The organism is Pseudogracilibacillus auburnensis (genome assembly GCF_003201975.1).
Classification (GTDB): Bacteria; Bacillota; Bacilli; order Bacillales; family Amphibacillaceae; genus Pseudogracilibacillus; species Pseudogracilibacillus auburnensis.
This window is the reverse complement of record NZ_QJJQ01000004.1, coordinates 1-57,671: the sequence shown is the minus strand read 5'-3', so window position 1 is coordinate 57,671 and position 57,671 is coordinate 1. Positions and strand designations below refer to the sequence as shown.

Sequence of the window (57,671 nt, the reverse complement as noted above, 5' to 3'; positions counted from 1 at the left end):
ATGGGATAGACACTTTTTTGATATCATAACTGAAGAAGTTAACAACATGGGTAACTTTGAACGTGAGCTTTCACCGCTTCCCGAAGATATACGGATCACCGTTATTACACCGGACACCCATCATATGAACGCCGTTGAACTCGGATTTTCTGAGGAAGATGAACACCTATTACAACAAGGATGGCACGATCATCAGCTATCCTTTCCTGCCGATCGTCATGTAATAGCTGAAAATAGTAGCCATAGTGTTATGTTTGATCGTCCGGAGCTGATTGTTGAGGAAACCCTCCACATGATTGAAACTATAAAAAAAGAGAAAACTAGATAGGAAATCTCCTAAACTAGATTCTCTCGCGATTGGCAGACTTTCACTATAGAAAGTATTGCGTAGACCTTATATGAGCGTCCTATCAAGCACCATTTAAAAAATCGATTCCTTCATGCAAAAGGGGATCGATTTCTTTAGGGTGTAAATATGCTTAGAATACAATAACACGGATGCAGATAGAATGACCGCTTGGGATACACGTTAGTGTTCTTCTACATTTGGCTTCCCTTAAGGTCTAACAACATTAACAACTATGTATATAATGTAGTTACCTGATGAATATACATAGTTGTTAATGTTAGATAACATATACCTTGTAGATTATTCACCTGCATGTAACTTGTCTAATGTTTCTACATAAATCACTTGCAAAAATTTTTTAACATTAATTTTTACCCCACTTACTTTAGAGTCCTCATTTTTCAACTCATTCATTTTTAAACGGACATCTTGGAAATCAAATAGCAGAGAAGCATAATGCTCAAACTTCGGATTTGTGTAATCAGTTAGCCCAATCGAAGCTAAATTAGTTAACGCCAGCATCACCGAACGTCGAATTCGTTGTTCAATTGCTCTTATTTCTCGCTTCAGTTCTTCTTCATCGATGAATCTATTATAATGAATTGCAATCTTTTCATATAGTTCTTTTAAAGGTGGAAAATTATTAATCGAATAATTTTTATCAATTAGAATCTCCATGGCTGTTAAAATATCATTACTTCCCCTCTCTCCGATTAATCCGATTGACATTAAAATATGTTGTACAATTCGATCGGAGGAGTCAGTGAGGGGATCCGTCTCCTTTAAGACAGAAGCTGGCGTAATTTCTAATTGTGATAATGATTTTTTGATCGTATATAGAGACTGATTTAACTTTAATTTTGCTTTCACGTTTTCGATTACAGCCGTCACTTCAGCACGGTTAATCGGTTTATGGATAAAAAACTCAATGCCATTTTTATAGGCTTCTGCAACCATTTCTTTATTATCAATTTGAGAGATCATGATAAAGTTCCCACCATAACCAGCTTTTTGTAATTCCATTATGATAGTAATTCCATCCATTCCAGGCATTAATAAATCGATTAAAACAACTTGGGGATTTGTTTCCATAATATCTTCCATTGCATCATCTCCCCCTGGACTGCTCGTGAGGATTTTTCCTAAATTATTTTCTTCAATAATACTTTCTAACATCCTGCGACATACAGGATCATCATCGATAATACCAAAACCAACCATTTTACAACTCCTCTTTTTTAACCAAATGTGTTGGCAGCATAATAGTGATTAATGTTTCTTCTTGATTGATATCTATTGTTATTTCACCGCTGAAAAAGTTGCAGATATTTTTCACATGAGAAAGTCCGATACCTGTAGCTGCCGTTCCCATATCTGAATACTTTGTAGTAAACCCAGGTTCAAATATAAGGGGAATATCTTTTTCCTTTATGCCTTTTCCATTATCTCTAACAGTGAAATAAATAAAATGATCTTCTTCTACCACTTTGATTGTGATCGTTCCCTTTTGATCAATTGCCTCTACTGCGTTTGCAGTTAAGTTATTTAAAATTGAAATGATCGGGTAATAATGACTCGTCTTAAATTTGGTCAATTGTTCCTTTTTAATAGTGATATCTTTTTTTAACCACTCACTATAGCTACTATTTCCTCGAATGACGTGACGTAAAATACTTGTTAAGTCCATTTCACGAACAGTTTTGGAATCATATAATTCATTTAATCCAGCTCGGATCCGTTGAGTATCTTTTTTTATTTCATGTACCTGCTGAGCTATCTCCAGCGCTTGTGTATCGTAATCTGAGCGATCATCTTTTAATTTACGATATAAATGGTAGCTTGAGGCAGTAATTTGTTCAATTGTATTCATCATTTTACTTAAATAAAAGTTTTCGTTATATAAATTTGATCCGAAAGTGAGCATCTGATCTAATCGGCTCTCTTGTTCTTTATGCAACTCTTTTAATCGGGATAGTCTTATATTCGCATATAAGCCGATCAAAAAATAAACTCGGATAATAGCAACAACAACTGTCAGAAAGATATCCGTAGAAAATATAGGAATATTGTTAGTCAGCAGATATCTAATGAAGATTTCTACCACATTTGCTCCTACATCGATACAAACTACAATGGCACCAAAATAAGTTAAATTTTTTTGAAACATTTTTTCACTTATTTTACTCATCCCAAATGCAAAAGCAATATAATATGCCCCCGCTGGTAAATGTATCATTAAAGTAGATATAAACTCAGATATCTCTAAGGAGGGTATCATATTAAGAAGGGTTCGAAACATCACCACCACAACACCTGTAATGATACCTGTTTTTATATAAGGCACCTGGCGGTAGAGAAGCAATAAGAACAAGAACATACTGCTCCCTAGTCCGAAACGAAATTCCCAGCCAAACGGTGCAATGCTTAATTCACCGGCTAGGGCAGTTGCAAAAGCGATGAATGCTATTTGTAAACTGATATAGCGCCACATTTTGATCAAATTCTCCTGTTCTCGTATAAATTATGTCTATATTTTATTATAAACGATTCAATTCTATTTTAGAAAACTTGGCAATCGCTAATGTAGACACACTGATTGGCAAGCCGACAACGCGTTGAAAGAGGTGATATTGCACTTATGCAAATAAGTGATTCACTTATTTGCCAAGCCTTTACGGCGAATGCCTAATTTGCACTTATACAGTAAGAAAGGATTTATCCTTCCCCTGTTAAAAAAGTGTACTAGCTTATCATTTCCTACTTACTAAGTTGTACATACGTATTTTGGTTTTTACGATTAGAGGAGTGAAGGTGTTTAACATCAAAGAAGCTTAGTTTTTAGTTGATGAAAGCCAAAAATTTTTTTAGTCTTCACTATGAAAAAACAGGTAGCTTCTCACCATGAATTGGCTTCAAAACTACCTACTTATTATCCATATCAAACGTATTCAATTTATTTGCTTATACTGCTCTTTCTATCGATCTGAAATAATTCTTCTGTTTTTTCGTATCAAATCGCCCTTCCCACTTAGACATAACAACTGTAGCTAATGCGTTACCAACGACATTTACAGCAGTACGGGCCATATCAAGCAGACGATCAATACCTGCAATAAATGCAAGTCCCTCAAGCGGGATACCAACCGTTCCTAATGTTGCAAGCAATACAACAAAAGACACCCCTGGCACTCCAGCTATTCCATTCGATGTTACCATTAATACAAGCACTAATGTAATTTGTTCATAAATACTTAAATCAATACCATACATCTGCGCAATGAAAATGGCTGCAATCGCCTGATATAAAGTCGAACCATCTAAATTAAAAGAATAGCCAGTCGGAATAACAAAGGAAACTACATCCTTTGGACAGCCAAACTTCTCCATCTTCTCCATTATTCTCGGCAGAACTGTTTCTGAACTGGAGGTTGAATAGGCTAAAAGCAGTTCATCCTTTAACACTTTAATAATTTGAAATATATTTATTCCAACTATCTTTGCGATAATACCTAGTATGACAACTACAAAGAAAACCATTGCTGCATATACTAAAATCATTAATTTTCCAAGTGGAATTAACGACTCTAAGCCAAATTTGGAAACCGTTACACCAATCAAACCAAAAACACCAAATGGTGCGAACCTCATAATAAGATTAGTAACCCAAAACATGACATTTGCCACACCTTGAAAAAAGGCTAGTACAGGTTTTCCTCTTTCCCCTACAGCAGCTACACCTAAACCGAATAAAACAGAAAAGAAAATGATCGGCAACATATTCCCTTCGGCCATCGATTCAATAATATTACTTGGAACAATTCCTACAATAATATCGATAACACCATCATCCTGAACTTCTTTTGACGTCTCGACATATTGGTTGATGTCACTTTTTGTAAGCGAAGAAAGATCTAATCCCTCTCCAGGTTTAAAAATATTTGCTGCACCAAGTCCAACGATAATCGCAATCATCGATACAAGTTGAAAGTAAATCATCGACTTTCCGCCAAGCTTCCCAAGTTGTTTTATATCGCCTGTTCCAGCAACCCCAACAATTAAGGTTGATACGATAATCGGAACAACAATCATCTTGATCATATTTAAAAATATTGTTCCTAACGGCTGTAAGTATGTTTCTACTGCTGGATTACCATAAAAAACAGCCCCAACAATGACCCCTAAGATCAATCCGGCTAAAATTTGATAAGCCAATGGAAATGTAAACTTCTTTTTCATCTATATATGTCACCCTTTACTTTTTTGAAAACGCCTTCTTTTTTTAATTGTATAGATGACTTATCGATTCCGACATAATCCGACAATATTTATTAAGTACAATACAGTTTTTAAGAAAGGGATTAAACATACTCTGAAAGTGGTAAATGATGAAATCGTCAGTTTCACGATTATTTTTAGCGGTCCGTTTTAATGTGCAGAGAATCTAGCATATGTTAGTGGAGTGATCCGAGCAATTAGTGGAATGGTGCACGACTTTCGTCTAATCGTGCACCTTTTCGGAAGTAAATTCCAGTCTTTTTATTGATTTAGCTTGCAGATTTTTTAGTAAAAACTTTATTTGCTAACGCTGTAATAGTAAAAGCACTCAACAAAGATACAACCATTGCTAGGATCAGACCAACGGAATTACTGGAAGCAAAAGGGGCTACAAAAGTAGGTAAATATGCTGTTCCCCTCACATCGAATAGACCGACAATTGCTCCCCCAATGCCTGCAGATATGATAGCTCCTCCGAATACTATTTTGCTCGAAAACATAAACGGATAAGCCGATTCAACAAATGTTCCAAAGCCCATATTAATTAAAAAACCAGGCACTGCGATAGGAGCTGATCCTTTATCTTTTGGAAAAATAATATTAGCCAAATTGATTCCAGCAGCAACGACTACAAGACCTACCATATCTACTGCTCCTAAAAAGCTAAAGCCGGATCTTTCCATTTCAAATAAAACAATTGGTAAAATGGCAGCATGATAAACTCCCCCTAAAATAGCTGGCCAAATAAGCAAACCGGCAAGCATGCCTGCAAGGACAGCATTGAAACTAATGGTCTGCTCGATGGCATATTTAATAAATTCCCCTGCGCTAAGTGCAAGCGGTCCTAATATATAGAATACAATTAATCCTGAAATGATCCCTGCCAAACCAGCAGTAAAAATATTAACTGTTGTCATCGGAAAACGCAGTTGGACAAATTTAACGAAAAGAAATTGTACAAGTAAACCAGCGATAATCCCAGCAATAATTCCACCAATAATACCTCCTTCAACAGATAAACACCCAGCAATGACACCAGCTACAATAGAAACTTCATCTAAATCTGAAATTTGCTTCGCAGCTACAACTGCAAGAACAACGGGTAATGCTTTAATCAAGATATCAAACACATCTCCAAGCCCTGCGAACATCGGTATTTTACTAAGAGCTAATATTAAGGCAAGCGAAATAAATGCAGGTAAAGAAGCTGTCATAATCCCCTTGATGTTAATTCTTTTCAATGGATTTATGCCAGACTCATGGACAGCCTTTTCCGTTGTTGAAGTAAAACTTGGCCGAAATTTTATTTCCCAATGTTTTGCCAAAGAAGAAACGAACGAGATAGCTCTTGTTCTGTTTGTAGTACCTGTCGTTCCTGAAGTAGAGAGGACATTTGCACCTTTCGAGGCGACTGCAGCCATCGCTGTTCCACCTGTACCGACAATTGGAATGTTTTTTTCTATAGCGGCTTGAATAGCATGTTTATTAGCATATTCCGGATCAATACTCATTAAAATTAATCCATCTATCTCGCCAGATCTAATATTCTCCGCAATTTTCATATCTTCTTGCAATGCTTCTTCATTTATTTTCTTGAGTGTATTTTGAAAAACATTTTGTATCTCTTGATCTCTCAGTACATAAAGGGATGTCTTTGTCGATTCTTTTGCCACATCCATCGAAACTTCCGCCCCAATAAATTGAACAGCGCTCACAATGATTCCAGCCGTTTCACATTGAGTGAAAATTTCTTTTAATAGCTTCATAGGGTCTTTGCCCCCTAAATTGAATAGATTACCCCCACTACTTCCTAATATTGCAACGTTTTTCACGCTCTTTCCCCCTGTTGTCATAGTTCTTGTTAAAATTTATCGCTTTAGTGTTTTAATGCGCAAAATTGTTATTACCGTATGAATTATACTAGAATTCTGATATCTTTTATACTTTTTATACTTGAAAAATTGCTGGAGTTTTTTAAGTATAGGTGACAAAATTGGTGTAATGCGTTCGGGGTGGTTGGAGCAGCAGATGTTGAATTATTAAGAGATTACAAATTAGAATGTGAAGTCTCCTCGGATTTAGCGATAAAATAAACGAGTCATACTTATGTTACACATATGACCAAGAGATATTTATCGAGGGAGCTATAGCAGTGAATCCAAACGTAGATAAATCAATATGAAAAAACTAACTGCTAAGCATCAATTTTTAGAAATGATATTTCCAAATGATTCCTGTAGCAATTGTGATCAATTCCTTGAATTTATAGTAGAAGAGAACCCAATTAATCTTTAAGAGGGAGAAAGTTATTATATTAGTCTCTTTGGACAATATAATAGTTTATTAACAATGATATTGGGTGATGAAAAAATAACAGTCTTATTTTATTTATGGTGAAACTATACCTGAACCCTAGAAAACTTTAAACATAATCACTACATGGCTCCTAGTTAGAAAGTAATATTAATAAAGTTGTGATCTAAATCACACTAAGATGTTGAGTTTTCTTTTATAATGAAAGATAAATGATCGTAAGGAGAGAACTAATATTACAAGACTACATTTACGAAGTATATATGAAGAAATTGGTCCGGAAACAATCGATAAATTAGTCGATGCATTCTATCCAAAGGTATATGCCGATCTGAATTTAATTCCCATTTTCGATGGAGATATAAATGAAATTATGCGGAAACAACGGATGTTCTTAACCCAATTCACGGGTGGTCCACCTCTTTATAGCGAAGAATTTGGACCTCCAGCAATGCGTAACCGTCATCTTCCACACGAAATCACTCCATTAAGAGCAGAAAGCTGGTTACGATGTATGAAAGAGGCCTTTGAGGAAATCGGGTTAGATCAACAACCGGCAGGAAAGGAATTTTATGAACGTCTGACACGTGTGGCTAGCATTATGGTAAATACAGATGACACAACACCGTAAGAATATACCTGTGGTATGTTTGCTTTGGAAATTTATCACTCTAGAACCTTTCTAGCTAAATTATATTTACCTTGCCATTCAAAAACGAGGTCTGCCACTATGGCACACCTCGTTTGTTTTATTTCTATTATGTTGGGCTTACATCATTCCTGGCATAGAACGAGTGTATGTAATATCATTAACCTTGTGTGTATAAAGTGCGGTAAAGCAAGGCTTTTACGAATCAGAGGTGTAAGGTCTTTAACAATAATTAATCATTTTCACTTGATTGCGTTAACAAAATGTTAGCATTTTGTTAGCGTGATTTTTAATACTTCCTAACGTAAGATGGTAAAGCCATGTTTATTTTATAAACATCGCTTTTTATAATTGAACACATTTATGACTGGTAGACAAATTTAGATTTAGAGTTAAGTAGTTAGTCCACCTTTTGAATGCACTTTAATCAATTAGTCCAGTTTCTCTAAAATCTTCCCTAATTTTTTTGCTCTTTCAGAATTAAGGTGTTTTTTCATACTACCTTTAACATGATATTTACCTAAACTGGTAAATGATAAGTATTCTTCTGCTACTTTTATTCTCGATAATGCTGAGTCTTTATTAACCACTTCTGATGGTTTTATGTATTTGTCATTATCTAGGTCAGCATATAAACTACCGTTTTCCAATCTATTAAGAATTTTGGACTGTTCTCTTAACTTCTTTATTGTCTAGGTGGGGGAATTGCGACATTACGATATTAAGACTATTTTTATCTATATGGCTCCTCAGTCTCTTGTAAAATTGCTTCCAGGCATGACTTTCCTTGAAATGTGATCTAGTAGCTTCTTGAAAGATAATAGGTAATTTTGCAATTTGTGCTAAATAGTAAGCTCGTGCGTATCTTTTATTGTCATATAATATCCTCACTTCTTCTAAAAGCTCTTTAGCATTTTCATATGTTTTAATATAAGCTTGTTCTAGCTTGGCAAAAGTTAATGGCTTCATTTTGTTTCCCCCGTGAAACATCACTTTCCGATAAGCTCTCAAATTCTTAATCATCATATATGCTACCCTAGTAAAAAGGGATTATTTCATCATCAACAAAAAATTAAGTTCTATAATTTCTTTGTTAAACAAATCTAAATCAACCTAATACCCCACTTGAATTGTGAATCCTTCTTCTACTTGCATAACCCATTTATTCCAATCATGATCAATAATTTCAATATTTTCATTTAAATCAATATAGTTACTTACTTTTAGGAATCTATTGTACTTGTAATGTAAAATCCTTTGTAAGTACATGTATAAATCCTTTTTATCGCCCGCAATTGTATCAATATCTATTATATCAATTCCGCACTCGAACATTTCTGAATTGTTTGTGTACCTGATACTGTTTAAGTATTGTTTTATAAGTTTTTTTATTTGCCTTGTATAAAAAAGTGATTAATAATTACAATCTCAAGGCAAATGCCAATTTTTAATTAGTACCTATATATACATTAATTAATTCATTTAATTTATTCCCAATTTTACTACGACAAAACGAATTAGCATCCGACGAGAAAAACATTCCACCTGTATTGATAACTTTTAAATTATTTAATTTTATTAATGAAGATTTGAACTCGGCTAGCTGTTCATCTTTATATATCAATTCTTCTATCTTTTCGCTTTCCTTTTCAAATTCATCCATGGTTAAACCTAAATACAAAGCAGTCGAATTAAGTCCTTTTTTCGCCTTTTCTTCAGGTATACCATTTAAAATGTTATATGCCCTATTAAAATATTTAATATCCCAATCATTCATATTCTTTGTGCATGAATTATTACTGAACTTTGATAATCAAGTTTTTGAGACTTGAGCAATATTTCTCCTGCATAATACCCTAATATTTCCGGACACATTTCAGAAACGGAATTCAGAGCGGAATCTAATATACCAAATATACCAAAAAATCTTTCTTTCGAATGATCATTACTTAAAAAGGATTTTAATTTTTTTTATTTTCATGATTATATCTACCCCGCTCATTTAAGTTCCTTGCAATTCTCTTTAAGAATTTTTTCATTTTCCTTTCCCTTTGATAATTCCAAATATGTTTAGCAACACCAAGCATACCAAAAGGGATATTGTTTGAAACCCCATCAACAATTTCAATTGTATCTACTGTAACATCTTTAATATTTTGCATCACATTTACACAAAATACCTCCGTTGAAGAAAACTTTCTAGCCACACTCCAAGAAATGCAAAAGTCAGAATACAATGGTTATTAACATGAATTTCTCAAGTTTTAAATCCGCATAAGGCACACAACAATTCTGAATATTTCGCGTTCGTTGTATCCAAATTTAAGTAAGCCTAGATTAATTTGCAATCATAAATTAGTTCAATAGTGTAAGTGTAGCAAGATATATTTATTATAACAACCTCTTTTTAGGAAGTTCGTTCCCTTATAAGAACATAATTTTAGAATTTGGTAGTATTTTTCTGTTCTACTTCTTGTAACAATACATCGATTTCATATAAAGTGATTTTTTTCTGCTTATAGCTAGCTTCTATCTTTTCAATTACTTTATTTTTATCGTCTCTGGTTTCAAATAAGTGTTTTAACCGATCAAATTCTTCCTGGTTTTGCTTTTTGCTAGTAATTTTTGTTTTAACAAAGGGACGATTTTCAATAACAAGTTTTTCATCGCAATTTAATATTTCAATTATTTTTTCAACAAATTGAAAAATAGTATTTAAATCTATAACAGTTGCAGTAAGCCCAGCTAATTTATGCCTATCGCTCAATTCTACTAAATCTTCTAGAATTTCATTAAATCTTTCCAACATAAAATCTTGGTCATAAACAAAATCATTAATTTCATAAAAGTATTTATAAGAATGTATATAACCTAAACGTGTTAATGCATGAATATACTTATTGAGAAATATAGTAAAACTTTCTTTCCCATTTAAATTACCTACAATCTGTAAAGAATTTAAATAATTTAATATTAACACGTATTCATCCGTTGATTTTAATAAAGATAAGTTCATACACTTTACCACATCTAAATTGAAATCTTTGATATTATTACATTCAAAATAAAATTCAATCAACTTTATTTGCATAATACTATCCATATTGGCTATTTTAAAAGATTCAAATAAACTTAATAAATTGGAATGTCCTATTTTAAAAATTGTAGTATTGTCTGTAACTAAACCGTCCGAATTAAAAAGATAACCCCAGAAATCATGAAAAGCTTCTTTTTGCTTTGATAATGGTTTTGTTAAGACCATCTCTTTAAACTTATTAACCGCATTTTCATTATCTGTAAATACAGATTTTCCTTCATACAAAAGATTCCAAACAACTCTATCAATTTTCTCATTATAATGCTTTGCTCTAGTTTCTAACTCATTTAACCTAAACTGATTGTCGAATTTGTCACTGTTTATTATTTCATAATTAAAGAGTTTTAAAAGCTCGTAGTTTTCAATGTTTTGTTCGTTTGAAAACACATCTTTAATTTTCTCTTTAGTAATCCTGCTTTCTTTATATGATTCAATTAACTGAAGGATAGTATAATAATTGTCATCAATTTTAAATTTAAGTGTTTCTAGCAAACTCTCTTGGATATCCAGCTTTTCATACCCATCTGGATATAAATGTTTCAAAACGAAGAAACTTATTACAGTTTCTTTATGATCGGTGTATATATCTTTATTCATTCGAAGTATCAATAATATTTCTTTAACCATTTGTTTTACTTTTCTTATCGGTATATAGTTAATTACTAAGGTATACTCAGTTTTATGTTCAAAAAACTCATGCAGTTTATTGAATCTATGCTCTTGAAATATAATAAATTTGAAGTCTTCTAGAGTCAATATTGATTCATCAATATCTTTTAATTCAAACTGTAATATTTCCCAAAAGTTTAGTTCAGTAATATTTATTTTAAAAGGAATATATTTCTCTAAATAATCGGGGCTAAATTTAAGTTGGACCATTATACTTTCATCATATTGATAAATTATCTTTATATTTTCATTTGAAATTCTTTCAGATATTGAAAATATTTCCCTTATTATATCCTTATTGGATATTCTATCTAAATCCTCATATATGACTAATATTTTTTTATCTAATTTCCCTAATTCTTTTTGAAATTCTTGTAATACTTCAGAATTGGAATCACTGCTTGTAAAGATTAGATTAGTTAGGTCTTGTATTTTTGAAATAATCGATGAAGTAGCAATATTGTTTTTCATTTTATTCGAATACTTGGGTAGAATTCTGTTTTTGAGCATCACTTCTTCAAATGCTCTAATCAGGGTAGGCTGCATTTCGTTTAAATTACATGTCATTAAATCAATATCTATAAATTCATATTGATTTTTAACTCTATTTTTTAATTCATTTATTATAAAAGTTTTTCCTGTACCCCATCGCCCGTTTAAACCTATAATATTGAAATTATCCAAGTAGCTCATTAATCGCGTTAAATCTTTTTCCCTTTTTTTGATTAAGAGTGGATTTGCATTCTTTTTCTTTTGATTATTAAATAGGCTCATGACTAGCATATATCCTATTGCCAAATTCAACGACATAACTATTAGAAAGCACAGTTCGTCAAAAACGGATTGAGTAATGTTTCCTTTTGTAATATAAACATTTATGCAATAATTAAAAAGTACTGTTACACTAATTGTTAATAGTGAAATATATAAACTTTGATTGTTATGTAAGCTAAAATTTATATAGACTAAAAGCCATACAGTTATAAAAATGATTAGGAAGACTAACCAACTGGTTTCAATTGAATTAAAAAATAAGAATGCGAATATACTGGAAATTATTGCTTTGTTAAATATAGGTCTCATAGAACCACCTCGATACTCCACACATACATGGTGCCAGGTACACGATTTATTAATATGTTCCCCTTAGACTTACTTTCATCATTTGTTCTTTCCAAATTCTATCATGTCGCAATGATGTGAATTTAGTGATTTATATCTTCGGAAATAATACTACCAATTAATTTGCTTTTCCTCAATCGCAAAAGAAGGCATATGTTTACTGACCCCTTTTTCTTTTATTTATAAGTAACTCGATAACCAAGCATTTGATTTAGCTTTCTCTTTCTATTATTTACTTGTTGCATCATTTGATTATTAGTATAAGGAGAGACTTCATCAAAAACTTTCTGTGAGTTAGAGGCATACGTTAGAAAGTTCCCATGAGGTCGTCTAGCTATACCTAAATCGGAATATAATTTGTAAATCTGTCTACGATAAGGTAATTTCTTTAATCCTTTTTGCCTCTGTACTTTTTTTGCCTTTTCAATAATTTTTTTAGCATGTCGGTAAAATTTATAAGGACTTTTACCACGCATTTCAACGGTCGTCCCATCATAAACAAAACCTAAATAATCCATCCTAGTAGGCTTAGAATTGTAATAATCTATTATGCATTTTTTCTGATAACAATATATCTGTGTTTTAGCTGGTTGAATATTCATTCCGTTTTTGCGGATTAATGAATGGATAGTATCCCTAATCCTTTCAAATTCTTCTTTACCTTCCACATGATTTGTTGGCAAAACTACAATAAAATCATCAGAATACCTTCTATATAATCCACCATAATATTGTACTAAAGCTGCCGTTTGCTTATCAAAATCAATGGCATAGACATTTGAAAGAACGGCACTGATTGCCGTTCCTTGTGGGATACCCCAATCGTTCGTTTTTTTTGTTGAAGGGTAAATGGATTTAAACTTACGAAAGGCCCGTGGAGACGAAAAGTATTTAAATTGTTTTGCTTGTCTCAGTTGTCTCTCCGTTCCACAGTATTTATGGATTCGCTTTTGATTATAAAAGCTGTATTTCGTAATCGATTGAAAGACTTTAAACCAATCTTTTGGTAACTTGTTTTTCTCAAATCCTAGGACTCTGCATAGTCTATCTTTTAATTTTTGGTGATCTAAATAATCAAAATATTTCTCGAAGTCACCGATTATTATATAACAAGACTCCAATTGATGAATCTGATTAATTACATCTGCAGCGTAATCTATATTACTTTTTCCTTTCTCATCTTTTTTTGAACGATAAGCGATGGTATTTATATCGATAGCATGATCCTTTACCCATGTATTATAACGTCCGTTCAGTTGTTCACCATAGTATTTATAAATAAAGTTGTCTATATGACTTGCGTACATGATTTGACGTTTTTTAGTTTTAATTGGACGACTATCTAAATGTTCTTTATCTTTATCATATCTTTCTGTTTTGCTAAAATACCGGATTAACGGATAAAAGCTATGTATCCTAATCTTTTTAGGATTGGTCACATAGCTTTTCGTTTTGTTATTATAGATTCTCTTCCCATCAAAATGAAGATAGTTTTTAGGCTTATAGTAATCTTTTGTATTTTTCTCTGACACTTTATACAAATCTCCTTTACAGAGCTAAGTAAATATCAATGCAGTCCTTGAATTACAACTTACTCAGCACACCCAATATCATTATAAAAATGACATTATACAGCCATAGTCGATCATAGCTTATGGCCATTTATAGCTATCGACACTGCTGATGAAACTGTTAGTAATACTTGTTATACTATTAGAAGACTGGAGTTGCTCAAAGATGTTTGGTTACTTTATTGCTTGGATCTTTGCAATCAAGAAATTGAAATTATTGGCAATTATTTCAATCTTCTGTCGGTTGAGTTGTTTCTTCTATGTAAGAATACTTCAACTTGCACCAAGGTTGAAACAAGTGACCTTATGAACTACTTCATAAGCAATTCTATTATACCATATTACCTAGGCAAATAGTAAATTAATAGAGAAATAAATACCTGCAAATACAAAATGTGTAACCTAAACGGGATATTATTCCCGTCAGCTCCTTACATCCTTTATACCACTTATTACTTATTATCCTTTTAATGTTATGAGTTTGACCTAAAACCAGGAACAATCCGGGTAAGACAGCATGTGATTATTGCATCAGAATGCACCACCTTTGCAATTCTTTTTACCTCTGTTTGCGGGCGAATTTACCACACATTGCGGAGCAATGTACCAAAATATCTAATACCTCCTATATACTTAATGTGCACTCTAACACCTGACGGCGTGAAATAAGTGTATAGGAGGTTTTTGTGTGTATCAATATCGAAAGATTTTGGAACTGCATCCGGATGATGTTCCACTGCGTAGTATTGCAATGATTACACAACATTCGCGTCAAAAGGTGATAGAAATTATTGAATTAGCAAAAAAGAAGGGGGGAAAATACCGTTAGAAGAAGAAATGACTGATCCTTGGTTAGAAGATTTTCTCTATCCAGAAAAGAAGCAAAAAGCTAGGGCAAACACTTAATGGATTTTGAATATATCCATAAAGAGTTAGCGAAACCAAACATAACGTTAACACTACTTCATGATGAATATGTGAGTGAGGCTCATGATGCTGGAAAAATACCGTATGCTTATCGGACATTTACGGAACATTATCGTGACTATGCAATGAAATACAAAGCAACGATGGGAATTCGGAGAAAACCAGGTGAATTATTAGAAGTTGATTGGGCTGGTGCAACATTATTTGTTGTCGATTCAGATATAGGGAAGAAAGTACCGGTATGTGTTTTCATAGCAACACTACCATATTCGCAACTTTTTTATGTAGAAGGTTCTTATCGTATGGATCTTCCATCTTGGATTAAATTGCACCAACATGCTTTCGATTATTTTGGTGGCGTACCAAATATTCTAGTTCCTGATAATTTAAAAACAGGTGTTACAAAGCACACATCAAAGGAACTCATATTAAATAAAACATACGCAGAAATGGTGACATACTATAATGCTATAGTTATGCCGGCTCATGTACTTACAGCACGTGATAAAGCCAGTGTAGAAGGCTCTGTGAACATCGTAACTAATTGGATTATTCAAGCACTCAGAAACGTTACATGCTTTACATTGGAAGAGGAGAAATTTGCCCTTTCCCCTCTTCCAAACACACCATACAAATTATCTGAATGGCGAAAAGCAAAAGTCCGACCTGATTACCATATTACCATTAATAGCATGTTTTATTCCGTACCACATGAATTAATCGGTAAAGAGGTAGAGATTAAAATATCACCTAAATTGGTTGAGGTTTATTTTAATCATACTTCGATGGTCGTGTTACCGAGTGCCTTAATTCCATTATGGTCAAAAAAACGAGTCGTTAAACAAGATAATTTACTACTTTTTTAAAGAGACTCTTCAAATATGATTCTACGGGGATACAATGTATTTTGTACATCCATTTAAATAAGTAAAGCCCACAAAAAGCTAAGAATGCAGAGGATATCTAGCAACGTACAAAGTCAGCTATGTATTTCTTACGAGTTCAGTTTAAGGTGAGTAAAATGTTAAATAACTCACCAATTAGCAGACCTGTAAACAACACTTTAGCAATATGGTACGCAATCAAAAATATCAGATTAAATTTGAAATTTTTAGATTTTTAATTTATTTTTTTCAACAATCGCGCCCGATTCTAGAGTAAACTATACGTTATTTTGAATTAAATAGTTTGAGACATTTTAATTATTGATTTAACACTTTTACTGCTCGTCGTGCTAAGTCTTTGTTATTAATGATAATAAGAGTAAGTTTTTCTTTGGCTCTCGTTGCCAACTGATAAAACATTCGTACAACATCGTAATATGAACTGCATGTTGCATACAATTTTCCCAAAGCATCATACTCAACATAATCTCCTAATGTTAAAACAACATGATTAAATTCTTGTCCAATAACTTCATGAGCGTTTAATACTGATTGGACATTATTATAACGTTGATATTTTCTAGGCGTTTTTAGATCCTCCGTAAAATTTAGAACTGTAGCCTCTCCTTTTGAGGAATCTATCAATTCCTCTATATAGTGATTTGATGTTTTCATATCATCAAAATATAGGACTTCAATGAAATCTCTAAAGTGGAGACTAGAAGTATGATTGTGCTGACTATCAAATATCTTTTTTATAAAAAGATTAATCTCTTTATTATTCCTTACTTTTCCTGTTAGGACTCTGTTTATAACTTCTGAATTTAATCCTAGAATCTTATTTGCTATATCACTTGTTTTTTCACTAAGATGTAAATATTGTGCTGGATCATAAGAAAAGTATACCTTTATTTTATTTTCTCTAGCATATTTTATGATGTATTGGAGTTGATATTCTGTAAGTCTTTGGGCCTCATCGATAAAAGTAGCGTTAATCTCTGTTGATAAAGAATCTCGAAAGTTTTTTATAGGGGTAATATTCCAGCCATAATCTATTAATTTATAATGACCGATGTTTAATTTAGCACAATGAATAATTAAGGTAGATACTCCTCTATTTTTATAGTCTTTAGCTATATCGTATAATAATAACGTTTTTCCTGTTCCCGCTTCTCCTTTAATAGCGTTGAATAATTTATCACTTTCTTCAAATTCTTTTTTAAACCTTTGCTGTAAATCATTTAAAAAGTACTTGTTTCTTATAAACTTTTCAGTATCATTAAATACCGAAACTAGGTACTGTTTCGGTTTAAAAATTTCGTTTATATTTTCCTCTTCCAAATAAGTTATCTTCTTTTCTTCTAACCACTCGATAAAACTTTCAAAATCCGCTATTAAGTCTAATCGATCTTCTTCGGCTATGTATTCATAAATAGAATTACTGGATTTTACATATGTAAAAGTCCAAATTTTTCTTCCAGTACTACTTAGATAATAACTATTCTCTTTAAGTTGCTTTTTAATTTTTTCTTCTGTACTAGTTTCCTTTAATTCAATATTAATAATATAATTACTAGCAACTTTTAAAATATCAAATTGTTTGGATATTTGAGGTATACTATAATCATAGACATAACCATCAAAGATGTTAATCTTGCTATACTTCTTTCGTATTTCCTCAACAAAACTACTTAATGTTTCTAACTCTCTATAATTAATCCTTTCATCATTCAAATAATCCTCGACCAAATTCTCCCTAAACATCAAATTCAATGTTAGTAAATTTACTCTTTTAACCATCACAGTGATCTCCTCTGCTAATCTACTAAAACACATATATAATGCCATTTTTGTTCGACTCGGACATAGGTCAAATTGCTGACAACTACTTTTAATTCCTGGTCTTGATTAAACTCTCGGTTCAACACATTTCCGACCTCCGATTCGTTACAAGTTGTTTTCGTCGGTTTGTATTGAGCCACGGTATATTTTGAGATAAGACCTTGCTCTTTCATGATTCGACCAATTCGACGGCGAGATACCGTCCAGCAAGCTTTTCAAGTTCTTTTTTAATTTTTCTTTGACCATAAATATTGCAGCTTTTTTTAAAGATATCCAACAAGTATTGTTAATTCTTCATCTTGGTTATCCTGTTCTTTTGCTTCATAATAATACGTACTTCTAGGAATTTGTAGGACGTCGCACATTGCTGATACCGAGTATTTGTGAGTGTTATTACGAATCACATTTACTTTAGTCCTATGATCAGCGCGGCTTGCTTTAAAATATCATTTTCCATTGCTAATCGTTGGTTTTCTTTGCGGAGTTTGATTAGCTCCTCCTGTTTAGGTGTTCTGTTGTCTTTTTCTTCAAATGATCCTGATGCCTTATATTGCCGAAGCCATTTATCAAAGGCAGATGGCGTCAGCTCGTATTCTTTGATAATTTCACTTCTAGGCTTTCCGGAAGCATGAAGCAGGATAATTTGTTCTTTAAATTATTAACCTTGATGAAAATAGCATCAGAATTATCAAAACGTATTACAATGAAAAAAATAATACTGTTAAATACCAATTAGTACTACCGAAAACAAAAGGTTCCATTCGAACGATTGTCGTGGAAAACGAGATTATAAAAGAACTCAAAAAACATAAAGCAGCGCAGAAGAAAGTGATCAATTGACTAGGTGATGCTTATTATAATGAAGGTTTTATATTCGCTAATACAGAAAGATAACCGGGATACCCAATGCTTATTAAAACAATTGCAAATCGTATGAAACGCCTATTAAAAATCGCAGGATTAAATCAGGAATTAACACCCCATTCTCTAAGACATACACACCTCCCTACTTGCCGAAGCAAGGGTTGGATTAGAAGTAATTATGGATAGACTAGGTCATACAGAAGATGAAACAACTAGGCTTATCTATCTCCATGTAACCAAAGAATTAAAAAGAGAGGCTTCTCAAAAGTTTGGACAACTTAAGAGAAGCCTGCAATAATCTTTCCAATGTTAGCATTTTGCTAATCGCCTACAAAAAGCCCTATTGTATCATGGGTTAGAGCTACCTATCACATCATTCCTGGCATTCCGCCCATGCCGCCCATGTCAGGCATTCCGCCACCAGCATTTTCTTCTGGTAAGTCTGCAACTACAGCTTCCGTTGTTAAGAACATTGCTGCAACAGATGCTGCGTGTTGTAAAGCGGAACGAGTAACTTTTGTTGGGTCAACGATTCCAGCTTCAACCATGTTTACCCACTCACCTTTAGCAGCGTCAAATCCAGTACCAACGTCTTCGCCTTTTAGACGCTCAACAACGATGGAACCTTCTAGGCCAGCGTTTTCTGCGATTTGACGAACTGGCTCTTCAAGCGCACGTAGAACGATGCTTACTCCAGTTGCTTCGTCGTCTTCAAGTGATAATTCTGCTACGTTTTTATATACGTTAATTAATGCAGTACCTCCACCTGAAACAATTCCTTCTTCTACTGCTGCACGAGTTGAGTTAAGTGCGTCTTCCATGCGAAGTTTACGCTCTTTTAATTCCGTTTCAGTAGCTGCTCCAACTTTCACTACAGCAACTCCACCTGAAAGTTTCGCTAAACGCTCTTGTAATTTTTCTTTATCAAAGTCAGAAGTAGATTCTTCTGCTTCAGCACGAATTTGGTTTACACGAGCTGCAATTGCGTCAGGACTTCCAACCCCTTCAACGATTGTCGTATTTTCTTTCGAAACGACTACTTTAGCAGCACGACCTAATTGGCTAACCTCTGTTGCCTTTAAATCTAATCCTAAGTCTTCAGTGATGACCTGACCACCAGTTAAAATGGCGATATCTTCTAACATTGCTTTACGACGATCACCAAATCCAGGAGCTTTTACTGCAACCGCATTAAATGATCCACGTAATTTGTTTAATACTAATGTTGCAAGTGCTTCACCTTCAACATCTTCTGCGATAATTAAAATTGATTTTCCTTCTTGAACAACCGCTTCAAGAACTGGTAGAACTTCTTGGATGTTAGAAATCTTTTTATCTGTAATTAAGATATAAGGATTTTCTAAAACTGCTTCCATTTTATCTTGGTCTGTCACCATATATGGAGAAGCATATCCACGGTCGAATTCCATTCCTTCTACTACTTCTAGTTCAGTTGAGAATCCTTTTGACTCTTCAATTGTAATTACTCCGTCGTTCCCAACGCGTTCCATCGCTTCAGCAATTAGTTTACCAACCTCTTCATCGCCTGATGAAATTGCTGCAACTTGTGCGATCGATTCTTTATCTTCAATCGTTTTGGAAATGTCTTTTAAACCTGTAACAGCTGCTTCAACCGCTTTTTCAATTCCACGACGAATTCCTACTGGATTAGCACCAGCTGTAACGTTTTTTAATCCTTCACGAATCATTGCTTGTGCAAGTACTGTTGCTGTTGTCGTACCGTCTCCAGCTACATCATTTGTTTTAGAAGCAACTTCTGAAACGAGTTGTGCACCCATGTTTTCAAAAGCATCTTCTAATTCAATTTCCTTCGCAATGGTTACTCCATCATTCGTGATGAGAGGAGAACCAAATTTTTTGTCTAATACAACATTACGTCCTTTAGGTCCTAATGTTACTTTTACTGCATTTGCTAATGTATCTACACCGTTAAGTAAAGATTTACGTGCATCTTCACTAAATTTAATTTCTTTCGCCATAACTAAATAGTACCTCCTTAAAATAGTTCATTCTATGTTTAATAAAACTCATTTTGCCAACCGTACTAATGTATTATTCTACGATTGCCAATATGTCATTTTCACGCAAAATTAAGTATTCTTTTCCTTCGTATTTCACTTCTGTACCTGCAAACTTTGAGAAAATGATACGATCATCTTCTTTTACCTCTAGTGCAACTTTTTTACCGTCAACGATTGCACCTGACCCTACTGCAACTACTTTACCTTCTTGTGGTTTTTCTTTTGCAGAATCTGGTAAAACGATACCACTTGCAGTTGTTTCCTCCTGCTCAACAAGTTCGATCACTACACGATCTCCTAAAGGTTTAATCATGTAAAGATACCTCCTTAGTCCGTTAACTATTATTTTTTCTTTATTAGCACTCAAGACACCCGAGTGCTAATTCCAATTATTATATTAAATAATTCCCATTTAAAATGCAAGTGTTTTATACTTTATTTATCATAACTTAATACTCTTCTGTTATTTTAACTTTATTGCTTTCTCAAAAAGAAGCCCATGTTACTATTTCATTCCTAACATGAGCCTCTCCTTATTTTCAGTTGGTAAATAATGGTTCAAAAATAGTGCTTATATGGGACCAATATACTTAGATTAGTTCGTTTTACGCCATTCCATATAATATCTATCTTCTCCCTTGCCATATTCAGCTTCTCTTGTTTCTTTTATTTCAAACCCTAATTTCTCATACACTTTTACAGCTGGAGTATTTGATACATCCACCGTTAAACAAATTTGATCAAAGCCATCTTCATCAATGATGTTCATCACTTCTGCAAAAAACTTCTGACCGATTCCTTTACCTTGTTGATCAGAGCGAACATAATATCCAAATACATACGCTCGCTGTGGCGCATTATATTCTCTCATTAATTCACAAACAGCGATCGGTCTTGGATCCCCTGTTTCACGATAAACTATTAATTTACCGAATCTAGCAATTGGCACCAACGTTTGCTCATCAACTGCACCAATACCTGGAAAAGCATCTTTTTCGAGTTCCATCATGATGTCCTGCATTTCCGGACTTAAAGACGTTAATACCTCTACATAATATTTTTCACTCATTTTTTCATTCCCCTTCCAAATATATTGCATTATCAAGTGGCCAAATTGGACGAATAATATTTTTATATTCTAATGTTGTTAAATTATTGGTAGACACTCCAGGAGCATCTACATAAATTACCTCTTCAATTAATGGATCAAATGCAGCTCTAAAATGATTTTTTACTTTTAGTGCTAAAATTTTCTTTTTTGTTGGATCAATTCCTAAATGTCGAAACATTTCTGGATCATTGGCGGACATTGGGCGACCAATTAACACGATATCCAACTTATCAACGACAATATGAGCAGTAGCTTTTAAATCAACTTTAAGATGTTGATTAAACGGACCAGAATTATAAAAGACACCATCCGATAATGTAATTACTTTCGCTTCAACACGAATTGGCAAACCAAATTCCGGGGTTACTTTCCCCCCGAGTTCAAGTTCAACAGTCTTCCCTTCACCAGCTTCTTGACATCTTTTTATCGATTCGGGATCATATAGTCCACCAAATAAAGCTTGATCTACCTTATTTCTGAGCATCATCCGTAATAATTCTGTCGTATCACCACTACCACAGCTTAAAGGGTTATCAGATATATCGGCTAAAACAACGGGCTTTTTATTACGACGTGATAGGGCTATTTTCAATCCTTCTTTCGCACTTGGTAAGTGAACGAGAAATTCTTTTTTTAGCCCCCAATATTCCCGCGCTAATTTTTCCGCGACTTCTCCCATTGTCTTTTTATCTGTACCAACTACTATTAAACTTGCACTACTTGATGCTGTATCAGCATAGGGAAATCCGCCAAAGATGGAAACATTATCAACACCTTTGATATTTTCTGCTTCTTTCGCCAAATCAATCATTTTTTTCATGGGACCAGTTTCTGTCCGCATATTCAAAGATGGTAAAAGCATCGGTAATCGAATAAATGCTGCTTGATACTGCTTGTTTTCAAATAAACAATTGCAAATAGCATTTGCAGCTGCAAGACCTTGTTCATACATATCAATATGTGGATACGTTTTAAAGCCAAAATGCATTGGTGTGTACGTTACCATTTTTTCACTAATATTTGCATGTAAGTCTAACGTAGTGGCGATTGGGATATTATTTCCAATTGTTTCACGAATATTTTCCAACATTTTTTCCTCAGGATCTGGTAAACCATCGACAACCATCGCCCCGTGTAACGCTAGTAACAGACCATCAAGTGGCAAATTATCTTGGATACTTCCAATCATATCTTTTTCAATTTTCTCGAATGTTTCTTTCGTTACAACACCAGAGGGGACTGCGGAAGCACATAATAATGGGACAATTTCTATTTCTTCTTTGCTTCCTGTTAAATAGTCAATAAACCCGCCTACTTCTGTTTTTGTCCCTCGATAATGATCGATAATATCTTTTCCTAAAAGATATGCCTCATTTTCAAACTGTTCTAATTCGGTAATCATTGGTGTAAAACTATGTGATTCATGATAAAAAAAAGCAATCCCTATTCTCTTCATCTAATGAGTCCTCCCGCTAATACCAGAAGTTTATATTCTATGCTCCCATAATTTTTGCAACTTATTTCTTGCAGATCCGATTTCTGAGTGGAAAGTAATATCTGCTGTTTCTCTAACTATTTCAACTTGTTTCGCATTTCTCTCCAAATTACCTTCATTTACATTACCTATACTTAAATATTTATTAATAGAGCTACCTGCCAAAACCCCTTGAGCTGAAGCTACTTTTGCACCTTCAATACCAGTAATGTTTCCTGCAACGAATAATCCCTCCACTGTCGTTTGCATATATTGGTCATGAAGAGGAACAACCCCACTTAAACCATTTAATCGAACAAATTCACATCCTGCAACAGCGGCTAATTCATTTTGTGGGGATAGACCCCCAGAAATACATACGGCATCTACCTTTTCTAAAAAACTTTCCCCTATCGCATTACCAGTTGGATCTATTTTCGTTAACGTAACAGACTCAACTTCTTGTTCACCATTTATTGCTAAAATGGACTGGCGAAAATGGATGGGTATATCCCAAACTTTCATTCCATTCTTTGGATAAAACAAGGCAGCTAATGAACAACCAATCGCTGACTTTAACACATTTCCACCTAGACGCATGAAAAGATTTGGAGCAAACTTTGTCATTGAACTGAATGAACTTAATAACTCTTTCGGATTTGATATTCCCGATGTGAATTCATTTTTAGGAGCAATATATATTCCTACAACATCTGCTCCTGCCATCTTCATTGCTCGTGCAATTGATAAAGATAAAATATCAACACCGACAACGATGACACGATTACCTGGCTTAACTTGATATTGATTTGTTAATACTTGTGCCCCACCGATTGTTAGTACGCCAGGCAAAGTCCAACCAGGTAATGGTAGAGGCTTTTCAATAGCACCTGTCGCTAACAACAATGCTTTTGACTCAATCATATTATTATCTAATGGCCTTCCATCCACATTTGAAATGAATAATTTCCAACCTTCTTCAACGGACCATACTTGTGTCCCCGTTAAAATGGTGATCCCTAAAGATAGTGCTTCTTGCTTTAATTGTTCTGCGATGCTCACACCAATCCACCAATCCCCATTATTTGGTTCTTCGTGGAGCTGCCCATTTAGTTTCCCACCGACATGTGGATGGTCATCAATCATGACGACATTACCGCCTGCACGAGCAATCTCTATAGCTGCTTTCAATCCTGCGGGACCCGCACCAACTATTGCAACATCAAATTTCATGATGACATATCCCCTCTATCCTCTGAATAGAATTCCATCCCACTTTTTATGGGAGTAATACATGCCCGCACCATTCCACTTCCTTGTAAATAAACTCTACAATCATAACAATTTCCGATGCCACAATATATTCCCCTACTATTATTTTCTTTCTCCGTCTGGCGTAACGTTTTCATACCGTTCGCCCATAATGCAGAAGCAAGTGAATCTCCTTTTTTACCAATGATTTTTGTATCATTAAATATAAATTCAACATCTTCTTTTTCGATTATTTTCATCACGGGATGTTTTTGTATTCTCATATTCAGTCCTCCTTATTAACAATCATGCCTAGTGGAACAGGTCTAACAGGATGATGAACTGTTAATTTAGATGGTAATTTGCATGACCCTTCTTCCGTTTCCGCTACAAGTTGTTCAATAAGTGATCTGCAAATACGCCCTTGACAAACTCCCATTCCCGCCCTTGTTGCCATCTTTATTTCTTGAGATGTTGTTAGTCCATTATTTTTTACATTTTTAATTTCTTTAAGGGAAATTTCTTCACAGCGACAAATCAGATAATTTTCGTCCTTTGGCATTCAGATCACCTCTATACTTTCGTTAGTTCTGTAAAACGATCTATTTTTAACGGATCAATGACAGATTTTATATCATTACATAATTGTCGATCGGTAGCATTGTCATATAAAACGAGGCTCATTAATTTTCCCATTACTGCTGATAAACCATAACCATGGCCATTATATCCAGCAGAGACAAATCCATTATCCCAGTTTAATAACTTTCCAAAAGCAGGTACATGATCAGGAGTTATCTCTACCGTTCCTGCAAAGCTACGGATCAGCTGTTTTGTCTTATACGTTGGAAAAACTTCCGTAAAACGATTACTTAATAGCTCGATTGCATACGATGTATTGCTCACGTCATAACCATTGATTTCCCAAGGGCCACCGCCACCGAATAATAGATTACCGACATGGGTCTGGCGAGAGTAAAAACCGTTACCTGTAAAGAATGGTACAATTGCTTTCTTTTTCACTATTTCCGTCACCATTAATTGCGATCTACGGGCTTTAACGGAAATATGTTCATCCAATAACTTCCCTAATTCTAGTGACCATGGTCCAGCACTAATTAAATAATAGTCTCCTTTGATGACGCTATTTTCGGTTATTACTCCTTCAATCATACGATTATTCGTTTCAAATGAAGTTGCTTTTGTATAAGGGTAAAATTGCACACCTTTTGTTTTGAGTTGTTTGATTAATGATTGAATGGTCGTAAATGGATAACTTTGTGCATCCTCATAGCTAAATAGACCAAGTTTATTTTCTTTGCCGATATGTGGCGTATAACTTTTCATTTCTTCATTGTTCAGTAATGTAACGGGTATCCCCGCAGCTTTATAAAGTTCATATGCTTTTGTCAATCTTGCCACTTCTATATCGTTTCTCGCTACCATCAAATGACCTTTACGTTCAAAATGGGTGTTGATTCCTTTTGTTGAAAGTTGTTCCCATAAATTGATTGAATGCCTTGCAAATGGGAGCTCTATTAACTCTCTCCCCATCATCATAACAGCACCGCCATTACGACCAGAGGCAGCAGCACCAAAAGACTTTTGTTCTATGATCGAAATGCGAAATCCCATTTCCTCCAAATAAAAAGCTGTCATTAAGCTAATAATTCCACCACCAACCATTACCACATGGGGCTTTCCTTGTAAGGTTGATCTTTGTTCATGAAAATAGTTATGAATGATTGCGTCATTTATTTTAACCTTTTCTACATTTTCTTTTGTTTCTAATTCTGGTTTTAAGGCTAGCATCGTTAATAAATCAATGTCTTTATCCATTACCCACCATCCTCAATAATTAGTATAAATTGATTTCCATTCTGTCATTAAATCAAATGAATGGTTAGATACTTCGCGATGCCCATTCCCAGACATTTTCATTCCGCCAAAAGCAACGCCTATTTCGGCATTTGAAGTTCCACTATTTATATAGACTAGACCCGAAACCGCTTCACGAGAGGCTTTATTAGCAAAATGTAAACTATTCGTATAAATAGATGTAGATAACCCATATATCGTATCGTTATTAATTTTCATCGCTTCTTCATACGAATCTACCTCTAGCACTGCTAAAACAGGACCAAAAATTTCTTCGTGAGCAATTGTATCTGTGGGTTTCACATTAGAAATAATGGTTGGTTCATAAAAATATCCCTCTAAATCAGATCCTCTTTTTCCACCAATCTCTACTTTTCCACCTTCTTGAACCGCTTGATGAACATAGGATTCAATTGTTTCCAATTGAGACTCATTGACAACAGGGCCAATATCACTTTCTTCTACTAGTCCATTTCCTACGTTCATTTCCTTCGTTCTTTCAACCAATAAATCGATTAATTTAGCTTTTACCGAACGTTCAACGATGATCCGACTTGCAGCTGTACATCTTTGTCCCGTCGTAGTGAAAGCGGATTGGATAATTCCATTTGCTGCCTCTTCCAAATTAGCATCACGAAGCACGATAACAGCATTTTTCCCACCTAGTTCTAACGATACTCTTTTTAACGTATTACTCCCCATTTCGGTTATCTTTTTCCCTACATTTGTCGATCCAGTAAACGCAATGATATTCACGTTTTCATGTGTAGCTAATTTATTACCTACTGTTTGTCCAGAACCAGTCACAAGATTAAAGACACCTTTTGGAATGCCTGATTGCTCAATAACTTCTGTGAAAATTTCCGCTGATAAAGCTACTTCAGATGCTGGTTTCCAAACAACTGTATTACCTGTTATGAGTGCTGAAAATATCTTATAAGCAGCTAGGACAACCGGGAAGTTCCATGGAGTGATACACGCTACAACTCCTAGTGGTTCACGAACCATTTGAATTGTTCGATTTGGAGAAGATGAAGGAACGATTTCCCCAATTAATCTTTTAGCTTCTCCATGCATATATTCAATATGTTGTAAAATAACATCAACTTCTCCTATCGATTCTTTCAGTACTTTTCCCATCTCCATTGTCATCATTTCCGCTAGTTCTTTTCGACGCTTCTTTAATTCTGAAGAAATTTTAGATAAGTAATTAGCACGTGTAGGTGAAGGAGTTAATTTCCATTCGTTATACGCATTATTTGCTGCTTGTACAGCAAGATCAACTTGTTCTTCCGTCGCTAAGCAAGATGATCCGATCACTTCTTTTGTAGCCGGGTTTATGCTTTCAAAAAACGTTTGATTATCATTTATGATCCATTCACCATTAATAAATAAAGATGACTTTTCCATCTGCTTCCTCCACTATTCAAATTTAACTAATCGTAGAAATGACTTTAATTGGTCGCTCTTTGGATTTCTTAGCACCATTTTAGGATCACCATCTTCGACGATTTTTCCATCATTTAAATATACGACTCGATCCGCAACATCTTGGGCAAACCCCATTTCATGTGTTACAACAACCATCGTCATTCCTTCAAAAGCTAATTGCTTCATGACGTTTAATACTTCTCCTACTAATTCAGGGTCTAGTGCAGAAGTTGGTTCATCAAATAGCATTATTTTCGGTTTCATTGCGAGTGATCTTGCAATAGCAACCCGCTGTTGTTGGCCACCAGAGAGTTTAGCTGGATACATATCTCTTTTATCCGCCAACCCTACCTTTTTTAAAAGTTCCAGCGCTTCTTTCTCAACTTCTTCTTTTTTACGTTTTAAAACTTGTATCGGTCCTATCATCACATTATCGATAACCGTCATATGTGGGAAAAGATTAAATTGTTGAAAAACCATCCCTACTTCTTGTCGAATCATACTAATATTTTTAGTCGATTCATTTAAACAAATATCATCTATCGTTATTTTTCCAGTTGAAATAGTTTCTAACCTATTTAAGCATCGTAATAATGTACTTTTACCAGATCCACTTGAACCTATTAAGGCCACAACTTCACCGCGGTTAATTGTAAGGTTAATTCCTTTTAACACATGATTATTGCCATAATGCTTCTCCAAATTCTCCACTTTGATCATTTTTTCAATTGACTGCTCTTCTTTTTTTATACTTATCGTAGCCATTCTGTCGACCTCCAAGCTCTTTCTTATTGCTCACTTACAGCCATGCGTTTTTCTATCTTATTAAGGATAAATGTAAATAGAGTTGTCATGAGTAAATAAAATAGTGCTGCAACAATATAAAACTCAATAAACGCATAGTTTGTAGATGCATACCTTTGAGACACCATCATTAACTCTGAAACTGTTACGAGCGAGGCTAGGGAAGAATCTTTTAACATAATAATTGCCTGATTCCCTAATGAAGGAATACTTACTTTAAGTGCTTGCGGAAGAATTATTTTCTTCATTATTGTTGGATATTTCATTCCGAGTGCTTCAGCAGCTTCTATTTGCCCCTTCGATACTGCCAAAATTCCCCCACGATATATTTCAGCAATATAAGCTCCAGCGTTTATACCTAGTGCAATAGCAGCTGAAGTAAATGGCGAAAATTCAATTCCTATTTGGGGTAATCCGAAATAGACTAAAAACAGTTGCACTAATAATGGTGTTCCTCTTATTACCCAAAGGTATAAATCAGCTATCCAAACTAATATTTTATACTTCGATATTTTCATTAGAGCTACAAAGAGCCCTAGTATTAAACCAGCGACAATGGATATGACAGATAATAGCAATGTAATCCATGCGGCCTTTACCATAAATGGAATAAAGTTTTGAACTAAACTAAAATCAAGCATAAAACCCCACCTTATTCGATATTCTCTCCAAACCATTCGTGACTAATTTCTTCGTAAGTACCATCAACTTTCATTTCTGATAACACTTTATTAAGCTCTTCTTTTAAATCTTCTTGATTTTTATTTAAGGTAATACCAGGTTGTTCCGTATATAAAAGCGCTCCGACTGTTTTAAATGGATAATTATGCTCAAGAATGATTCTATTTCCAACAGCTTTATCCGTGATAACTGCATCAATTCGCCCATTTGATAGATCTTGGAATGTCAAAAGATCACTATCATAAAATTTTGCTTCTGCACCTAAAGATTCAGCTTCTTCAGCAAATGTTGTTCCAGTAGCTACACCAATTACTTTCCCTTTTACATCCTCAATTTCTTTAATTTCCGAATCCTCTGTTGTAAACAATTGAACCCCTGTCGTGTAATAGGAATCAGTAAAATCCACTTTTGCCTTTCTTTCTTCTGTTGGTGCTACACTTGAAATGATGACGTCATACTTTTTTGCCTGTAAACCACCAATGATAGTATCCCACGGTGTTGGAATAAACTCTGGCTTTACTCCCATTCGATCTGCTATTTCAGTCGCAATATCTACATCAAAACCGATCAACTCATTATTTTCATCAAAATAGTTGAACGGAGGGAAAGCACCTTCAATCCCGATTGTAATCATTCCTTTTTCTTGTATTGCTGCTAAAGCCCCTGCTTCATCTGTCGCTTCTTTACTACTACCACTTTTATCCTCTTTACTACCGCATCCTCCTAAAATAAACATGGAGGATACTATAACCAATAATACGAATAACAACTTTTTCATTTTTCATCCCATCCTTTTATTCTTTTTTAAATAGTTCCTCTTCTACCAGATGAATCGCCTCTGTTAAGATGGATACCATTTTATCTATTTCTTTTTTTGTAATGTTTAATGGTGGGCTAACAATCAAATGTTCACCGTATAAACCATCAATCCCACCAGATCCAGGATAAAATACAGCACCAAGATCCATCGCACTAGTATTAACTCTGTTCGCTACTTGCTCTTTAGGATCAAATAATATATTTTTTTCTTTATCTTTAACGAGCTCAATGCCTATTAGAAGACCTCTTCCACGTACATCCGAAATGATTTTCGAAGCTTCCTTAAGTTGTTCTAAACATTCGAATACATATTTAGATACATGTTGACAGTTTTCTAATACGGACTCTTCCTCGTATACCTCCAATGCCGCAAGACCGGTTGCTGCTAAAACAGGATGCCCGCTATACGTAAATCCATGTACAAATTGGCCAGCACTATTTTTAATAATGCCATCGACAATTTTGTCGTTTACAATCATTCCAGCTAGTGGGGCGTATCCTGCTGAAATACCTTTACCAAACGTCATAATATCTGGTTCTATTCCAAACTGTTCGATAGCAAAGTTCGTACCTGTTCTACCAAAGCCCGTCATAACTTCATCGATAATAAGCACGATATCGTTTTGATCACATATCTCCCTAACTCTTTTAAAATATCCTTTTGGTGGCACTACTGCCCCTTGTTGACTTCCAACAATCGGTTCCATGATAACTGCTGATACATTTTCAGCACCTAATTCGGTAATTTTACGTGCTAAGTCATTCGCACAAGCTAAATTATTTTGCCGAATACATGCTTCTTCTTCGTACTCGTAAGGACATTGATGACAATAAGGTGAATAAATATGTTCTGTTTTTATTAAATTAGCTGTATAAGGCTTTCTTCTTTTCACATCCCCGCCCACTGAAAGCGAACCAAGGGTGTTACCGTGGTATGACTGCCACCTGCCAATTACAATTTGTTTATCTTTATTTCCTTTATCCCGATGGTATTGTCTTGCCAACTTAATAGCGCTTTCATTTGCTTCAGAGCCCCCTGATGTAAAATACACCTTATTTAACGTGCTAGGAGCAAGTTGGACAATTTTCGTTGCTAATTGATGAAGTACTTCCGTTTCAAAACGCATTGTGTGAACAAATCCAACTTTACTCGCCTGATCAAACATTGCTTGAGCAATTTTTTTATTGCTATGACCTAAGTTAGCTGCAACAGCACCTGAGCTTGCATCAATATATTCTTTTCCACATTCATCATAGAGATAGATTCCTTTACCGTGCGTAATGATCGGATAGTTTTTTGTAAGATCCCTATGAAACACTGCATCTTCTAATTGTTTCATTTTCTTTCCACCACCATTGATATTCCTTGTCCACCTGCTACACACATTGTCGCTAAGCCATATTGGTTATTTCTTTTTTTCAGCTCATGAACTAATGTTGTTAATACTCTTGCACCTGTAGAACCAAGAGGATGTCCTAAAGCTATAGCACCACCATTTACATTAACGTTTCTACCATCTGAATCCCATTCTTTTAAAACGGCAATCGATTGGGCTGCAAAAGCTTCATTTAACTCTATTAAGTCAAGATCATTGAATGATAGACCAGCAGAGTACAATGCCTTTTTTGTTGCCGGAACAGGTCCAATTCCCATTGCTTTTGGGTTAACTCCGGCAGAAGCAAACGAACGAATATAGGCTAAAGGTTCTAAACCTAAATCTTTTGCCTTACTCTCATGCATCATTAACAACGTAGCAGCACCATCATTTCTACCCGTAGCATTACCCGCAGTGACAGTTCCATCTTCTTTAAAAACTGGTTTTAATTTTGCTAATTTTTCAATAGATGTTTCTCTCGGAAATTCATCCTCTGCAAAGTAGTAAAATTCTCCTCTCCCTTTATTAACTGAAATCGGTACAATCTCATCTGAAAATCTTTTTGACTGAATCGCTTCAAATGCTTTTTCCTGACTTAATAACGAGAATTCATCTTGTTCCTCACGTGATATATTGTATTTCTCAGCTAACCATTCCGCTGTCATCCCCATGGAGAAATGACCATATATATCTTTCGGTTGAGACTTGGGTTGACTTTCAATATTTGAATCATATAGTGTTAAATCTCCAGGGTTTATTCCAAAACGATTATCTACAAAGTAATATGGTGCTTGAGACATAACCTCCACTCCACCAGCAAGCACAACGTCATTTTTTCCTGTCATAATTGACATCGCACCATTCATTACCGCTTGCATTCCTGAAGCACATTGCATATGGACCGTATGAGCTGGAATATGTTCAGGAAGCTGTGCCTTTAATAAGGAAAGTCTAGCAATATTGGGATTATGAGCACTTTGTTTCGTATGCCCAATAATGACTTCATCCACAAAAGAACCATCGATACCAGCCGATGATAAGTTGTTTTTTAACATCGTTGATACAAGATTCTCTGGTGTTGTATGACATAATGAACCTCCATAACGACCAATGGCCGATCTTAATGCACTAACAATTACAACCATTATTAACTCCCCTATCTATCGAACATTAGATGTTAATTGACTAGAAAGACGAAATGGAGCAAGTGTATGTTTTTTAACATCTTCTATTGTGCAACCATCTGCCATTTCCATTAAAAGAAGTCCTTCCTTATCAACTTTGAATACAGCTAATTCAGTAATAATCATATCGACTCGTCTTTGTGAAGTAATTGGGTAAGATAGACTTTCAACTATTTTAGACTCTCCACTTCTAGTCGTATGAAGCATTGTTACAATAACTTTTTTTGCGCCTTCTAATAAATCCATCGCACCTCCTACCCCTAAAATATTTTTTCCTGGGATTGCCCAATTAGCAATTCTTCCATATTGATCCACTTGTAGAACCCCTAACACTGCAACATCAACATGCTTTCCTCGAATCATCGCAAAAGAAGATGGACTATCGAAGAAAGATGAACCTTCCACAATGGTTACTGGTAACTTCCCAGCATTGACGAGATCAGGATCAATTTCTTCTTCTGTTGGGCTTGGCCCAAGTCCTAATATTCCGTTTTCAGAGTGAAGATGAATCGTAACATCCGGTGGTAAGTAATCGACCACTTTTGTTGGAATTCCGATTCCTAAGTTTACGACATTGCCATTTTTTAATTCTTGTGCCGCTCTTGCAGCAATCAGCTGTTTTTCATCCATTTTTATTCACCTTCTATTAAATAATCAACATATAAATGTGGTGTTATTATTTCTTCTGGGTTTAATTCACCTACCTCAACAATTTCATCCACTTCTACAAATACGGTCTTTGCAGCAGTGGCCATTGCAGGGTTAAAATTTCGTGAAGATTTACTATAGATTAAATTGCCAAGCTTATCGGCTTTTTTTGCCTTAATAAAAGCAAAGTCTGCTTGTAAAGCTTCTTGCAATACATATTCTTTTTCACCAATTATTTTCGTTTCCTTTGGTTCTGCCAAAGCTGTTCCAACACTTACTGGAGTATAAAACCCTCCAATTCCTGCTCCCCCAGCCCGGATTGCTTCAGACATTGTTCCTTGAGGTAGAAGTTCTATCTCTAATTCTCCTCTTTGATATGCTTCTACGACATCAATATTTGACGTAAAATACGAGCCTATTCCTTTTGCTACTTGCTTATTTAGCACTAACTTTCCTAGCCCTTTTCCTTGTTCGCCAAGATTATTACTAATGATTGTTAAATTGTTCAACGATGAATTGCTGAGCGATTCGACAAGTTTAATTGGACAACCTACTAGACCAAAACCGCCTACCATAATAACTGATTCAGACTTCACCATATTGATTGCTTCATTCGCCGTAATGATTTCTTTCATCCTGTATACTCCTCTCATCTGAAAATAAATTTTATGTATTTAGTTATTATCGGAATATAAAAATGAGAAAAACCGAGCAGAACTATCCAAATTTAAAGAACATACAAGTTCCCTAAATGTTAGATGTTCACTCGGTTCTAAAGATTATCTAAATTGAGGTTGTCAACTTAGCTCAATATAACCAAACTAGTTATTAATCTACATTTAAATACTCCCAATAGCGCTGATTTGCTGATTGTAGCGCTACAATTATAGCTTGTTGAGATGGGGCAAAATAAAATTGCTTAATTCGAGATATTAGTCCATCTAGTCCATCTTCTAAAGAATAACCAACAACTAATTTCTTAAAAAACTTTTTCGTAAGGTCAGCCACCATTGTAAATTCCACATCAATTATTGTATGCGTTTTCAGTTCAATCTCCAAAACAATTCCTGCATGACGGTATATTTCATACATTGAAGTTCCTTGTGGTGCTTTAGCATAACCCGTCACAAGAACAGATGTTAATTTTTCCATGACTTAAATTCCTTTAATTTTTGATAGATTTTATTTTATGCCAACTCTTTCGTATTGTCAAGTCACTTTCAAAAAAAATAAAAATTTCTTACTATTTTAAATTAAATATTTCTAAGTCAAAAGTCCCGAAACGATCGGATTCCTGCATTTCTTTTGATCTTGTAAAATATTCATTAACTTTTTTCTATATTTATAGGACATTGTTCTTAGAAAGGAACAAATCGGTATTAGCATTTCGTTAAAAATAGCTGTCGAGAATATCTCGACAGCCTAAAATAGTAAGTTCACTCTCTTTTTTAAATCTACTGTGTAATCGTTAATTTCTGTTCTTGAATTGCTTCAATAAAATACTGTACTTGTGCATTGATTCGGCCGTTTATTTCTTCATCTATAATTGGATTTTCACTATCACGGTTTATTTGACTATCTAATATATATACTCCTCTTAAACTATGCCCTTTTAAAATGGCAATGAGAGGCTTTAATGTATACTCAATTGCCAATAAATGAGATGGACTTCCTCCTGTCATTATCGGAAAAACCGGCTTTGATTTAAAAATATCTTGAGGTAAAATATCTAAAAGTGATTTTAATACACCCGTATAGGCAGCTTTATATACCGGTGAAGCAATGATTACGCCTTTTGCCTGCTCCATTTGATTTGCGATTTTCTTAATCGTTGGACTGTCATATTTTCCGAAGAACAAGTCTTCTAAAGGAATGTCTTGAACTGATATATGTGTGACAGAAAAAAATTCCTTTTCTAGTTTTCCCCCTAGGTATTTTAGCACTTGATTTGATCTTGAAGATACCGAGGGACTTCCTGACAGTAAAACAATATTACTCATGATACCAACCTTTCTCCACTTTTTTGGTCACTTCTTTCATGATCGTACTTTTTTCGTAAAACAATTGACTGGTTTTGCTAATCCTAAATGTTCACGAAGCGTGCTCCCTGTGTACTCTTTTCGAAATAAACCTCTATCTTGTAAAATGGGAACGACTAACTCGACGAAATCTTCAAGGTCCCGAGGCAATAATCGGAATTGAATCATAAACCCGTCCGTTGCGCGTTCCGTGTACCACGTTTCTATCTCATCGGCAACTTGTGTTGGTGTGCCAATGAATGCATCCTTTTTGGCAGCGCCGAAAAAACGTTTATATAAATCACCGACTTTTAAATCTTCTTCCTCGATTATTTTTTTCATTTCATTAAAACTACTTTGGATACTATTCACTTCAGGAAACTCTACTTCTTTTGCTGGTGTATCTAATGAATACTTTGAAAAGTCCACATTTCCCATATAACCTGAAGCAAATTTTAGACTTTCGTATGGGTCAATTAGTTCATCTAACTCATGATATTTCTGTAAGGCAGCCTCCTCTGTTTCTCCAACAATTGGTGAAATAGCATGGAAAATAAGTAGTTCATCTTCTGATCGATTAAAATCTTTTAATTGCGCTTTTAATTTTTTATAATGCTTTTTTGATGTTTCGATATCGTCCCAATGAGTAAAAATTACTTCGCCCGTTCTCGCAGCAAGTCTTTGTCCTGGTACAGACGCACCAGCTTGAATAATGACAGGCTGGCCTTGCTTTGATCTAGCAATATTTAAAGGGCCTTTAACGGAAAAATATTCACCTTTAAAATTTACTTCATGCACTTTATTCTTATCATAAAATGTTCCAGCTTCTTTATGATAAAGAAAAGCATCATCTTCCCAAGAATCCCATAAACTTTTTACGATATCAACAAATTCCTCTGCTCGTTCATAACGGTGGTCATGTTCCCAATGTTTTTCCCGACTAAAGTTAAGTGCTGTTTCACCTGTAGCATCAGCCGTCGTGACAACATTCCATCCTGATCTCCCACCACTTATATGATCAACGGATGCAAATTGCCTTGCTAATACATAAGGTTCACTATAAGTCGTCGATGCTGTTGCTCCAACCCCTATTTTCTCGGTCGCTGCTGAAAGTGCTGTGATCAAAACAATTGGATCAAAGCGATTCAATATTTGCGGGTGGGATTCATGGTTAATGGCTAAACTATCAGCAATAAATACAAAGTCGAATTTACCACTTTCAGCGATTTGCGCTTGTTTTTGTAATGCCTTGATATCGATACTTGAAGCAGGATTTGCTAACGTATGTCGCCAAGAGGAGACATGCATTCCAGATCCTACTAAATAGGCTGCTAATTTCAGTTGTCTATTTTGAACCAATGAAATCTCTCCTTACTTACTTGAATATGTTTTTTTATACGTCGACAACTCTTCTAACGTAATAAATGTTGGAATATAGTTGCCGTCATACGTTTCTTCTATAAACTTTTTCGTTTCATCCGTTTGGTAGAGTGCAACTAATTGTTTTAACTTTTCGTTCTCTTTATGCTCACTTTTTGCAGCAATAATATTAATATACGGTTTGGCTGTTTCACTTTCATGTAGTAGAGCATCTTTAAGCGTTAATCCCGCCTCAACCGCAATCCCATTACCAATAACTGAGACGCCTGTATCTTCCATTGCTCTTGGCGTATTAAAGCTATCCATCGGGATAAGTTCCAATTTTTTCGGATTATCTTTTACTTTATCTTCTCCACCTAACCCATCAAAATCGTCCTTCACTGTAATTAGTCCTGCTTCTTGTAAAAGCAGTAATGCCCTCCCCAAATTGGAAGAATCATTTGGAATGGCAATTTGTGAGCCTTCGGGAATTTCTTCAATCGACTCATATTTACTTGAATAAATACCGAGCGGCGCAATAATTGTTGTACCAATTGGTACGATATCACTAGCTGTCTTCTCATTAAACGTATCTAAAAATGCTACGTGCTGGAATGCGTTGACATCGATTTCTCCATCTAATAATGCTTCGTTTGGGTCATACGTAGAGGAAAAATGAACGAGTTCGATGTCTAGTCCTTCCTCTTTCGCTCTTTCCTCTAAATATTCCCATGTTCTTAGCTCTGAACTTCTAATCCCTACTTTGATCGGCCCTTCTTCAATCGAAGCATTCCCTTTTGAGCATCCGATAACAACTAACAGTACAATGAAAAATACCGAGAACAGTTTTCGATACATCTTTACACTCCTTCTCCGTCGTTACGACACACGTCTTATTTTTCGTTCCAATGTATTGCCAATACTTTGAATGATTTGTACTAATAAGACTAGGATTACTACGGTTACGAAAATGGTTACTGTATCAAAACGTTGGTAACCGTACGTAATGGCGACATCACCGAGTCCCCCACCGCCGACAGCTCCTGCCATGGCAGTTGCTCCAATTAAACTAATCGTCGCAGTCGTGACGCTTAACACAAGGGAGGCAAATGCTTCTGGTAATAAAAACTTACGAATTATTTGTAATGGTGTTGCTCCCATCGCTTTTGCCGCTTCAATAATTCCTTCATCAACTTCTAGTAACGAATTTTCTACTAATCTAGAAAAGTATGGCCCAATATGAAGGACAAGAGGAACGATTGCAGCTGACGTCCCAATAGATGTCCCAACAATTAGACGTGTAAACGGGATAATGGCAACGAGTAAGATAATGAATGGAATCGAGCGCAATACGTTTACGATCGGATTTAATATAGAGAAGATAATATTACTTTCTAATACGTGCCCTTTTCTTGTTACGACGAGCGTAATCCCAAGAAATACTCCAAGTACACTACCGAAAAACAATGCAACACTAACCATGTACAACGTTTCCCAAAGTGCGTTCAAAATAATGTCTGTTCCGATTTCCATTACTCGTCACCTCCTTCACATGAACTTGTTGTTTTCTAGCAAAATCTAATCCCCATTCTACTTCCTCATGTGGACCGACCAATTCAACGATTAAATTACCGAATGGCGTTCCTTGTAATTCTGTAATATTTCCATATAAAACATTCACTTCGACATCAAATTGCTTGGAAATTTGTGAAATAATTGGTTTTCCTGAACTTGATCCTGTAAATTTAAAAGTAAAAATACGACCTATATATCCATTCTTCTCCATTAAATGATAAACAGTATCTGGCACGTGATCACGAACGATGGAACGCACGAAATTTTGCGTTGTTTCCGTTTGTGGGTCAGTAAATAGGTTAAATACGGTTTCCGTTTCAATAATCCGACCATTTTCCATCACAGCAACACGGTTACAAATTTCTTTAATCACTTCCATTTCATGCGTAATAATTAAAATAGTAATTTTATATTCTTCATTAATTTGTTTAAGTAAGTTCAGAATAGAAATCGTCGTTTGTGGGTCTAATGCCGACGTTGCTTCATCACATAGTAAAATAGATGGGTTTGTCACTAAAGCCCGGGCAATCCCGACCCGTTGTTTTTGTCCACCTGATAACTGATCAGGGTAACTTTGTAATTTGTCAGATAGTCCAACAAAATCTAACGTCTCTCTCACTCGTTTATCTACTTCTTTTTTGCTTACTCGACTTAAGCCGAGTGGGAGGGCAACATTTTCATACACTGTCTTTGAATGAAGTAAATGAAAATGTTGGAAAATCATCCCGATTTTTTTCTGTTCTTGACGTAATTGATGTTTGGATAAACTTGCCAAATGTTTCCCATCGACAAGTACTTCACCAGTAGATGGGTTTTCCAACAAATTAACCGTGCGAAGTAACGTACTTTTCCCAGCACCACTAAATCCAATCACACCAAAGATATCACCTTTATCAACCGTTACATTAATTTCTTTTAACGCTTCTGTTTTCTGGCCTTTATTTTCATATACTTTCGAAACATTTTGAAACTTAATCAAATCGACACTCCTCCCTTTAGAACGATGAACTTACTTAACCAATTACGCCTCGGCGCAATTTCGTCCAGATTTTTTCGAGCTTGCTCGAAAATTCCCTAAAGCATTCATTCCCACTTACTTGAGTCGAGAATGAATGCTGAAGCAATTAAAAGACTGGAACTACTGCTCCACCGTATTCTTTTTCAATAAACTCCCTTACCTTATCTGTCGTTAAAGTATCAGCAAGCTTTTGAATCGCTTCATCATCCTTATTATCTGGACGAGATACTAGAATATTTACATATGGTGATTCCCTATCTTCCATAATTAATGAATCATCTAATGGGCTGAATCCACCTTCTAACGCATAATTTGTATTGATAGCAGATGCTTCTACATCATCAAGAGAATGAACAAGTAATGCGGAGTCAACAGGAATAAATTCTAGCTCTTTTTCATTTTTCGTAATATCTTGTAAAATAAAATCGGTAGTTTTCGAATGATCAAGTTCAATAACGCCATTTGTTGCAAATAATTCCAATGCACGTGAAAAGTTAACTGGATCTTTTGGTATAGCAATTTTAGCGCCTTGAGATAAATCTTCAATAGAATTAATTTCTTTCGAATAGACACCGAATGGCTCAATATGAATCCCTTTTACATTCACTAAATCTAACCCACTATCTTCATTCACCTGTTCTAAATATGGTGTATGTTGAAAAAAGTTCGCATCTAACTGTCCATCGGCTGTCTGTTGATTCGTCTGGATTCCATCTGAGGTGATCGAAATATCCAACTTAATTCCTTCGTTTTCTAATTCTTCTTCAATAAATTCCAATATTTCCGCATGTGGAACAGAAGATGCACTAATCTTTAAAGTCACTTCTTCATTTTCATTTGCTACCCCTTTACCGCAAGCACTTAACACAAGCATCCCAACTAGTAATATTAAAATGAATATCGTTTTCACTTGAATTAATTTTCGCATTCTCTTTTCCCCTTTAATTGTTTATTTTTCAGTTCTTCACAGTAAATTTATAGCATTTTATAAATGTCCCACTTTTCACGTAATCTTGCGTCTCCTCACGAACAAATCCATATTTTTCGTAAAGGCTGACCGCTTTTTCCATTACATCTGTCGTGTGTAAATAAATCGCGCTTGCTTTCCTCGCTTTAGTATAAGCAATACCAGCATCTATTAATTTTCGGGCTATTCCTAACCCCCTACCGTTAGGGTGTACGGCTAGAAAACGAATAATTGGTTCATTTATTTGTATATCAGGTACATCATATGCATCATCTGACGAAAGAAAAATCTGCATCGTACCGACAATATTCCCCCGATTTGTTGCAATCAGTAATTTATCTATTTTTTCATTATCAACAGACGCTTTTAATTCAGCTAAATAGTTTTCCCAGCGATCTTTTTCAAAAAAATGTTCATATTGCCTATAGCTTTCAATGATTAATTGCCGAACTAACTCTCTTTCTTCCTCCTCTATTTCTCTTACCGCAATAGAAGTTTCAAACACTTTACTCATAAGATCCTCCTTTTCCTATTCAAATACTAGGAATTAAAATAAAATGAAAAACCTGCAGTAGGTTTTAACTTCTAACTCTTTCCCTATAAGTGTTTTGCTTGTATGGTAAGTGAAGATTTTCTCGTAAAGTTTCTGCTTCATGTGTAGTGTCATAATACCCACGTTCTTTTAAAATTGGCAAGACGTTGCAAATAAAATCATGATATAAATTACCGAGAACTGGGATCGTTAAAATAAAGCCATCAGCTGCTTCCTTTTCCAACCATTCGATCATTTTAGTAGCGACTTGTTCATACGTACCAAAAAAATGACTTTTTGGGGTTGTTACTCTTAATGCGACTTCTCTTAATGTCAATGATTCTTTTTGGGCAAGTTGTTTTATTTGATCAGTCACAGACTGGAAGCTGTTTTTTCCAATATTCCCTATATCGGGAAAGCTTTCATCTAATGCATGTTTCAAAAAATCATAATGGTCAAAATATCTTCCTAAATAATGAAGTGCTTCTTCGATGGATACGAGGTTTTGCAATTGTGCATATTTATACTCCGCTTCTACTTCTGTTTCCCCAATAATTGGAGTCAAACTAGGAAAAATTAATATTTCCTCATTTGATTTACCATATTGTTTTGCTCTTTGTTTTATATCTTGGTAATACGCTTTTGCCTCCTCCAATGTATCGTGATTGGAAAAAACGACATCCGCTTTTTCGGCTGCAAATTCTCTTCCAGCATCCGAGGCTCCAGCTTGGAAGATAACGGGTTCACCTTGATTTGATCTGTCAATATTTAACGGGCCCTTCACGTTAAAAAACTCACCATTATGATTTAGTTCATGTAATTTATTCGAGTCAAAAAATTGGTCTGTTTTTCGATCTCTCGTAAAAGCATCATCCTCCCATGAACTCCATAATCCTTGCACTACTTCCACATGTTCTAATGCTTTTTTATATCGTAAACGATGTTCTAAATGTGGGCCTTTATTGTAATTTTTCGCGCTGCCTTCCAAGGGGGATGTTACGACATTCCAGCCTGCGCGTCCATTGCTTATTTTATCAAGCGAAGCAAATTGCCTAGCGACAGTAAATGGTTCACTATAAGTAGTTGACAAAGTTCCGACAAGTCCAATTTTCGAAGTAATCATTGCGAGAGCAGAAAGCAGTGTTAATGGTTCAAATCGATTTAAAAAGTGTGGAACCGACTTTTCATTAATATACAATCCATCTGCAACAAAGACGAAAGAAATTCCAGCTTGTTCTGCGATTTTAGTTATCGTACTATAATGGTCGATATTTACACTTGCATCTAACGGTATATCTTTACTTTTCCATGCATTCATATGAGAACCAGGTCCATTGATCATTAATCCCAATTTTAATTTCTTTTTCGTCACTTGGATACCTTCTCCCTCTGTTGGCTTTGAACATTCTTGTTGTTTTCGGGACTTAATAATTCAAATGACTTTAACCGTTTTATTCGATTAAGAAGTGGCGTATGCAAAATAAATTCATCGATACGATATTGTTGATGCAAATGATCAAGTTCACTTTTTATTTGTTCGGCAGTTCCAGCAAGAATGCTAAGTTCTTTTTCGATCACTTCAAATGAATCAGCTGTTTGTTTTTTAAGTGCTTCAACTTGATCATACGATTGCACGATTAGTGTCCGTTCATCCTTAAATTTAATTTGATACAATTTTAAGTCTTTTGCTAGTTCGAGCGCTTCTTGTTCTGTTTCACCTGCTAATACGGCAACTGCGACAATCAATTTTCCGGATGGGTAGTGATGATGGAATATTTTTGCAGCGTCTTTTAAATCATTTTCACTACCATTTAAAAATCGAGCAAAAACAAATTCTACCTTAAGCTCTGCAGCCAATGTAGCACTCTGTTCACTTCCGCCAAGCAAAAATATTTCTGGTTTCACTATAGGTTGAGGCATCGCCCGTAAATTTGCAAATGGATGGTTCTCTGGAATGTCATGATCGATTAGCTGTTTAATAAATTGTAGTCGCTCATTAATATCAGATCCGTCATTCCTTGTTCCGTATTGCAATGCTTTTGTCGATAAATCAAATCCACCTGGCGCTTTACCTACTCCGAGATCGACACGTCCTGGTGCAAGCGCTGATAAGACATGGAAGTTTTCAACCACTTTATACGGACTATAATGTTGTAGCATTACTCCACCTGAGCCAATATGAATCGTTTTCGTATGTGCAAGTAAATGAGAAATAAGAATTTCCGGGGATACTCCTGCCACTTTTTCCATATGATGATGTTCTGCAACCCAAAATCTAGAGTATCCCCACTTTTCCGCATCTTTAGCAAGTTCGATTGTATTGTTCAATGCATCAGTTGAAGTCATATTAGGAAATATTGGACTTTGATCAAGAATTCCTAACTTATAACTCATCTCCATTCCTCCAATTGAAAAATATTTTAATTTTTCTTATAGTTTTACTCGGAATTAAATTTGTAAATCTTATAATATCCTATATTTTGGATACCGTCAAGGAAAATTTTAACTATTTTTAAAATTAGGCATATAACTAAAAAGAGGAAAAAGAACGTATATTATTCATCAAGTTCGTTCTTTTTCCTCTTTGATCAACTTATCAGCTGAAAACATTCGGCCATTCGGATCTTTTTTCAAGCATTCTTCGTGCATTGTCTTGGGCACCTTCTAGGCTGTGGCTCGCTGCCCAACCACATTGTACTTCATTACACGCTGGAACTTCAGTCGCTTTAAGGACATCTTCTAAAACTTTTTCTAATAACTCTAAAATTTCCTCATAATTATCATGATTAATGACCGATAAATAGTAACCAGTTTGGCACCCCATCGGACTGATATCGACAATTTTATCCGAATAATTTCGACTTATTTCAGCCATTAAATGTTCAAGTGAGTGAATAGCAGGCATCTCCATATGTTCTTTGTTTGGTTGTGTGAAACGGACATCATATTTATATATTTCATCCCCATTTATCCCTTTATTCACACCTGCCAAACGGACATAAGGTGCCTTTACTTTCGTATGATCTAAATTAAAACTTTCCACATTTAATTTTTGAGTCATTATTATTCCTCCAATATAATATAAAATAAAAATACGTAAACCTCACGTTTATTACAGCGGAGCTTAACCTATTTAGTCAGAATATTTTTGCACATTAGCGCATAATTTTTACGCACTTTCGGTATTTTTTAGCACTCACATTATCATGTACGCGGTTGAATGCTGTTAAACCTCATCAAGCGATAGTTTACGGATTTATTTTGATTAATAAATCTTTTGCACTCTCATATAAAAAGGATGCTGCTAAAATGAGAGCTGATTCGTCTACTGTAAATGCGGGATGATGCCAATCTTCTTTTCCACTTGTACCAAAGAAGGCAAAGGCACCTTTTTTTCGTTCAAGATAATGGGAAAAATCTTCCCCTCCCATTGTTGGTATAGGATCGACAATTGTCAAGGATTGTTTTTCCGCGGTTTGTGCAAGTGATTGAACCACTTCTTCGGTATTCATTAACGGAGGTGGTCCAGGAAACCATTGGATGGTTGCATATTGTTCGAAAGCAGCACTTGTTTGATGAACGATATGATCAAAACGACGTTTAACTTTTATTCGATTTTCTGTACTAAACGTTCGAATTGTCCCTTCTAGCGTAACATTTTCTGGTATAACATTCCACGTATTCCCACCTACAATTTTTGTTACGCTAACAACGGCACTATGTAGTGGGGATACATTTCGACTTACGATGGTTTGAAGAGCTGTCACTAGTTGAGATGCTGCAATAATCGGATCATTTCCTCCATCTGGTATTGCCGCATGGCTTCCTTTCCCCTGAAGCTCCACTTTAAAACGATCAACCGCTGCCATCAGTGCACCATTTTTCAAACCAATTGTACCAACAGGCAAATCAGGTTTATTATGTAACCCAATTATATAATCAACTTCGTCTAATTGCCCATCGTTTATGACCTTTTCGGCACCTCCCCCTATCTCCTCAGCCGGCTGAAAGATAAGCTTAACAGAACCATTTAAGTCAGCTTTATGTTGTTGTAATAAATATGCTGCACCAATTGCGGCCGCAGTATGAAAATCATGACCACATGCATGCATGTTTCCTTTTACTTTTGATGCATAAGGTAATCCTGTTTGCTCTTCGATTGGAAGAGCATCAATGTCTGCACGGATAGCAACGATCGGTGCGTTCTTTTTCCCCTTAATCATTGCAAATACTCCCGTGTTAAGGGTTGTTTCTAAGGGAGCAATCCCCACTTCCTGTAACCACTTTTTTATAGACTTTGTCGTCTTATATTCTTCTAGTGATAGTTCAGGATTTTGATGTAAATGGCGCCTGATGGAAATTAGTTTTGCCTCTAACTCTTTTTTATTCATTCATTTCCCTCTTTACTAACAATATTAATTATATTAATCATATTAATTTACTTGGTTTAAAATAATATAACACTCTATGGAACGAATAGCAACAACAATTATTTTTTCCAATGCTTGGAATTAGCTATGAATGCTATGATACTTGAATATACTACGTTAATTAGCAAAATATATGTTATGATACTTTATGTAACTTAAACTAAATGAAGGGGTTTTTCGTTTGTTTCCAAAAAGATATTGGTTTGTCATTTTAACATATGTATTAATGCTAGTTGTGACAGCGATTGTTCCAGTTGGTTTCCATTTCGGCTTTGGGTTCGATTTCTTTATGACTGCAATTTATACAAATATAATCTGTTTTATCATTGGAGTAATCATCGTTCTGATCATCATGAAAAAGGATATCAAAGATGAAAAAAATGCTCATCCGCTGTCAGGAGGTAAAATTTTCGGTTGGTCGGTTTTAGGTGTCTTTTTGGCATGGGTTGCGCAAATTATTGCTGTAAAAATTGAAATGGACATATTGGGTATTGACCCGAATTCAGCAAATACGGAGGTCATAGTAGAATTAACGAAATTAAATCCAATTTTCATTCTCATTCCTGCAATTTTAGCACCAATATTTGAGGAACTAATCTTTAGAAAAATTTTATTCGGTACGCTGCATAAAAAGTTACATTTCTTTTGGGCTGCACTTATTTCTTCCCTTATTTTTGGGGTACTCCATATGGATTTATTACATATATTAATTTATGTTACGATGGGATTTGTCTTTGCTTATTTATACGTTAAAACGAAGCGAATCATTGTTCCAATTATCGTCCATATGTCTTTAAATACGATAACGGTATTAGCTCAAATATTTTTGGACCCTGAGAAATTAGAACAGATGCAAAATAATGTTTCACTTATCTTTTTTGGAGGTTGATACTTGTTGAAAATGGCCATATTTTATTTCATCATGGGGATTCTTTTTACGTATTTAGCAATCAATAGCATAAATGATACGATTTGGAATACAACAACTATTTTACTTGCTGTTGTTGCAACATTGGACTTTGGAGTAGGATTTCGTTACTTGCGAATGTACAAAAAACAGCCTAAAAAATAGAGGCAAATGAAATGCCTCCTTCTCTTAGGTTGTTTTTTTTTGAAATCAGATTACCGTGTGAGGGATAAGAATGCTAACTCACCTAGCAAACGGAGTATGCGAGACTTTCGTTGTCTAGATGTGGGGCGCGCCCATGTTACCTACGCCGACACCAGTACGTCTTGTACATCGCTGATAGCAAGTATCTTCCATTTGCGGGGGATGAGGAAACCCATTTCGACACTATTTTCCGATTCCTCGCTTTTTTTATAATGGATAATGTTTTAAAAAATAAACGAATGATTGCAACTCAACAGATAAATCGATGTGATGAATACGAACATGTTCAGGAATTGTTAGTCTAGCCGGTGTAAAGTTTAATATCCCTTTAACGCCTTCATCGATTAATCGATCGGTAATATCTTGTGCAACTGAAGCTGGTACCGTTAAAATAGCTACTTCTACATTACCTAATTTCTCCTCCAAATCATCAATATGATAAATTGGCACTCCACCAATAAGTGTACCAGCTTTACTTTTTGAACGATCGAACGCCATCGCTATTTTCGTATTATTGTTTCTTAAAAAATTATAATTTAAAAAAGCTGTTCCAAGATTTCCGACACCAACAAGAGCCACTTCCGTTACTTCATCTTGAGCGAGTGTCGTTTTAAAAAACTCTAATAAATAATCGACATTATATCCGTAGCCTTTTTTCCCTAATGCCCCAAAATAAGAAAAGTCTCTCCGAATTGTCGCCGAATCAACTTTTACCGCATCACTTAATTCTTTGGATGATACTCGTGTTTTACCTTGATTGTGTAAATTCATTAAAAAACGATAGTATAAAGGCAATCGTCTTGCAGTAGCTTGTGGTATTTTATGTTGCATTACTGTCCCCTCTTTCTATTCGTTGCGCGCGAAAAGTCACCCGATTTACCACCCGTTTTTGAGAGTAGAAAAGTCTCTCCGATGACAATTCCTTTATCGATCGCTTTACACATATCATAAATAGTAAGTGCCGTTGCTGATGCAGCAGTTAAAGCTTCCATTTCAACTCCAGTAGACCCTTTTGTTTTAACGGTCACTTCAATATGTAAAATATGTTTATCATTTGCTTTTTCCCACTTAAAATGAATATCAACCCCACTTAATGAAAGTGGATGACACATCGGAATCCAATTAGACGTATTTTTTGCTGCCATCACTCCAGCCACTTGAGCAACCGCTAAGACGTCACCTTTTGTCATTGCATTACTCGTTATTTTTTCATATATTTCGTGATTCAAAAAAATACTAGTCTTCGCCACTGCAGTTCTAGCAGTCACCTTTTTAGCTGTTATATCAACCATTTTAGCTCTGCCTTGTTCATTAAAATGGGTGAAATTTGTCATAAATTATTCACTCTTTCACGTATATTCTATCTTTAGTTTAGCAGATAAAGACAGATAAGTCCGAAATAATGAGTTGATCTCTATTGAAAGCAGGCTAGCCTCCCTTAGGTACAATATTACCAGTGGATTTTTTCAAGTGAAGAAATCTCCCCTTTTCTTACAAAATCACGACGGAATTGCCACCTCTACATTGCGAAAACATCTATAAATACGGTACAATCGTTGTGATGAGGTGAACAAATTGATTTTAATGCAACTGAAAAATATCGTAAAATCTTATGCAGGTCATATTATTTTGAACAATATAAATTTCGAAGTGAAAAGTAAAGATCGAATCGCCATTGTTGGGCGCAATGGTGCTGGTAAATCAACATTATTAAAAATACTGACTGGAGAAATAGGATTTGACTCGGGAGATTTTCATCGAGTAAAAAATATGGACATCGGTTATTTAGCACAACATAATGATTTAACTTCTAAGAGGACTATTTGGCAAGAAATGCAGTCTGTTTTTGATGACTTGATCAAGGAAGAAGAAGAACTTACTCAGATAGCTACTCAGATTGAAAAAAACAGTACGGATGGATCTTATGATGAAAAATTAATGAATGAATATAGCGTGCGTCAAGAGAAATTCGAACAAGATGGGGGATATCGATATAAAAGTGATCTAAAAGGTGTATTAATCGGACTTGGTTTTCCAGAGGAAGACTTTGAGCTTTTGATTCATGAGCTAAGTGGGGGTCAAAAGACACGTCTTGCATTAGGAAAACTATTACTCCAAAAGCCTGAATTGTTAATCTTAGATGAACCGACAAACCATCTAGATATTCGTACATTGACTTGGCTTGAGAGTTATTTAAACAATTATTCTGGTGCGATTATCATCGTTTCCCATGACCGTTATTTCCTCGATAAAATTGTCACAATCGTGTACGAAATCGCCCATCGACAAGCATTTAAATATTTTGGAACATATACTGATTTTTTAAAACAAAAAGCATTAAATTACGAACGGGATGTAAAGTTATATGAAAAACAGCAACAACAAATAAAAGAGATGGAAGATTTTGTGGCGCGTAATATTGCACGTGCTTCAACGACTAAAAGAGCACAAAGTAGAAGAAAACAATTGGAAAAAATGGATAAGCTTGATCGACCTTTAGGAGATGAGTCAGAAGCAAGCTTTACATTTGAAGTTGCTAAAACAAGCGGAAATGATGTCATTCAAGTAAAGGATTTTTCATTTACACACGAAGGAGATCGCACCCCTTTGTTCTCCCATGTTTCTTTTACGATTCATCGTGGTGAGAGAATCGCTTTAATAGGTGAAAATGGCATCGGTAAAACAACGTTATTAAAAGAAATCATCAAAAACGATACAGAAAAAATGAAAATAGGGTCAAATGTCCAAATTGGATATTATGCTCAAGAGCAAGAAAAGCTAACAGCGACGAATACAGTACTTGCTGAAGTATGGGATGATTTTCCGAATAAAACGGAACAGGAAATTCGTACGGTACTTGGAAACTTTTTATTTTCTGGTGATGATGTCTTAAAGAATATCGACACATTAAGTGGTGGAGAGAAGGCTCGAGTCGCGTTAGCTAAATTAATGTTGCAACAAGCGAATTTTTTAATTTTAGACGAGCCAACAAACCATTTAGACCTGGCGAGCAAGGAAATACTTGAATCAGCTTTATTACGCTTTCCTGGAACTATTTTATTTGTTTCACATGATAGATATTTTATCAATAAAATTACGGATAAAATCTTTGAACTAGAAAAAGACGGCATGACGATCTATTTAGGAGATTACAATTATTTTATCGAAAAGAAGTTAGTACAGGCTGAATTAAAAAAGTTAAAAAATGAAGATAAAAGAGTAGAAATAGAGCAGAATCATGTTTCATTATCATTTGCTGAGCAAAAGAAATTACAAAGTGAGCAACGAAAAGTAGAACGGCAAATTACAAAATTAGAAGCTGACATCGAAACGTTAGAAGAAGAACTTGTTAAAATGGAGCAGGAGATGACAAATCCAGACATTTTTAACGATCACGAAAAATTGTTACACTTGACGAATCAATCAAATGACATAAAGGAAAAATTAGAAATGTTAATGGAAGAATGGACTATTCTTCAAGAATGATAAAAGGCTTGTAGGGGAAATTCCTTACAAGCCTTTTCTTTAATTGAATAGAAAATCTTTTTGCTTTGATTGTTCAATCGCTACACGATATACAATCCCAAAACCAATCATTGTCGATAATGTTGTACTACCACCGTAACTGACAAACAATAATGGTATTCCTGTTATCGGCATAATGCCAATCGTCATTCCGATATTCTGAAACGTATGAATTAGGATCAAACTCATAAATCCGAAGCAGATATAGGAACCAAATGGATTGAATTCATAACTTTTCATACCGAGTGTAACTAATTTATAAATAAGCAAGAAAAACACAAAAATAACAATGGAACTACCGATAAATCCAAAACTTTCACCAATGATAGAAAAGATAAAATCAGTATGTGCTTCCGGTAGAGCTACCTCTGCATGATTCATCCCTTTTCCTGTCAATTGTCCGGAACCGACCGTAAGAAGTGAACGATCAATTTGAAAACGGTCATCATCCACTTGTTGTGTCGGGTCAAACCATGTCATCACCCGTTCAATTTGATATGGTTTGATCCCTAATACGGTCTGAGCAAGTTCCGGAAAATTTACAATGAGTAGAATGGCTAAAACAAGAGACGCGGCTCCCCCAACAATTAAAACGGAAAGAATTTTCCAATCGATCCCTGACAAAATAATGAGTATCCCAGCAATGAAGAAAAATACAATGGACGTACCTAAGTCTGGTTGCTTAATAATAAAGGCAACTGGTATTAGTGTAATAATAACTATTTTAAGAATGAGCCATAAATCACTGTTTACCGTGCTTTTTTCATATTTTTCCTTGTGTTTGACAATGATCATTGCCAAACATAAAATAAGGGCTATTTTAGCGAATTCCGATGGTTGAATCGTAAAAAATGGAATCATATCTCCATTAAACCAACTTTTTGCATTATTCACAGGTCTAGCAATAGAATTGGGACTAAAGTGGAGAATTACAACAGATAGTACTCCGACGATATAAAAATATATACTAGATTTATATAATTGGTCTAGATCTACAAACTGTAGAGCAGCCATAAATGAGATTCCTATCGCAAAATAAATGATTTGTTTCAATGCAAAATTTTCATGGTTACCTGAAGCATTTACATACTGGCCTAATTGTTGGGCATTGTAGATAGCTAAAACACTCACGACAATTAATGCAATTAATAAAATAATAAGATCTAGCTGTATATAATGTGATTGTTTCCTTGACATTTTGTCTAACCACCAAGTTTCTATATTTTAAGTTTACCTATTAGATGAGGAACATTTTCGTTATTCACTCGTTTCATTATAATGCTTTTTAAAACTTTTTTCTAGTTAGCGAACGTAGCGATATTGCGTTGCCCATTTTATGATTAAGTGGACAGATTCCCTGAAAGGTTATGGATATACTAAGTATACTTCTGTGGATCAATAGGAAAATGAACGGATTCATATATTGGCATGCTTTTTTATAGAAAGCGTAAAATATAAAAAATTGGAACTTACGTTGTTTTATTTAAAGAGATAGCTTTGTTGTTGTGTATATTCGACAGCAACCCGATAAACGATACCAAATGTAATCATTGTGGATAATGTTGTACTACCTCCATAACTTACGAAAAGTAAAGGAATTCCTGTTATTGGCATCATTCCAATTGTCATTCCGATATTTTGAAAGGTATGAATTAATATTAATCCCATAAACCCAAAGCATATGTATGCACCAAATGGGTTAACATGATAGCTTTTCATCCCAAGGGTGACAAGCTTGTATATAAGTATAAAAAAAAGAAAAATAACCGTCGCACTACCAATAAACCCAAAACTTTCTCCTATAATTGAGAAGATAAAGTCTGTATGTGCTTCTGGGAGCGCAACTTCTGCTCTATTCATGCCTTTTCCAGTTAATTGTCCAGATCCAATCGTTTGTAGAGAGCGATCAATTTGAAAACGATCATCGTCTACTTGTTGTGTCGGATCAAACCATGTCATTACTCGTTCAATTTGATACGGTTTTATCCCTAAGATTTTTTGCGATAATTCTGGAAGATTAACAATTAACAAAAGGGATAATATAACTGAAGCTACCCCACCAACAACCAATAGGGAAAGAATCTTCCAATCAATTCCTGACAAAACCACTAAAATGGTAGCGATAAATACAAACACAAGGGATGTTCCTAAATCTGGCTCTTTTAAAATAAATGATATCGGGATAATGGTAAAAACGACAATTTTTAAAATGAGCCAAAGATCATTATTTAATGTTTGTTTTAAAAACTTTTCCTTATGTTTACAAATAATCATTGCTAAAAATAAAATAAATGCGATTTTTGCGAACTCCGATGGCTGTATCGTAATAAACGGTATTTCATTAAACCATTTTTTCGCATTATTCACTGGTCTAGCAATAGATGAAGGACTAAAATATAGAAATACTAATAAAAAAATCCCGAATATATATAAATAAAGACTTGATTTATACAACTGATCTAAGTCAATAAATTGGAGTGCTGCTATTACGCAAATCCCGATTGCATAATAAATAATTTGTTTCATTACAAAGTTTTGGCCTGGGTATTGCCCCAATTGTTGTGCGTTATAAATAGCTAATAGACTGATAATAATAAAGGATATTAAAATGATCATAAGATCGAATTGAATATATTTTGATTGGTCTTTTGACATTTTTCTAACCACCAAATTTCTACTAGATTATCATTTATTTTAATTAGTTACTCAACTTTTGCATACTGAAATGAACAGTAATGCCTTAGTAGAATGATGTTGGATGAAGAGACAGTACTCAGGTTGACTTTGGATTATTTGTTTGCTTTAGAAACATGTTTACATCTAAGCACATTGCTCTTTAGCTTCTAAAGCTTATCAAATAGCAGAAATAAACGGTGCAGTAACATTTAGTAGTGAACGTCCCACCGTACAGAAGTACACTCCACTAGTGAAGGAATTAGCGACTTTAAAATAATAGGACATCATTTCATCGATAAAAACAATCTGCACTTAGTATAGTTGATTGTAGCGGAGGACAGTTGACTCCTACGGGAAAAGTAACAGCCGAAAATCTATTTTCTAAAGTTTTGACAAAAACGGATGAAATTAGTTGAGGCGTTGCCCGTGGAAAGCAATTGTCCGTAGCGAAAATCAACGGTGCTGCTCACTTCGTTACTGTATAATTTATTTCTTATTATGCAACATCAAATCTATTTTTGTAGGAGAAGGAATGGCACTCTTAATTTTCATAAAATTACTCATGATACCAAAGTTGTCAAGGACATCATTAGATGCCCCTAAAACTTAACCAAGCGAACTGTTTCACTTCGTTTTATCGGTGCGAAAGTTGAGTTAGTTATTAATAGTTATCAACAGTGCTGTCTATATTTTATTTTTTACACACAATTCTATTCACATTCTTTTTAGTGTATAAACAAGATTATAATCACTTTTCCACAAGCGTGTGGATAACCTTGTGCATAACTATGTTAATAGCAATGAAGGTTTTCCGTTTAGATCCCACTGTGAAAATTTCTGTTCATTAAATAATATGCTTGCAGCAGCACCAATCATTGCTGCATTATCTGTGCATAAATGGATTGGTGGAATGAATAACGGAATTTTTGTCTCTTGAAAACGATCTTTTAATGAAGTACGTAATCCTTTATTTGCGGCCACTCCCCCTGCTACAATAACTTGATTTACACCATTTTCAATCGCTGCTCTAAATGTTTTTTCAGTCAATACTTCCACAACACTTGCTTGAAAACTTGCTGCAACGTCCTCCACAATAACTTTATCCCCACGTTGCTGTACATTGTGTACATAGTTAATAACTGCTGACTTTAGTCCACTAAAACTAAAATCATAACTGCCCTTTTCAAGCCATGCACGTGGGAAAGGAATATGAGCTATCCCTTCATGTGCTAACCGATCTATATGTGGTCCACCTGGGTATGGTAACCTGAGTGTCCTTGCCACTTTATCGAAGGCTTCCCCAGCTGCATCATCTAGTGTTTCTCCGATTAGCTCATATGTCCCATGCTCTTTCATTAGAACTAATTCTGTGTGTCCTCCTGAAACAATGAGGGCAAGGAGAGGAAATTCAAATTCTTGTTGTAATCGATTCGCATAAATGTGACCTGCGATATGGTGTACACCAATTAACGGTTTTTCTTTGACAAAGGCAAGTGCTTTTGCAGCATTTACACCAATTAATAACGCACCAACAAGACCCGGGCCTTCTGTCACTGCAATAGCATCAATTTCATCCCAGGTGACCTTTGCTTGCTCAAAAGCTTCTTCTAATACGATCGTAATTTGCTGTACATGATGTCTTGATGCAATTTCAGGTACAACACCACCAAATCGTTTATGACTATCAATTTGAGTAGATACAATATTAGACAAAATCTCCGTACCGTTTTTTATAACTGCGGCTGCAGTTTCATCACAACTTGTTTCAATTGCTAAAATAATATTTTCTTCGTTCATTATAAATTCACCCACATTACTAATGCATCTTCGCCATTATCAGGATAGTATCTTTTTCTTACTCCACCAGGAACAAGTCCGAACTTCCTGTATAACTTTTGTGCAACTATATTTGAAACACGTACTTCCAATGACAATCGAGTTGCACCTTGTTGTATAGCAAATTGCAGTGCAAAACCAAATAATTTTTCTCCTATTTTATAACCACGATAATTAGGTAACAGTGCAATATTTGTAATTTGTGCATCTGCCCCTACAATCCATAAACCTACATACCCTATAATCGCTTCACTTTCTTCCACAACGAAATAATGAGCAAATTTATTATGACAAATTTCTTGCTCGTATACCTCTTTTGTCCACGGTGCGGAAAAGGACTTCTCATCTACCTGTAACACCGCACTAATATCTGCTTTATACATCTCTCTAATTGAAAACTCAGCCATTACTTTTCTCCTTTTTGTCGTTTCAGCAAGTTCGATTCAGCCTCTGTCATTCGCAAATAATTTGGAGCAACTATATGTACTGGCACATTCTTGTGTTTCTCACTTATTAAAATTAAATTAGATGGTTTCGGTAAATGGAGAAAATCTTTATGGATAATCGCATTATGTTGAAGTTTTGCTAAAATCATTTCTTTAAAAACTTCCATATGTGGACTTAGAAATAATATTTCCTTATTTAATTCTGCTAATTTAGTTAGCCATTTTTCCATTAAAACATTACACTCATCTTTTACTTCCATTAGTTCATTATTTTCCCATTTATAAAGAGAAGTAAAAACTGTCTTACGTCGTGCATCAAAAAAAGGACATATATATCCAGTAAATTGCTTTCCATTATATGCAATGGCTTTAAGGCTTGATACCGTATCAATAGGAATCCCCTGCGCCCAAGCCAATGTTTTAGCTGTCGTTACACCAATTCTTGTACCTGTATAGGAACCCGGTCCATTTGCTACAACAATTTTATCCAATTGGTCAGGTTTGATGTCTACCTTTTCCATTACATCTACAATTGCTGGCATTAAACGACTAGAGTGATCCTTCTTTATATTTGTTATCATCTCCACGATTAAATCATTCCCTTTTGTAATAGCGACTCCTAACACTTGGTTAGAAGTATCGATGGCAAGTGTATACATTTAATGCCCCCCAACTTTCTCTATTTCAATTTTGCATTTTTCAATTTGTTGATCACGTTACTGAAATGTTCAGTTGTAGCCTGAAAAGTAATTTTCCTATCGTCTTGATTCAAAAACGTTAATGTTATCTGGAGACGATTTTCTGGTAAATATTCTTCGATAAATTGTGCCCATTCAACAACGCAGATCCCATTGCCATAAAAATATTCATCAAAACCAATATCTTCATCTGAATTTTCCAATCGATAGGCATCCATATGATATAGTGGTAGGGTGCCTGTATATTCTTTCACAATCGTAAAAGTTGGACTAGTTACCGCGCGCTTAATTTGTAATCCTTTAGCAAGACCTTTTGTAAAAGTTGTTTTACCAGTGCCTAAATTCCCGTCAAGTGTTAGTACATCTCCACGTTGTAGCAAGTTTGCAATCGTTTCAGCAATAGTCATTGTCTCTTTTTCTGAATGAGTTACTATTTCATAGGTATTCATCATTTCACCTACTTTAAATGTATATATCCAAATGTATTTAATAATTTAATTTTATTGTTCTTCTTTACATAAACTTGTCCATTCAACTGTTCATTATACGTGACATATCCTATTTTTGATATCCGTAACATTAGTTTTTTTGCATTTTCTTTTACTATCGGCCAATCTTGTTTTGGAACAGTTCCAACAAGTTCAAAATCTTCTCCACCAAAGTACTTCCATTCATTTTGCTGGGTTCGAGAAAACTGTGAAAAATGTTCACTAACGGGAATTTCCTGGTCCTTAATCATAATTGTCACTTTGGAAGCTTCTGCTATTTCCTTGAGTTCATTAGCAATCCCGTCACTAACATCATTAAGAGAAACCCTTTTTAACGGTCGCAATGATTCTGCAAAAGTAACTCGGGGGGTTGGCATTTGGTGCTTTTTGATAAAGTAATGAGTAAAAGAGGCATCTATATTATTCATTAGAATATGTAACCCTGCACGTGAATCTCCCAAAGTACCTGTCACAAATACAACATCTTTATCTTTTGCATCACTTCTATATCTCGCCTTCCCCTTTGGCACATAGCCAATAATCGTAATGGATATAGTTAAAACGCTGCCAGATACAGTATCTCCACCAATCAAATCCATTTTATATAAAGAAGCGATTTTTCTCATCCCAGTAAATATACTCTGCAATGATTTTTCTCCAACGTTTTTCGGAATAACAATTGAAACTAGATAAAACTTTGGTATTGCCCCCATTGCTGCCATATCACTGATATTCGCGGCTAATGCCCTATAGCCAATATGGAAAGGTTGAGTCGTTTGTTTAGAAAAATGTATTTTATCAACAAAAGTATCAACAGCTGTCACAATATCATGTGTCGTATCTCGAAAGACTGCTGCATCATCACCAATTCCTTTTATTAGTGAGTGTTGATGGTATGTTTTTTGTTTAATTGACTTAATAAATTGAAATTCATCCATATTTTCTTTCACCTTTTTAAATTATAAGCTAAAATCACACTTTATACCGTATTTTCTCATTAATTCCATGTAATTTCAATTTATTAAATATGCTTATTCATTCACTTTACAATTTACAGATAAAAAAAGGATAAAACACAAAAAAATACATGTTTTATAACATGTATGCTTGTTAAATAATGGCGATCCGGACGGGACTCGAACCCGCGACCTCCAGCGTGACAGGCTGGCATTCTAACCAACTGAACTACCGGACCTTATATTTTTAGTTATATAAAAATCCAAATAATAGTTAAGGAACATTATTTGGTTGGTTGCATTATAAGTATCATTTATTAAATAATTTTGGTTGCGGGGGCAAGATTTGAACTTGCGACCTTTGGGTTATGAGCCCAACGAGCTGCCAGACTGCTCCACCCCGCGATATGAATAAATAATTTAATTAATATGCAAAAATGATCTGAATTGGGCTTTGTCATGCAATAGCACTCATCGCATGCCCCACCTGCGATATGAATTCTTAAGAAGAATTTTCCTGGCGGTGTCCTACTCTTGCGGAGGCAAAGCCTCGACTACCATCGGCGCTGGAGAGCTTAACTACTGTGTTCGAGATGGGAACAGGTGTGACCTCTCCGCTGTAACTACCAGACAAATAAACATTATAGTTATAACTTGCAAAAAATGCAAATTATACCTTCAAAACTAAATAAGAACTGCTATAATCAACGTTCAATATAAAGCTTAGTTAAGTCCTCGATCTATTAGTATTCGTCAGCTTCACGTATCACTACGC

General features: G+C 35.0%; 56 protein-coding genes, 2 tRNA genes, 1 rRNA gene and 1 pseudogene (1 of these 60 running past the window's edge). 7 read left to right on the top strand and 53 right to left on the bottom strand.

Annotation, left to right across the window (positions count from 1 at the left end):
- Positions 1–328 carry the end of an alpha/beta fold hydrolase gene (locus tag DFR56_RS07035; protein WP_110394741.1) on the top strand. The gene continues 677 nt to the left of window position 1, outside the view, so the window shows 328 of its 1,005 coding nt (coding positions 678–1,005); its start codon lies off the left edge, out of view; the stop codon is at positions 326–328.
- Positions 329–649: 321 nt separating this feature from the next.
- Here DFR56_RS07035 and DFR56_RS07030 read toward each other — a convergent pair whose 3' ends face one another.
- The 4 genes from DFR56_RS07030 to DFR56_RS07015 form a co-directional block, all read right to left on the bottom strand.
- On the bottom strand, positions 650–1,570 hold the full coding sequence (locus tag DFR56_RS07030; protein ID WP_110394740.1) for a response regulator: 921 nt from the start codon (positions 1,568–1,570) through the stop codon (positions 650–652).
- Position 1,571: 1 nt separating this feature from the next.
- Complete coding sequence (locus tag DFR56_RS07025; protein WP_110394739.1) at positions 1,572–2,840, bottom strand: ATP-binding protein; 1,269 nt, start codon at positions 2,838–2,840, stop codon at positions 1,572–1,574.
- A gap of 470 nt (positions 2,841–3,310) precedes the next feature.
- Entirely contained in the window at positions 3,311–4,585 is a 1,275-nt protein-coding gene (locus DFR56_RS07020; protein ID WP_110394738.1) for a cation:dicarboxylate symporter family transporter, read from the bottom strand.
- A gap of 308 nt (positions 4,586–4,893) precedes the next feature.
- On the bottom strand, positions 4,894–6,456 hold the full coding sequence (locus DFR56_RS07015) for a PTS sugar transporter (protein WP_110394737.1): 1,563 nt from the start codon (positions 6,454–6,456) through the stop codon (positions 4,894–4,896).
- A 716-nt stretch (positions 6,457–7,172) separates the two neighbouring features.
- On the opposite strand from DFR56_RS07015, the gene DFR56_RS07010 reads away from it, so the two are divergent.
- Positions 7,173–7,568, top strand: coding sequence for a globin domain-containing protein (locus DFR56_RS07010; protein WP_110394736.1), 396 nt, complete (start codon positions 7,173–7,175; stop codon positions 7,566–7,568).
- Positions 7,569–8,017: 449 nt separating this feature from the next.
- On the opposite strand, the gene DFR56_RS23950 is transcribed toward DFR56_RS07010, so the two are convergent.
- The 7 genes from DFR56_RS23950 to DFR56_RS06980 all read right to left on the bottom strand — a co-directional run bounded on the left by DFR56_RS23950 (position 8,018) and on the right by DFR56_RS06980 (position 14,006).
- On the bottom strand, positions 8,018–8,236 hold the full coding sequence (locus DFR56_RS23950) for a hypothetical protein (RefSeq protein WP_110394735.1): 219 nt from the start codon (positions 8,234–8,236) through the stop codon (positions 8,018–8,020).
- A 4-nt stretch (positions 8,237–8,240) separates the two neighbouring features.
- Complete coding sequence (locus tag DFR56_RS07000; RefSeq protein ID WP_158525531.1) at positions 8,241–8,555, bottom strand: AbiV family abortive infection protein; 315 nt, start codon at positions 8,553–8,555, stop codon at positions 8,241–8,243.
- Between the two features lie 144 nt (positions 8,556–8,699).
- Positions 8,700–8,855, bottom strand: coding sequence for a hypothetical protein (locus DFR56_RS22875; protein WP_211320612.1), 156 nt, complete (start codon positions 8,853–8,855; stop codon positions 8,700–8,702).
- 178 nt (positions 8,856–9,033) lie between these two features.
- Complete coding sequence (locus DFR56_RS06995) at positions 9,034–9,363, bottom strand: hypothetical protein (protein ID WP_110394733.1); 330 nt, start codon at positions 9,361–9,363, stop codon at positions 9,034–9,036.
- 184 nt (positions 9,364–9,547) lie between these two features.
- Entirely contained in the window at positions 9,548–9,748 is a 201-nt protein-coding gene (locus DFR56_RS06990) for a hypothetical protein (protein WP_146214260.1), read from the bottom strand.
- Between the two features lie 278 nt (positions 9,749–10,026).
- Positions 10,027–12,126, bottom strand: coding sequence for a P-loop NTPase fold protein (locus DFR56_RS06985; protein WP_158525528.1), 2,100 nt, complete (start codon positions 12,124–12,126; stop codon positions 10,027–10,029).
- 524 nt (positions 12,127–12,650) lie between these two features.
- A complete protein-coding gene (locus DFR56_RS06980; RefSeq protein WP_110394730.1) occupies positions 12,651–14,006 on the bottom strand; it encodes a reverse transcriptase domain-containing protein in 1,356 nt (451 codons plus the stop codon).
- Positions 14,007–14,733: 727 nt separating this feature from the next.
- Here DFR56_RS06980 and DFR56_RS23435 point away from each other — a divergent pair.
- Positions 14,734–14,874 (top strand): hypothetical protein, encoded by a 141-nt coding sequence (locus DFR56_RS23435; protein ID WP_244916447.1) that lies wholly within the window; start codon positions 14,734–14,736, stop codon positions 14,872–14,874.
- A gap of 76 nt (positions 14,875–14,950) precedes the next feature.
- Positions 14,951–15,838: a Mu transposase domain-containing protein gene (locus DFR56_RS23430; protein WP_244916446.1), complete on the top strand. Its 888-nt coding sequence runs from the start codon at positions 14,951–14,953 to the stop codon at positions 15,836–15,838.
- A 336-nt stretch (positions 15,839–16,174) separates the two neighbouring features.
- Here DFR56_RS23430 and DFR56_RS06970 read toward each other — a convergent pair whose 3' ends face one another.
- The 30 genes and pseudogenes from DFR56_RS06970 to DFR56_RS06820 form a co-directional block, all read right to left on the bottom strand.
- Positions 16,175–17,656 carry a DNA/RNA helicase domain-containing protein gene (locus DFR56_RS06970; RefSeq protein ID WP_158525526.1) on the bottom strand — a complete coding sequence of 494 codons (1,482 nt, stop codon included), beginning with the start codon at positions 17,654–17,656 and terminating at the stop codon, positions 16,175–16,177.
- A gap of 20 nt (positions 17,657–17,676) precedes the next feature.
- Positions 17,677–18,341 (bottom strand): annotated as a pseudogene (locus tag DFR56_RS06965) (IS3 family transposase); the annotation flags it as partial.
- Between the two features lie 589 nt (positions 18,342–18,930).
- The gene (groL, locus tag DFR56_RS06955; protein WP_110394728.1) at positions 18,931–20,562 is read right to left on the bottom strand and encodes a chaperonin GroEL; all 1,632 of its coding nucleotides are present in this window, start codon (positions 20,560–20,562) and stop codon (positions 18,931–18,933) included.
- 73 nt (positions 20,563–20,635) lie between these two features.
- Positions 20,636–20,917, bottom strand: a complete 282-nt coding sequence (gene groES / locus DFR56_RS06950) for a co-chaperone GroES (protein ID WP_110394727.1) — start codon at positions 20,915–20,917, stop codon at positions 20,636–20,638.
- 282 nt (positions 20,918–21,199) lie between these two features.
- A complete protein-coding gene (locus DFR56_RS06945) occupies positions 21,200–21,673 on the bottom strand; it encodes a GNAT family N-acetyltransferase (RefSeq protein WP_110394726.1) in 474 nt (157 codons plus the stop codon).
- Positions 21,674–21,677: 4 nt separating this feature from the next.
- Entirely contained in the window at positions 21,678–23,171 is a 1,494-nt protein-coding gene (locus DFR56_RS06940; protein WP_110394725.1) for a M81 family metallopeptidase, read from the bottom strand.
- A gap of 30 nt (positions 23,172–23,201) precedes the next feature.
- Positions 23,202–24,422, bottom strand: a complete 1,221-nt coding sequence (locus DFR56_RS06935) for an NAD(P)/FAD-dependent oxidoreductase (protein WP_110394724.1) — start codon at positions 24,420–24,422, stop codon at positions 23,202–23,204.
- Complete coding sequence (locus DFR56_RS06930; protein WP_110394723.1) at positions 24,419–24,724, bottom strand: (2Fe-2S)-binding protein; 306 nt, start codon at positions 24,722–24,724, stop codon at positions 24,419–24,421. Before DFR56_RS06930 ends, DFR56_RS06935 begins: the two co-directional genes overlap by 4 nt.
- 2 nt (positions 24,725–24,726) lie before the next feature.
- On the bottom strand, positions 24,727–25,002 hold the full coding sequence (locus tag DFR56_RS06925; protein ID WP_110394722.1) for a (2Fe-2S)-binding protein: 276 nt from the start codon (positions 25,000–25,002) through the stop codon (positions 24,727–24,729).
- Between the two features lie 11 nt (positions 25,003–25,013).
- Positions 25,014–26,279 carry an NAD(P)/FAD-dependent oxidoreductase gene (locus DFR56_RS06920; RefSeq protein ID WP_110394721.1) on the bottom strand — a complete coding sequence of 422 codons (1,266 nt, stop codon included), beginning with the start codon at positions 26,277–26,279 and terminating at the stop codon, positions 25,014–25,016.
- Positions 26,280–26,291: 12 nt separating this feature from the next.
- A complete protein-coding gene (locus tag DFR56_RS06915; protein WP_110394720.1) occupies positions 26,292–27,728 on the bottom strand; it encodes an aldehyde dehydrogenase family protein in 1,437 nt (478 codons plus the stop codon).
- 12 nt (positions 27,729–27,740) lie between these two features.
- A complete protein-coding gene (locus DFR56_RS06910; RefSeq protein ID WP_110394950.1) occupies positions 27,741–28,469 on the bottom strand; it encodes an amino acid ABC transporter ATP-binding protein in 729 nt (242 codons plus the stop codon).
- Positions 28,470–28,537: 68 nt separating this feature from the next.
- Entirely contained in the window at positions 28,538–29,194 is a 657-nt protein-coding gene (locus DFR56_RS06905) for an amino acid ABC transporter permease (protein ID WP_110394719.1), read from the bottom strand.
- A gap of 11 nt (positions 29,195–29,205) precedes the next feature.
- Positions 29,206–30,012, bottom strand: coding sequence for a transporter substrate-binding domain-containing protein (locus DFR56_RS06900; protein WP_110394718.1), 807 nt, complete (start codon positions 30,010–30,012; stop codon positions 29,206–29,208).
- Between the two features lie 16 nt (positions 30,013–30,028).
- Entirely contained in the window at positions 30,029–31,393 is a 1,365-nt protein-coding gene (locus tag DFR56_RS06895; protein WP_110394717.1) for an aminotransferase family protein, read from the bottom strand.
- Complete coding sequence (locus tag DFR56_RS06890; protein WP_110394716.1) at positions 31,390–32,574, bottom strand: thiolase family protein; 1,185 nt, start codon at positions 32,572–32,574, stop codon at positions 31,390–31,392. Before DFR56_RS06890 ends, DFR56_RS06895 begins: the two co-directional genes overlap by 4 nt.
- 15 nt (positions 32,575–32,589) lie before the next feature.
- Positions 32,590–33,243 (bottom strand): 3-oxoacid CoA-transferase subunit B, encoded by a 654-nt coding sequence (locus DFR56_RS06885; protein WP_110394715.1) that lies wholly within the window; start codon positions 33,241–33,243, stop codon positions 32,590–32,592.
- A gap of 2 nt (positions 33,244–33,245) precedes the next feature.
- Positions 33,246–33,896 carry a CoA transferase subunit A gene (locus tag DFR56_RS06880; protein WP_110394714.1) on the bottom strand — a complete coding sequence of 217 codons (651 nt, stop codon included), beginning with the start codon at positions 33,894–33,896 and terminating at the stop codon, positions 33,246–33,248.
- 193 nt (positions 33,897–34,089) lie between these two features.
- Positions 34,090–34,413: a DUF3870 domain-containing protein gene (locus DFR56_RS06875; RefSeq protein WP_110394713.1), complete on the bottom strand. Its 324-nt coding sequence runs from the start codon at positions 34,411–34,413 to the stop codon at positions 34,090–34,092.
- 302 nt (positions 34,414–34,715) lie between these two features.
- A complete protein-coding gene (ssuE, locus tag DFR56_RS06870; RefSeq protein ID WP_110394712.1) occupies positions 34,716–35,261 on the bottom strand; it encodes an NADPH-dependent FMN reductase in 546 nt (181 codons plus the stop codon).
- 36 nt (positions 35,262–35,297) lie between these two features.
- A complete protein-coding gene (locus tag DFR56_RS06865) occupies positions 35,298–36,638 on the bottom strand; it encodes an LLM class flavin-dependent oxidoreductase (RefSeq protein WP_110394711.1) in 1,341 nt (446 codons plus the stop codon).
- Between the two features lie 12 nt (positions 36,639–36,650).
- Positions 36,651–37,496 carry a MetQ/NlpA family ABC transporter substrate-binding protein gene (locus tag DFR56_RS06860; protein ID WP_110394710.1) on the bottom strand — a complete coding sequence of 282 codons (846 nt, stop codon included), beginning with the start codon at positions 37,494–37,496 and terminating at the stop codon, positions 36,651–36,653.
- Positions 37,497–37,517: 21 nt separating this feature from the next.
- Positions 37,518–38,171 carry a methionine ABC transporter permease gene (locus DFR56_RS06855; RefSeq protein ID WP_110394709.1) on the bottom strand — a complete coding sequence of 218 codons (654 nt, stop codon included), beginning with the start codon at positions 38,169–38,171 and terminating at the stop codon, positions 37,518–37,520.
- A complete protein-coding gene (locus tag DFR56_RS06850; RefSeq protein ID WP_110394708.1) occupies positions 38,113–39,192 on the bottom strand; it encodes a methionine ABC transporter ATP-binding protein in 1,080 nt (359 codons plus the stop codon). The genes DFR56_RS06855 and DFR56_RS06850 overlap by 59 nt, the downstream gene beginning before the upstream one ends.
- 145 nt (positions 39,193–39,337) lie before the next feature.
- Positions 39,338–40,159 (bottom strand): MetQ/NlpA family ABC transporter substrate-binding protein, encoded by an 822-nt coding sequence (locus DFR56_RS06845; RefSeq protein ID WP_110394707.1) that lies wholly within the window; start codon positions 40,157–40,159, stop codon positions 39,338–39,340.
- Positions 40,160–40,187: 28 nt separating this feature from the next.
- Positions 40,188–40,712 carry a GNAT family N-acetyltransferase gene (locus tag DFR56_RS06840; RefSeq protein ID WP_110394706.1) on the bottom strand — a complete coding sequence of 175 codons (525 nt, stop codon included), beginning with the start codon at positions 40,710–40,712 and terminating at the stop codon, positions 40,188–40,190.
- Between the two features lie 64 nt (positions 40,713–40,776).
- Positions 40,777–42,072, bottom strand: coding sequence for an LLM class flavin-dependent oxidoreductase (locus tag DFR56_RS06835; protein WP_110394949.1), 1,296 nt, complete (start codon positions 42,070–42,072; stop codon positions 40,777–40,779).
- Between the two features lie 26 nt (positions 42,073–42,098).
- On the bottom strand, positions 42,099–43,124 hold the full coding sequence (locus DFR56_RS06830) for an LLM class flavin-dependent oxidoreductase (RefSeq protein WP_110394705.1): 1,026 nt from the start codon (positions 43,122–43,124) through the stop codon (positions 42,099–42,101).
- Positions 43,125–43,326: 202 nt separating this feature from the next.
- Complete coding sequence (locus DFR56_RS06825; protein ID WP_110394704.1) at positions 43,327–43,791, bottom strand: S-ribosylhomocysteine lyase; 465 nt, start codon at positions 43,789–43,791, stop codon at positions 43,327–43,329.
- A 187-nt stretch (positions 43,792–43,978) separates the two neighbouring features.
- A complete protein-coding gene (locus DFR56_RS06820) occupies positions 43,979–45,121 on the bottom strand; it encodes an amidohydrolase (RefSeq protein ID WP_110394703.1) in 1,143 nt (380 codons plus the stop codon).
- Positions 45,122–45,341: 220 nt separating this feature from the next.
- Between DFR56_RS06820 and DFR56_RS06815 the strand changes: the two genes are divergently transcribed.
- A complete protein-coding gene (locus tag DFR56_RS06815) occupies positions 45,342–46,049 on the top strand; it encodes a CPBP family intramembrane glutamic endopeptidase (RefSeq protein ID WP_242694623.1) in 708 nt (235 codons plus the stop codon).
- 12 nt (positions 46,050–46,061) lie between these two features.
- On the top strand, positions 46,062–46,232 hold the full coding sequence (locus tag DFR56_RS06810; RefSeq protein WP_110394947.1) for a YdiK family protein: 171 nt from the start codon (positions 46,062–46,064) through the stop codon (positions 46,230–46,232).
- A gap of 246 nt (positions 46,233–46,478) precedes the next feature.
- Here the strand turns inward: DFR56_RS06810 and DFR56_RS06805 are convergent, their stop codons facing one another.
- Positions 46,479–47,102, bottom strand: coding sequence for a redox-sensing transcriptional repressor Rex (locus DFR56_RS06805; protein WP_110394702.1), 624 nt, complete (start codon positions 47,100–47,102; stop codon positions 46,479–46,481).
- Positions 47,102–47,605: a cyclic pyranopterin monophosphate synthase MoaC gene (gene moaC / locus DFR56_RS06800; RefSeq protein ID WP_110394701.1), complete on the bottom strand. Its 504-nt coding sequence runs from the start codon at positions 47,603–47,605 to the stop codon at positions 47,102–47,104. Before moaC ends, DFR56_RS06805 begins: the two co-directional genes overlap by 1 nt.
- A gap of 241 nt (positions 47,606–47,846) precedes the next feature.
- Here moaC and DFR56_RS06795 point away from each other — a divergent pair, with 241 nt between their 5' ends.
- Entirely contained in the window at positions 47,847–49,757 is a 1,911-nt protein-coding gene (locus tag DFR56_RS06795; protein ID WP_110394700.1) for an ABC-F family ATP-binding cassette domain-containing protein, read from the top strand.
- A gap of 39 nt (positions 49,758–49,796) precedes the next feature.
- On the opposite strand, the gene DFR56_RS06790 is transcribed toward DFR56_RS06795, so the two are convergent.
- The 10 genes from DFR56_RS06790 to rrf all read right to left on the bottom strand — a co-directional run bounded on the left by DFR56_RS06790 (position 49,797) and on the right by rrf (position 57,527).
- Positions 49,797–50,993: an FtsW/RodA/SpoVE family cell cycle protein gene (locus DFR56_RS06790; RefSeq protein ID WP_110394699.1), complete on the bottom strand. Its 1,197-nt coding sequence runs from the start codon at positions 50,991–50,993 to the stop codon at positions 49,797–49,799.
- Positions 50,994–51,275: 282 nt separating this feature from the next.
- On the bottom strand, positions 51,276–52,451 hold the full coding sequence (locus DFR56_RS06785) for an FtsW/RodA/SpoVE family cell cycle protein (protein ID WP_110394698.1): 1,176 nt from the start codon (positions 52,449–52,451) through the stop codon (positions 51,276–51,278).
- An 807-nt stretch (positions 52,452–53,258) separates the two neighbouring features.
- Positions 53,259–54,269, bottom strand: a complete 1,011-nt coding sequence (tsaD, locus tag DFR56_RS06780) for a tRNA (adenosine(37)-N6)-threonylcarbamoyltransferase complex transferase subunit TsaD (protein WP_110394697.1) — start codon at positions 54,267–54,269, stop codon at positions 53,259–53,261.
- The gene (gene rimI / locus DFR56_RS06775; protein ID WP_110394696.1) at positions 54,269–54,715 is read right to left on the bottom strand and encodes a ribosomal protein S18-alanine N-acetyltransferase; all 447 of its coding nucleotides are present in this window, start codon (positions 54,713–54,715) and stop codon (positions 54,269–54,271) included. Before rimI ends, tsaD begins: the two co-directional genes overlap by 1 nt.
- Entirely contained in the window at positions 54,715–55,413 is a 699-nt protein-coding gene (gene tsaB, locus DFR56_RS06770; RefSeq protein ID WP_110394695.1) for a tRNA (adenosine(37)-N6)-threonylcarbamoyltransferase complex dimerization subunit type 1 TsaB, read from the bottom strand. Before tsaB ends, rimI begins: the two co-directional genes overlap by 1 nt.
- Positions 55,414–55,433: 20 nt before the next feature.
- Positions 55,434–55,901, bottom strand: coding sequence for a tRNA (adenosine(37)-N6)-threonylcarbamoyltransferase complex ATPase subunit type 1 TsaE (tsaE, locus tag DFR56_RS06765; protein ID WP_110394694.1), 468 nt, complete (start codon positions 55,899–55,901; stop codon positions 55,434–55,436).
- Between the two features lie 8 nt (positions 55,902–55,909).
- Positions 55,910–56,878 (bottom strand): thiamine-phosphate kinase, encoded by a 969-nt coding sequence (thiL, locus tag DFR56_RS06760; protein WP_110394693.1) that lies wholly within the window; start codon positions 56,876–56,878, stop codon positions 55,910–55,912.
- 180 nt (positions 56,879–57,058) lie between these two features.
- Positions 57,059–57,135: transfer RNA gene (locus tag DFR56_RS06755), tRNA-Asp, on the bottom strand.
- Between the two features lie 89 nt (positions 57,136–57,224).
- Positions 57,225–57,301, bottom strand: a tRNA-Met gene (locus tag DFR56_RS06750).
- A gap of 110 nt (positions 57,302–57,411) precedes the next feature.
- Positions 57,412–57,527, bottom strand: a 5S ribosomal RNA gene (gene rrf, locus DFR56_RS06745).
- Positions 57,528–57,671 lie beyond the last annotated feature (144 nt).

What these genes read in the sequence shown, in the direction of transcription:
- DFR56_RS07030 (WP_110394740.1), bottom strand. Translation starts at nt 1,570, where the DNA reads ATGGTTGGTTTTGGTATTATCGATGATGATCCTGTATGTCGCAGGATG.
- DFR56_RS07025 (WP_110394739.1), bottom strand. Translation starts at nt 2,840, where the DNA reads ATGTGGCGCTATATCAGTTTACAAATAGCATTCATCGCTTTTGCAACT.
- DFR56_RS07020 (WP_110394738.1), bottom strand. Translation starts at nt 4,585, where the DNA reads ATGAAAAAGAAGTTTACATTTCCATTGGCTTATCAAATTTTAGCCGGA.
- DFR56_RS07000 (WP_158525531.1), bottom strand. Translation starts at nt 8,555, where the DNA reads ATGAAGCCATTAACTTTTGCCAAGCTAGAACAAGCTTATATTAAAACA.
- DFR56_RS22875 (WP_211320612.1), bottom strand. Translation starts at nt 8,855, where the DNA reads ATGTACTTACAAAGGATTTTACATTACAAGTACAATAGATTCCTAAAA.
- DFR56_RS06995 (WP_110394733.1), bottom strand. Translation starts at nt 9,363, where the DNA reads ATGAATGATTGGGATATTAAATATTTTAATAGGGCATATAACATTTTA.
- DFR56_RS06990 (WP_146214260.1), bottom strand. Translation starts at nt 9,748, where the DNA reads ATGCAAAATATTAAAGATGTTACAGTAGATACAATTGAAATTGTTGAT.
- DFR56_RS06985 (WP_158525528.1), bottom strand. Translation starts at nt 12,126, where the DNA reads ATGAGCCTATTTAATAATCAAAAGAAAAAGAATGCAAATCCACTCTTA.
- DFR56_RS23430 (WP_244916446.1), top strand. Translation starts at nt 14,951, where the DNA reads ATGGATTTTGAATATATCCATAAAGAGTTAGCGAAACCAAACATAACG.
- DFR56_RS06970 (WP_158525526.1), bottom strand. Translation starts at nt 17,656, where the DNA reads ATGGTTAAAAGAGTAAATTTACTAACATTGAATTTGATGTTTAGGGAG.
- groL (WP_110394728.1), bottom strand. Translation starts at nt 20,562, where the DNA reads ATGGCGAAAGAAATTAAATTTAGTGAAGATGCACGTAAATCTTTACTT.
- groES (WP_110394727.1), bottom strand. Translation starts at nt 20,917, where the DNA reads ATGATTAAACCTTTAGGAGATCGTGTAGTGATCGAACTTGTTGAGCAG.
- DFR56_RS06945 (WP_110394726.1), bottom strand. Translation starts at nt 21,673, where the DNA reads ATGAGTGAAAAATATTATGTAGAGGTATTAACGTCTTTAAGTCCGGAA.
- DFR56_RS06940 (WP_110394725.1), bottom strand. Translation starts at nt 23,171, where the DNA reads ATGAAGAGAATAGGGATTGCTTTTTTTTATCATGAATCACATAGTTTT.
- DFR56_RS06935 (WP_110394724.1), bottom strand. Translation starts at nt 24,422, where the DNA reads ATGAAATTTGATGTTGCAATAGTTGGTGCGGGTCCCGCAGGATTGAAA.
- DFR56_RS06930 (WP_110394723.1), bottom strand. Translation starts at nt 24,724, where the DNA reads ATGAGAATACAAAAACATCCCGTGATGAAAATAATCGAAAAAGAAGAT.
- DFR56_RS06925 (WP_110394722.1), bottom strand. Translation starts at nt 25,002, where the DNA reads ATGCCAAAGGACGAAAATTATCTGATTTGTCGCTGTGAAGAAATTTCC.
- DFR56_RS06920 (WP_110394721.1), bottom strand. Translation starts at nt 26,279, where the DNA reads ATGGATAAAGACATTGATTTATTAACGATGCTAGCCTTAAAACCAGAA.
- DFR56_RS06915 (WP_110394720.1), bottom strand. Translation starts at nt 27,728, where the DNA reads ATGGAAAAGTCATCTTTATTTATTAATGGTGAATGGATCATAAATGAT.
- DFR56_RS06910 (WP_110394950.1), bottom strand. Translation starts at nt 28,469, where the DNA reads ATGATCAAAGTGGAGAATTTGGAGAAGCATTATGGCAATAATCATGTG.
- DFR56_RS06905 (WP_110394719.1), bottom strand. Translation starts at nt 29,194, where the DNA reads ATGCTTGATTTTAGTTTAGTTCAAAACTTTATTCCATTTATGGTAAAG.
- DFR56_RS06900 (WP_110394718.1), bottom strand. Translation starts at nt 30,012, where the DNA reads ATGAAAAAGTTGTTATTCGTATTATTGGTTATAGTATCCTCCATGTTT.
- DFR56_RS06895 (WP_110394717.1), bottom strand. Translation starts at nt 31,393, where the DNA reads ATGAAACAATTAGAAGATGCAGTGTTTCATAGGGATCTTACAAAAAAC.
- DFR56_RS06890 (WP_110394716.1), bottom strand. Translation starts at nt 32,574, where the DNA reads ATGGTTGTAATTGTTAGTGCATTAAGATCGGCCATTGGTCGTTATGGA.
- DFR56_RS06885 (WP_110394715.1), bottom strand. Translation starts at nt 33,243, where the DNA reads ATGGATGAAAAACAGCTGATTGCTGCAAGAGCGGCACAAGAATTAAAA.
- DFR56_RS06880 (WP_110394714.1), bottom strand. Translation starts at nt 33,896, where the DNA reads ATGAAAGAAATCATTACGGCGAATGAAGCAATCAATATGGTGAAGTCT.
- DFR56_RS06875 (WP_110394713.1), bottom strand. Translation starts at nt 34,413, where the DNA reads ATGGAAAAATTAACATCTGTTCTTGTGACGGGTTATGCTAAAGCACCA.
- ssuE (WP_110394712.1), bottom strand. Translation starts at nt 35,261, where the DNA reads ATGAGTAATATTGTTTTACTGTCAGGAAGTCCCTCGGTATCTTCAAGA.
- DFR56_RS06860 (WP_110394710.1), bottom strand. Translation starts at nt 37,496, where the DNA reads ATGTATCGAAAACTGTTCTCGGTATTTTTCATTGTACTGTTAGTTGTT.
- DFR56_RS06855 (WP_110394709.1), bottom strand. Translation starts at nt 38,171, where the DNA reads ATGGAAATCGGAACAGACATTATTTTGAACGCACTTTGGGAAACGTTG.
- DFR56_RS06845 (WP_110394707.1), bottom strand. Translation starts at nt 40,159, where the DNA reads ATGCGAAAATTAATTCAAGTGAAAACGATATTCATTTTAATATTACTA.
- DFR56_RS06840 (WP_110394706.1), bottom strand. Translation starts at nt 40,712, where the DNA reads ATGAGTAAAGTGTTTGAAACTTCTATTGCGGTAAGAGAAATAGAGGAG.
- DFR56_RS06835 (WP_110394949.1), bottom strand. Translation starts at nt 42,072, where the DNA reads ATGATCAATGGACCTGGTTCTCATATGAATGCATGGAAAAGTAAAGAT.
- DFR56_RS06830 (WP_110394705.1), bottom strand. Translation starts at nt 43,124, where the DNA reads ATGAGTTATAAGTTAGGAATTCTTGATCAAAGTCCAATATTTCCTAAT.
- DFR56_RS06825 (WP_110394704.1), bottom strand. Translation starts at nt 43,791, where the DNA reads ATGACTCAAAAATTAAATGTGGAAAGTTTTAATTTAGATCATACGAAA.
- DFR56_RS06820 (WP_110394703.1), bottom strand. Translation starts at nt 45,121, where the DNA reads ATGAATAAAAAAGAGTTAGAGGCAAAACTAATTTCCATCAGGCGCCAT.
- DFR56_RS06810 (WP_110394947.1), top strand. Translation starts at nt 46,062, where the DNA reads ATGGCCATATTTTATTTCATCATGGGGATTCTTTTTACGTATTTAGCA.
- DFR56_RS06805 (WP_110394702.1), bottom strand. Translation starts at nt 47,102, where the DNA reads ATGCAACATAAAATACCACAAGCTACTGCAAGACGATTGCCTTTATAC.
- moaC (WP_110394701.1), bottom strand. Translation starts at nt 47,605, where the DNA reads ATGACAAATTTCACCCATTTTAATGAACAAGGCAGAGCTAAAATGGTT.
- DFR56_RS06790 (WP_110394699.1), bottom strand. Translation starts at nt 50,993, where the DNA reads ATGTCAAGGAAACAATCACATTATATACAGCTAGATCTTATTATTTTA.
- DFR56_RS06785 (WP_110394698.1), bottom strand. Translation starts at nt 52,451, where the DNA reads ATGTCAAAAGACCAATCAAAATATATTCAATTCGATCTTATGATCATT.
- tsaD (WP_110394697.1), bottom strand. Translation starts at nt 54,269, where the DNA reads ATGAACGAAGAAAATATTATTTTAGCAATTGAAACAAGTTGTGATGAA.
- rimI (WP_110394696.1), bottom strand. Translation starts at nt 54,715, where the DNA reads ATGGCTGAGTTTTCAATTAGAGAGATGTATAAAGCAGATATTAGTGCG.
- tsaB (WP_110394695.1), bottom strand. Translation starts at nt 55,413, where the DNA reads ATGTATACACTTGCCATCGATACTTCTAACCAAGTGTTAGGAGTCGCT.
- tsaE (WP_110394694.1), bottom strand. Translation starts at nt 55,901, where the DNA reads ATGAATACCTATGAAATAGTAACTCATTCAGAAAAAGAGACAATGACT.
- thiL (WP_110394693.1), bottom strand. Translation starts at nt 56,878, where the DNA reads ATGGATGAATTTCAATTTATTAAGTCAATTAAACAAAAAACATACCAT.